Source organism: Rhizobium sp. FG96 (genome assembly GCF_057808655.1).
This window is the reverse complement of record NZ_JBMDIL010000018.1, coordinates 1-55,081: the sequence shown is the minus strand read 5'-3', so window position 1 is coordinate 55,081 and position 55,081 is coordinate 1. Positions and strand designations below refer to the sequence as shown.

58 protein-coding genes and 1 pseudogene are annotated in these 55,081 nt (G+C 62.0%); 30 read left to right on the top strand and 29 right to left on the bottom strand.

Annotation, left to right across the window (positions count from 1 at the left end; translation table 11 throughout):
- Positions 1–132: 132 nt before the first annotated feature.
- Positions 133–408, top strand: coding sequence for a flagellar basal body protein (locus ACODR6_RS28350; protein ID WP_489025724.1), 276 nt, complete (start codon positions 133–135; stop codon positions 406–408).
- A gap of 2 nt (positions 409–410) precedes the next feature.
- Here the strand turns inward: ACODR6_RS28350 and ACODR6_RS28345 are convergent, their stop codons facing one another.
- From ACODR6_RS28345 to ACODR6_RS28310, 8 genes are all read right to left on the bottom strand, one after another.
- A complete protein-coding gene (locus tag ACODR6_RS28345) occupies positions 411–1,046 on the bottom strand; it encodes a LysE family translocator (protein ID WP_489025722.1) in 636 nt (211 codons plus the stop codon).
- Between the two features lie 92 nt (positions 1,047–1,138).
- Positions 1,139–1,534, bottom strand: coding sequence for a Fe-S cluster assembly scaffold SufA (sufA, locus tag ACODR6_RS28340; protein WP_112716389.1), 396 nt, complete (start codon positions 1,532–1,534; stop codon positions 1,139–1,141).
- Between the two features lie 94 nt (positions 1,535–1,628).
- Entirely contained in the window at positions 1,629–2,009 is a 381-nt protein-coding gene (locus ACODR6_RS28335) for an SUF system Fe-S cluster assembly protein (protein ID WP_112716391.1), read from the bottom strand.
- A 10-nt stretch (positions 2,010–2,019) separates the two neighbouring features.
- Positions 2,020–3,258, bottom strand: coding sequence for a cysteine desulfurase (locus ACODR6_RS28330; RefSeq protein WP_489025719.1), 1,239 nt, complete (start codon positions 3,256–3,258; stop codon positions 2,020–2,022).
- A gap of 195 nt (positions 3,259–3,453) precedes the next feature.
- Complete coding sequence (sufD, locus tag ACODR6_RS28325; RefSeq protein WP_489025717.1) at positions 3,454–4,728, bottom strand: Fe-S cluster assembly protein SufD; 1,275 nt, start codon at positions 4,726–4,728, stop codon at positions 3,454–3,456.
- Between the two features lie 22 nt (positions 4,729–4,750).
- Positions 4,751–5,506: a Fe-S cluster assembly ATPase SufC gene (sufC, locus tag ACODR6_RS28320; RefSeq protein WP_203428825.1), complete on the bottom strand. Its 756-nt coding sequence runs from the start codon at positions 5,504–5,506 to the stop codon at positions 4,751–4,753.
- Positions 5,507–5,580: 74 nt separating this feature from the next.
- Positions 5,581–7,050, bottom strand: a complete 1,470-nt coding sequence (sufB, locus tag ACODR6_RS28315; RefSeq protein WP_130278250.1) for a Fe-S cluster assembly protein SufB — start codon at positions 7,048–7,050, stop codon at positions 5,581–5,583.
- Positions 7,051–7,194: 144 nt separating this feature from the next.
- Positions 7,195–8,361: a cysteine desulfurase family protein gene (locus tag ACODR6_RS28310; protein WP_489025714.1), complete on the bottom strand. Its 1,167-nt coding sequence runs from the start codon at positions 8,359–8,361 to the stop codon at positions 7,195–7,197.
- A gap of 203 nt (positions 8,362–8,564) precedes the next feature.
- Here ACODR6_RS28310 and ACODR6_RS28305 point away from each other — a divergent pair, with 203 nt between their 5' ends.
- A complete protein-coding gene (locus ACODR6_RS28305) occupies positions 8,565–9,242 on the top strand; it encodes an alpha/beta hydrolase (protein WP_112716403.1) in 678 nt (225 codons plus the stop codon).
- On the opposite strand, the gene ACODR6_RS28300 is transcribed toward ACODR6_RS28305, so the two are convergent.
- Entirely contained in the window at positions 9,239–9,760 is a 522-nt protein-coding gene (locus tag ACODR6_RS28300) for a GNAT family N-acetyltransferase (RefSeq protein WP_489025712.1), read from the bottom strand. The two genes, ACODR6_RS28305 and ACODR6_RS28300, sit on opposite strands and share 4 nt — an antisense overlap.
- Entirely contained in the window at positions 9,744–10,880 is a 1,137-nt protein-coding gene (locus ACODR6_RS28295; RefSeq protein ID WP_203428822.1) for an anhydro-N-acetylmuramic acid kinase, read from the bottom strand. Before ACODR6_RS28295 ends, ACODR6_RS28300 begins: the two co-directional genes overlap by 17 nt.
- Before the next feature lie 119 nt (positions 10,881–10,999).
- Between ACODR6_RS28295 and tyrS the strand changes: the two genes are divergently transcribed.
- Positions 11,000–12,256 carry a tyrosine--tRNA ligase gene (gene tyrS / locus ACODR6_RS28290; protein ID WP_489025711.1) on the top strand — a complete coding sequence of 419 codons (1,257 nt, stop codon included), beginning with the start codon at positions 11,000–11,002 and terminating at the stop codon, positions 12,254–12,256.
- Positions 12,257–12,306: 50 nt separating this feature from the next.
- Here tyrS and ACODR6_RS28285 read toward each other — a convergent pair whose 3' ends face one another.
- Positions 12,307–15,708 (bottom strand): hypothetical protein, encoded by a 3,402-nt coding sequence (locus ACODR6_RS28285; RefSeq protein ID WP_489025709.1) that lies wholly within the window; start codon positions 15,706–15,708, stop codon positions 12,307–12,309.
- A gap of 117 nt (positions 15,709–15,825) precedes the next feature.
- On the opposite strand from ACODR6_RS28285, the gene ACODR6_RS28280 reads away from it, so the two are divergent.
- The 5 genes from ACODR6_RS28280 (at position 15,826) to ACODR6_RS28260 (ending at position 20,606) form a co-directional block, all read left to right on the top strand.
- Positions 15,826–16,299, top strand: a complete 474-nt coding sequence (locus ACODR6_RS28280; RefSeq protein WP_199629576.1) for a peroxiredoxin — start codon at positions 15,826–15,828, stop codon at positions 16,297–16,299.
- A complete protein-coding gene (locus ACODR6_RS28275) occupies positions 16,296–17,120 on the top strand; it encodes a ferritin-like domain-containing protein (protein ID WP_489025706.1) in 825 nt (274 codons plus the stop codon). Before ACODR6_RS28280 ends, ACODR6_RS28275 begins: the two co-directional genes overlap by 4 nt.
- A gap of 101 nt (positions 17,121–17,221) precedes the next feature.
- Positions 17,222–18,529 (top strand): peptidoglycan DD-metalloendopeptidase family protein, encoded by a 1,308-nt coding sequence (locus ACODR6_RS28270; protein ID WP_489025704.1) that lies wholly within the window; start codon positions 17,222–17,224, stop codon positions 18,527–18,529.
- 157 nt (positions 18,530–18,686) lie between these two features.
- Positions 18,687–20,177, top strand: a complete 1,491-nt coding sequence (locus tag ACODR6_RS28265) for a DEAD/DEAH box helicase (protein WP_112716419.1) — start codon at positions 18,687–18,689, stop codon at positions 20,175–20,177.
- Between the two features lie 6 nt (positions 20,178–20,183).
- Complete coding sequence (locus tag ACODR6_RS28260; RefSeq protein WP_489025702.1) at positions 20,184–20,606, top strand: NUDIX domain-containing protein; 423 nt, start codon at positions 20,184–20,186, stop codon at positions 20,604–20,606.
- On the opposite strand, the gene ACODR6_RS28255 is transcribed toward ACODR6_RS28260, so the two are convergent.
- From ACODR6_RS28255 to ACODR6_RS28225, 7 genes are read right to left on the bottom strand one after another with little or no spacing between them, the layout of a single operon-like run.
- Positions 20,607–20,924 carry a TfoX/Sxy family protein gene (locus tag ACODR6_RS28255; protein WP_112716423.1) on the bottom strand — a complete coding sequence of 106 codons (318 nt, stop codon included), beginning with the start codon at positions 20,922–20,924 and terminating at the stop codon, positions 20,607–20,609.
- 1 nt (position 20,925) lies between these two features.
- Positions 20,926–22,560: an NTP transferase domain-containing protein gene (locus ACODR6_RS28250; RefSeq protein WP_489025700.1), complete on the bottom strand. Its 1,635-nt coding sequence runs from the start codon at positions 22,558–22,560 to the stop codon at positions 20,926–20,928.
- A complete protein-coding gene (locus ACODR6_RS28245) occupies positions 22,560–23,264 on the bottom strand; it encodes an XdhC family protein (protein ID WP_489025698.1) in 705 nt (234 codons plus the stop codon). The genes ACODR6_RS28250 and ACODR6_RS28245 overlap by 1 nt, the downstream gene beginning before the upstream one ends.
- Entirely contained in the window at positions 23,264–23,593 is a 330-nt protein-coding gene (locus ACODR6_RS28240; protein ID WP_489025697.1) for an XdhC family protein, read from the bottom strand. Before ACODR6_RS28240 ends, ACODR6_RS28245 begins: the two co-directional genes overlap by 1 nt.
- A complete protein-coding gene (locus ACODR6_RS28235) occupies positions 23,590–24,852 on the bottom strand; it encodes a vWA domain-containing protein (protein ID WP_489025695.1) in 1,263 nt (420 codons plus the stop codon). The genes ACODR6_RS28240 and ACODR6_RS28235 overlap by 4 nt, the downstream gene beginning before the upstream one ends.
- Positions 24,853–24,855: 3 nt before the next feature.
- Complete coding sequence (locus tag ACODR6_RS28230; RefSeq protein ID WP_489025693.1) at positions 24,856–25,785, bottom strand: AAA family ATPase; 930 nt, start codon at positions 25,783–25,785, stop codon at positions 24,856–24,858.
- 21 nt (positions 25,786–25,806) lie between these two features.
- Positions 25,807–26,301: a flavin reductase gene (locus ACODR6_RS28225; RefSeq protein ID WP_489025691.1), complete on the bottom strand. Its 495-nt coding sequence runs from the start codon at positions 26,299–26,301 to the stop codon at positions 25,807–25,809.
- 171 nt (positions 26,302–26,472) lie between these two features.
- On the opposite strand from ACODR6_RS28225, the gene ACODR6_RS28220 reads away from it, so the two are divergent.
- From ACODR6_RS28220 to purB, 4 genes are all read left to right on the top strand, one after another.
- Positions 26,473–27,549, top strand: coding sequence for an ABC transporter substrate-binding protein (locus ACODR6_RS28220; protein ID WP_489025689.1), 1,077 nt, complete (start codon positions 26,473–26,475; stop codon positions 27,547–27,549).
- 87 nt (positions 27,550–27,636) lie between these two features.
- Positions 27,637–28,314 (top strand): ribulose-phosphate 3-epimerase, encoded by a 678-nt coding sequence (gene rpe, locus ACODR6_RS28215; RefSeq protein WP_112716439.1) that lies wholly within the window; start codon positions 27,637–27,639, stop codon positions 28,312–28,314.
- Positions 28,315–28,342: 28 nt separating this feature from the next.
- Positions 28,343–28,828 (top strand): hypothetical protein, encoded by a 486-nt coding sequence (locus ACODR6_RS28210; RefSeq protein WP_130278235.1) that lies wholly within the window; start codon positions 28,343–28,345, stop codon positions 28,826–28,828.
- A gap of 65 nt (positions 28,829–28,893) precedes the next feature.
- Positions 28,894–30,195 (top strand): adenylosuccinate lyase, encoded by a 1,302-nt coding sequence (gene purB, locus ACODR6_RS28205; protein ID WP_489025686.1) that lies wholly within the window; start codon positions 28,894–28,896, stop codon positions 30,193–30,195.
- A 30-nt stretch (positions 30,196–30,225) separates the two neighbouring features.
- On the opposite strand, the gene ACODR6_RS28200 is transcribed toward purB, so the two are convergent.
- Together ACODR6_RS28200 and ACODR6_RS28195 are read right to left on the bottom strand one after the other, a co-directional pair.
- Positions 30,226–30,783, bottom strand: coding sequence for a low affinity iron permease family protein (locus ACODR6_RS28200; RefSeq protein WP_130278233.1), 558 nt, complete (start codon positions 30,781–30,783; stop codon positions 30,226–30,228).
- A gap of 75 nt (positions 30,784–30,858) precedes the next feature.
- Entirely contained in the window at positions 30,859–31,656 is a 798-nt protein-coding gene (locus ACODR6_RS28195; RefSeq protein ID WP_489025684.1) for a DUF2189 domain-containing protein, read from the bottom strand.
- A 165-nt stretch (positions 31,657–31,821) separates the two neighbouring features.
- On the opposite strand from ACODR6_RS28195, the gene ACODR6_RS28190 reads away from it, so the two are divergent.
- From ACODR6_RS28190 to ACODR6_RS28160, 7 genes are all read left to right on the top strand, one after another.
- The gene (locus ACODR6_RS28190; RefSeq protein ID WP_489025682.1) at positions 31,822–32,376 is read left to right on the top strand and encodes an RBBP9/YdeN family alpha/beta hydrolase; all 555 of its coding nucleotides are present in this window, start codon (positions 31,822–31,824) and stop codon (positions 32,374–32,376) included.
- Between the two features lie 162 nt (positions 32,377–32,538).
- Positions 32,539–34,761: a sensor domain-containing protein gene (locus ACODR6_RS28185; protein ID WP_489025834.1), complete on the top strand. Its 2,223-nt coding sequence runs from the start codon at positions 32,539–32,541 to the stop codon at positions 34,759–34,761.
- 228 nt (positions 34,762–34,989) lie between these two features.
- Complete coding sequence (gene purC, locus ACODR6_RS28180; protein ID WP_112716451.1) at positions 34,990–35,754, top strand: phosphoribosylaminoimidazolesuccinocarboxamide synthase; 765 nt, start codon at positions 34,990–34,992, stop codon at positions 35,752–35,754.
- A gap of 17 nt (positions 35,755–35,771) precedes the next feature.
- A complete protein-coding gene (gene purS, locus ACODR6_RS28175) occupies positions 35,772–36,014 on the top strand; it encodes a phosphoribosylformylglycinamidine synthase subunit PurS (protein ID WP_112716453.1) in 243 nt (80 codons plus the stop codon).
- Positions 36,015–36,033: 19 nt separating this feature from the next.
- Positions 36,034–36,291 carry a hypothetical protein gene (locus ACODR6_RS28170; protein WP_489025679.1) on the top strand — a complete coding sequence of 86 codons (258 nt, stop codon included), beginning with the start codon at positions 36,034–36,036 and terminating at the stop codon, positions 36,289–36,291.
- Positions 36,288–36,959: a phosphoribosylformylglycinamidine synthase subunit PurQ gene (purQ, locus tag ACODR6_RS28165; RefSeq protein ID WP_112716457.1), complete on the top strand. Its 672-nt coding sequence runs from the start codon at positions 36,288–36,290 to the stop codon at positions 36,957–36,959. The genes ACODR6_RS28170 and purQ overlap by 4 nt, the downstream gene beginning before the upstream one ends.
- Before the next feature lie 47 nt (positions 36,960–37,006).
- A complete protein-coding gene (locus tag ACODR6_RS28160) occupies positions 37,007–37,405 on the top strand; it encodes a hypothetical protein (protein WP_112716459.1) in 399 nt (132 codons plus the stop codon).
- On the opposite strand, the gene ACODR6_RS28155 is transcribed toward ACODR6_RS28160, so the two are convergent.
- Positions 37,406–37,660 carry a DUF1127 domain-containing protein gene (locus ACODR6_RS28155; RefSeq protein WP_489025676.1) on the bottom strand — a complete coding sequence of 85 codons (255 nt, stop codon included), beginning with the start codon at positions 37,658–37,660 and terminating at the stop codon, positions 37,406–37,408.
- Between the two features lie 80 nt (positions 37,661–37,740).
- Here ACODR6_RS28155 and ACODR6_RS28150 point away from each other — a divergent pair, with 80 nt between their 5' ends.
- The 5 genes from ACODR6_RS28150 (at position 37,741) to ACODR6_RS28130 (ending at position 44,412) form a co-directional block, all read left to right on the top strand.
- Positions 37,741–39,159, top strand: a complete 1,419-nt coding sequence (locus ACODR6_RS28150) for an aminotransferase-like domain-containing protein (RefSeq protein ID WP_489025674.1) — start codon at positions 37,741–37,743, stop codon at positions 39,157–39,159.
- Positions 39,160–39,290: 131 nt separating this feature from the next.
- Positions 39,291–39,866, top strand: coding sequence for an acyloxyacyl hydrolase (locus ACODR6_RS28145; RefSeq protein WP_489025672.1), 576 nt, complete (start codon positions 39,291–39,293; stop codon positions 39,864–39,866).
- Positions 39,867–39,993: 127 nt separating this feature from the next.
- Positions 39,994–42,228 carry a phosphoribosylformylglycinamidine synthase subunit PurL gene (purL, locus tag ACODR6_RS28140; RefSeq protein ID WP_489025670.1) on the top strand — a complete coding sequence of 745 codons (2,235 nt, stop codon included), beginning with the start codon at positions 39,994–39,996 and terminating at the stop codon, positions 42,226–42,228.
- Positions 42,229–42,248: 20 nt separating this feature from the next.
- Positions 42,249–42,482, top strand: a complete 234-nt coding sequence (locus tag ACODR6_RS28135) for a BolA/IbaG family iron-sulfur metabolism protein (protein ID WP_037061327.1) — start codon at positions 42,249–42,251, stop codon at positions 42,480–42,482.
- Between the two features lie 118 nt (positions 42,483–42,600).
- A complete protein-coding gene (locus ACODR6_RS28130; RefSeq protein WP_489025668.1) occupies positions 42,601–44,412 on the top strand; it encodes a hypothetical protein in 1,812 nt (603 codons plus the stop codon).
- Here ACODR6_RS28130 and ACODR6_RS28125 read toward each other — a convergent pair.
- On the bottom strand, positions 44,409–45,566 hold the full coding sequence (locus ACODR6_RS28125) for a hypothetical protein (protein ID WP_489025666.1): 1,158 nt from the start codon (positions 45,564–45,566) through the stop codon (positions 44,409–44,411). The genes ACODR6_RS28130 and ACODR6_RS28125 overlap by 4 nt on opposite strands.
- Positions 45,567–45,722: 156 nt before the next feature.
- Between ACODR6_RS28125 and ACODR6_RS28120 the strand changes: the two genes are divergently transcribed.
- From ACODR6_RS28120 to ACODR6_RS28105, 4 genes are all read left to right on the top strand, one after another.
- On the top strand, positions 45,723–45,947 hold the full coding sequence (locus tag ACODR6_RS28120; RefSeq protein ID WP_203430124.1) for a hypothetical protein: 225 nt from the start codon (positions 45,723–45,725) through the stop codon (positions 45,945–45,947).
- Positions 45,948–46,105: 158 nt separating this feature from the next.
- Positions 46,106–46,441, top strand: a complete 336-nt coding sequence (gene grxD / locus ACODR6_RS28115; RefSeq protein ID WP_199629554.1) for a Grx4 family monothiol glutaredoxin — start codon at positions 46,106–46,108, stop codon at positions 46,439–46,441.
- Positions 46,442–46,582: 141 nt separating this feature from the next.
- Positions 46,583–47,788 carry a multidrug effflux MFS transporter gene (locus ACODR6_RS28110; protein ID WP_112716473.1) on the top strand — a complete coding sequence of 402 codons (1,206 nt, stop codon included), beginning with the start codon at positions 46,583–46,585 and terminating at the stop codon, positions 47,786–47,788.
- A gap of 36 nt (positions 47,789–47,824) precedes the next feature.
- On the top strand, positions 47,825–49,105 hold the full coding sequence (locus ACODR6_RS28105; RefSeq protein WP_489025663.1) for a multidrug effflux MFS transporter: 1,281 nt from the start codon (positions 47,825–47,827) through the stop codon (positions 49,103–49,105).
- Between the two features lie 35 nt (positions 49,106–49,140).
- Here ACODR6_RS28105 and ACODR6_RS28100 read toward each other — a convergent pair whose 3' ends face one another.
- Entirely contained in the window at positions 49,141–49,389 is a 249-nt protein-coding gene (locus ACODR6_RS28100; RefSeq protein ID WP_489025661.1) for a DUF982 domain-containing protein, read from the bottom strand.
- 214 nt (positions 49,390–49,603) lie between these two features.
- Here ACODR6_RS28100 and ACODR6_RS28095 point away from each other — a divergent pair, with 214 nt between their 5' ends.
- Positions 49,604–49,732: a hypothetical protein gene (locus ACODR6_RS28095; RefSeq protein ID WP_354540995.1), complete on the top strand. Its 129-nt coding sequence runs from the start codon at positions 49,604–49,606 to the stop codon at positions 49,730–49,732.
- Between the two features lie 124 nt (positions 49,733–49,856).
- Here the strand turns inward: ACODR6_RS28095 and ACODR6_RS28090 are convergent, their stop codons facing one another.
- The 5 genes from ACODR6_RS28090 to ACODR6_RS28070 all read right to left on the bottom strand — a co-directional run bounded on the left by ACODR6_RS28090 (position 49,857) and on the right by ACODR6_RS28070 (position 53,998).
- Positions 49,857–50,681, bottom strand: a complete 825-nt coding sequence (locus ACODR6_RS28090) for an inositol monophosphatase family protein (RefSeq protein ID WP_489025659.1) — start codon at positions 50,679–50,681, stop codon at positions 49,857–49,859.
- 30 nt (positions 50,682–50,711) lie between these two features.
- Positions 50,712–51,596 carry a tRNA 2-thiocytidine(32) synthetase TtcA gene (gene ttcA / locus ACODR6_RS28085; protein ID WP_112716481.1) on the bottom strand — a complete coding sequence of 295 codons (885 nt, stop codon included), beginning with the start codon at positions 51,594–51,596 and terminating at the stop codon, positions 50,712–50,714.
- Positions 51,597–51,655: 59 nt separating this feature from the next.
- Positions 51,656–52,585, bottom strand: coding sequence for a glutaminase (locus tag ACODR6_RS28080; protein WP_203428775.1), 930 nt, complete (start codon positions 52,583–52,585; stop codon positions 51,656–51,658).
- 69 nt (positions 52,586–52,654) lie between these two features.
- Complete coding sequence (gene rpsD, locus ACODR6_RS28075; RefSeq protein WP_112716485.1) at positions 52,655–53,272, bottom strand: 30S ribosomal protein S4; 618 nt, start codon at positions 53,270–53,272, stop codon at positions 52,655–52,657.
- A gap of 198 nt (positions 53,273–53,470) precedes the next feature.
- Positions 53,471–53,998 carry a MarR family winged helix-turn-helix transcriptional regulator gene (locus ACODR6_RS28070; RefSeq protein ID WP_489025656.1) on the bottom strand — a complete coding sequence of 176 codons (528 nt, stop codon included), beginning with the start codon at positions 53,996–53,998 and terminating at the stop codon, positions 53,471–53,473.
- A 100-nt stretch (positions 53,999–54,098) separates the two neighbouring features.
- Here ACODR6_RS28070 and ACODR6_RS28065 point away from each other — a divergent pair, with 100 nt between their 5' ends.
- The gene (locus ACODR6_RS28065; protein ID WP_489025654.1) at positions 54,099–54,434 is read left to right on the top strand and encodes a cupin domain-containing protein; all 336 of its coding nucleotides are present in this window, start codon (positions 54,099–54,101) and stop codon (positions 54,432–54,434) included.
- Positions 54,435–54,439: 5 nt separating this feature from the next.
- Here ACODR6_RS28065 and ACODR6_RS28060 read toward each other — a convergent pair.
- Positions 54,440–55,081 (bottom strand): annotated as a pseudogene (locus ACODR6_RS28060) (ATP-binding protein); the annotation flags it as partial.

The window sequence follows — 55,081 nt, the reverse complement described above, 5'->3', positions numbered from 1 at the left end:
GCCTTCACGAAGCTGCACCAGTTCGAAACAGATCGTGCTTTGGAGCGCCAATGCCGTTAACGAAACCCGTTCAGCATTCGCTAAGCGCCGGCTGCTATGGCAAGCCTACGGAACTGTGGGGAATACCGGCTGATGAACATCTCGAGCATCATGAATACCGCGTCGTCGGGCATGCGCGCGCAGACCAACCGTTTCGCCGCCACCGCCAACAATGTCGCGAACCTCAACACGCCGGGCTACAGCCGCATCGATCCCTCGACGATGACGACGGATGAAGGCCAGTCGGCCGATCTCGCCACCGAGATGACGGACATGATGCAGTCGGCACAGGGCTACAAGGCGAATGCGATCGTTTTCGAAACCGGCGCCGATCTCTGGCAACTGCTCGCCACCATCAAGCGCGACTGATTTCAGCCGAACAGATTGACCGCGGCATAGCCGAGAATGGCGGCGCCGAAGCCGATGATCAGCCATCCTGATATGCGGCGGATCAGCAGCGTCACGTCGCGTGAGATCCGGTCCCGCGCCAGATTGACGGCGGCGCTGAGCAGCGTCCACCACACCATCGCACCCGCAAAGACGCCAACAACGATCGCCGCTGTTTCCATCGGCGTATTGCCGTCCACCAGTCCGAGACCGGCAAACAGACCGCCGAAAGAGAGCAGCGCGCCGGGATTGGAAACTGCCAGCAGGAAGGTCGAGGCGATCGTCCGGAAGAGGTTCCCTGCCCCCATTTCGCGCGCAGCCGCCGGCGGCGTCACGAGGTCGCGAATGCCGAGAAAGATCAGCAGCAGCCCGCCAACCGCCGCGATCGGCAGCGAATAGGCATTGACGACATTGGACACCATCGCCAGACCCGCCGCAGCGACCAGCGCGTAGACGGAATCCCCGAGCGCCGCGCCGATACCGATTGCAGCACCCGAAGCGAATCCGCGGTTCAGGCTGCGGTCAATGCAAAGCGTCGCAATCGGCCCGGGCGGTATCGTGATAACGAGACCGAGCAGAGCGCCTTTGGCAAACAGCAGAAGCAGCGTTTCGATGATCATGCCTGAGAGATGTTACGCCGCCGCGATCGGACAACTGCAAAAAGAAAAAGCCGCCATCGCTGGCGGCCTGTTGGTGGCCATGAGACCGCGCATCAATGCGAAGCGGTCACCACGGGATTTCCCTGGGCGGCAAGAGCCGCGAGATCGGCAGGCTTCAGTTCGACGGATTCGCCACAGCCGCAGGCCGATGTCTGGTTCGGGTTGGTGAAGGTGAAGCCGGAGCGCAGCGTCGTCTGCTCGAAGCCGAGCTGGGTACCGAGCAGATAAAGCACGGCCGAGGGCTCGATCCAGACGCTCGCGCCATCGCGCTCGATCAGGTCGTCCTTCGGGTTGGGCTCGGTCACCATGTCAATGGTATATTCCATCCCAGCGCAGCCGCCCTTCTTGATGCCGACGCGAATGCCCTTGGCGTCCGGTCCAGCACCACCGACGATCGCCTTCACGCGATCGGCCGCTTCCTGCGTCATGCTCATCACTGCAAAGCCCATCGGCTCATTCTCCTTACGCACACGGATTGAAGGTCCGGTGTTTCATGAATCAAATGTAGTGCCAGTGGCTTAACCGATCAATACCAGCCGCCAATTAGTACCAGCCGACAGCGACCTGCGCCTCTTCCGACATGCGGTCCGGCGTCCACGGCGGATCGAAGGTCATTTCGACCTCGACGCCCGACACGCCTTCGACGGCACCGACGGCATTCTCGACCCAGCCGGGCATCTCGCCGGCCACGGGGCAACCGGGCGCGGTCAGCGTCATCATGATCTTGACCATCCGGTCGTCTTCGATGTCGATCTTGTAGATCAGACCGAGTTCGAAGATATCGGCCGGAATTTCCGGGTCGTAGACCGTCTTCAGTGCGCCGATCACGTCGTCGCTGAGACGCGCCAGCTCTTCCGCCGGAATGCTCGAATGCACGATACCCTCGCGCACGTCGGTCTTCTGTTCGCTGTCATCAAGGCTCATTACGGTATCCTCAAGCAAAAAACTTGCGCGCATATTCCAGCGCATCGGCCAAGGCATCGACCTCGGCGCGGGTATTATACATCGCGAATGACGCACGGCATGTGGAGGTCACGCCGAAGCGTTTCAAGAGCGGCATGGCGCAATGCGTGCCGGCGCGAACCGCAACACCACGCCGATCGATAACCGTCGAGACATCATGGGCATGCAGGCCTGCAAGCTCGAACGAGAAAATGCCGCCCTTGCCCGGCGCATTGCCGATGACCCGCAGCGAATTGACTTCGCGCAGCCGCTCGGTCGCATAGGCCGTCAGATCCGCCTCGTGGCGCGCGATCGCCTCGCGGCCCACTTTTTCCATGTAATCCAGTGCATAGCCGAGACCGATCGCCTGAACGATCGGCGGCGTGCCGGCCTCGAAACGGTGCGGCGGCTCGTTATAGGTGACGTTGTCTTCGGTGACTTCGAAGATCATCTCGCCGCCACCCTGGAACGGGCGCATCTCGCGAAGGCGATCCTTCTTGCCGTAGAGGACGCCGATCCCCGACGGACCGTAAAGCTTGTGGCCGGTCATCACATACCAGTCGCAGTCGATATCCTGCACGTCGACGGGCATGTGAACGGCGCCCTGCGATCCGTCGAGCAGCACCGGAATACCGCGCTCATGAGCGATACGGCAGATTTCCTTGACCGGAACGATGGTGCCGAGCGCATTCGACATATGGGTGATGGCAACGAGCTTGGTGCGCTCCGTCAGGCTCTTTTCGAAAGCCTCGATATGGAAGGCGCCGTCGTCATCGACATCAACCCAGACCAGCTTGGCGCCCTGGCGCTCGCGGATGAAGTGCCAGGGAACGATGTTGGAGTGATGCTCCATGATCGAAACGACGATCTCGTCGCCCTCGCCGATCTTCGGCATGCCCCAGCCGTAAGCGACCGTATTGATCGCCTCAGTGGACGACTTGGTGAAGACGATATCATCGACCGAAGGCGCATTCAGGAAGCGCCGCACCTTTTCGCGCGCAGCTTCGTAAGCCTCGGTTGCTGCATTCGACAGGAAATGCAGACCGCGATGCACATTGGCATATTCGTTCGAATAGGCATGCGTCACCGCGTCGATGACGGCCTGCGGCTTCTGAGCCGACGCGCCGTTGTCGAGATAGACCAGCGGCTTGCCATACACTTCCTTCGCCAGGATCGGGAAATCCCTGCGAATGGCTTCGACGTCATAGGCGACTGGGTTAACCTGGTCCATTGCAGACCCTTTCGGTTTTCGCTGTCGAACATGGCTCCGGCAGAAGCCTTATGCCGACAAGCGTCTCACTTGCACTGCGTCATCCTCGGGCCTGTCCCGAGGATCCAATCACGTCGCAACACGATCGACCGTTGTAGATGCTCGGGACAAGCCCGAGCATGACGAAGGATAGGCTGCGTCAATGCCGCCGGTAACTCAGGCGTGCTTTTCGAGCCAGGCGGAAATGATGCCTTCCAGCGCATCCACCAGAGCCTCGTCTTCCAGTTCCTCGACGATTTCGGCGACGAAGGCGTTGACGAGCATCGCCCGCGCCTTGTTCTCCGGAATGCCGCGAGCCATCAGATAGTAGAGGTGGTTGCTGTCAATATCGGCAACCGTCGCGCCATGGCCGCACTGCACGTCATCAGCGAAGATTTCGAGCTCCGGCTTGACGGAGAACTCGGCATCATCGGACATCAGCAGCGTGTTGCAGGCCATCTTGGCATCGGTCTTCTGGGCATCCGGAGCAACCCGGATCATGCCCTGGAACACGCCCTTGGCGCGATCGAAGACGACGTTGCGGATGATTTCCGTCGAACCGGTATTCGGCACGTTATGGCCGAGAACCATGGTGACGTCGGTGTGGGTTTCGCCGCCGAGCAGGTTGATGCCGCGCAGCGTCAGGTCGGAACCCTCGCCCGTCGCCTTTACATGCAGCTCCTGGCGCACCAGCTTGCCGCCGGCATTGATGACGAAGAGCTTCAGCTTCGCATCGGCGCCGAGATCGATGCGGATCTGGCCAAGATGCGTGTCGTCACCACCCTGCTGCTGCAGGATGATCCAGGTCAGTTCCGAGCCGTCACCGATCGTGATGTCACTGACATGGGACACGAGCGCCGCATCAGGGGTCACCGACAGGTGACGCTCGATGACGGTGCCCTTGACGCCGGCGCCGAAGGTGACCGGAAGACGCGTATGGATCTGGCCGCCGGCATGGACGATATCGATCTCGAGCGGCTGCTCCAGTTCGGTTTCGGACGGAATGTCGATCACATAGCCGTCGCGCACGAAGCTGCCGTTGATCCGGCCAACCGCATCGTCGGCGCCAAGCGCGCCGAGAGAGGTCGCAGCCGAACCATCGAGCAGGCTCTGGGCATAGCTCGAAATCTCGATGCCGCCGACCGAAGCCTTGGCATCGACATGGCCCTGGACGATCGAAAGCACCGAAGAACCCTCGACGAGCGGCTTCACCGTCTTCGAGGCAGCATCACCGGCAACGGCCGGTATGGCGCGCAGCAGGTTCTTCAGATCGGTATAGTGCCAGGCCTCGACGCGGCGCGTCGGCAGGCCGGACTTCTTGATGTCGTCGAGCAGGCGGTCGCGCGTCGCGGTGACCGCGCCGTCGCCCGGCAGCTCGCCGAACTGATTGTTGAAAGCCTCGATGAGCGCAGCTTCCGCGGCGGTCAGGCGGCTCGTGGTCTGCATGTTCATGGACACGTCCTTTCCGCCTTAATCAGGCTGCCGCTCCGATGATGTCGGCATAACCGTTGGCTTCCAGCTCATGTGCCAGCGTCTTGTCGCCCGACTTGATCACCTGGCCCTTGTAGAGAACGTGAACGGTGTCGGGAACGATGTAGTCGAGCAGGCGCTGGTAGTGGGTGATGACGATCACGGCGCGATCAGGCGAACGCAGCGCGTTGACGCCGTCGGCAACGATCTTCAAGGCGTCGATGTCGAGACCGGAGTCGGTTTCGTCGAGCACGCAGAGCTGCGGCTGCAGCAGCGCCATCTGCAGGATCTCGGCGCGCTTCTTTTCACCGCCGGAGAAACCGACGTTCAGCGGGCGCTTCAGCATGTCAGGGTTGATCTGCAGCTTGGCGGCAGCGTCCTTGACGAGGCGCATGAAGTCAGGCGTCTTCAGTTCTTCTTCGCCGCGAGCCTTGCGCTGCTCGTTCATCGCCACCTTGAGGAACTGCATCGTGGCAACGCCCGGGATTTCGACCGGATACTGGAAGGCCAGGAAAATGCCCTTCGAAGCGCGCTCGGCTGCGTCGAGCTCGAGAATGCTCTCGCCGTTATAGAGGATGTCACCCTCGGTGACTTCATAGTCTTCGCGGCCCGACAGGATGTAGGAGAGCGTCGACTTGCCCGAGCCGTTCGGGCCCATGATAGCGGCAATCTCGCCAGCCTTCACCGTCAGGTTCAGGCCACGGATGATCTCGGTGCCGTCTTCGGCGATACGGGCGTGCAGGTTTTTGATTTCAAGCATGTTCTTGTTCCATAAAAGCGTTCGGAAACGGGCGCGCCCAACCGCGCCCTCGAATAATCAATGCAGAGACAGCGTCAGCCGACAGACCCCTCAAGCGAGATGCTGATCAGCTTTTGCGCTTCGACGGCGAATTCCATCGGCAACTCCTGCAGGACTTCCTTGACGAAGCCGTTGACGATCAGGGCGATCGCCGCTTCGGTTGGGATGCCGCGCTGCAGGCAGTAGAAAAGCTGGTCTTCGGAGATCTTCGAGGTGGTCGCCTCGTGCTCGAACTGCGCGGTCGAGTTCTTCGCCTCGATGTAAGGCACCGTGTGGGCGCCGCACTTGTCGCCGATCAGCAGCGAGTCGCACTGCGTGAAGTTGCGGGCGTTCGACGCCTTGCGGTGAGCCGAGACCTGGCCGCGATAGGTGTTCTGCGAAACGCCGGCGGCAATACCCTTCGAGACGATGCGGCTCGACGTGTTCTTGCCGAGATGGATCATCTTGGTGCCGGAATCGATCTGCTGGTGACCGTTGGAGACGGCGATCGAGTAGAATTCGCCTCGGGAGTCATCGCCGCGCAGGATGCAGGACGGGTACTTCCAGGTGATCGCCGAACCGGTTTCGACCTGCGTCCACGAAATCTTCGAACGGTCGCCGCGGCAATCGCCACGCTTGGTCACGAAGTTGTAGATGCCGCCCTTGCCCTGGGCGTCGCCCGGGTACCAGTTCTGAACGGTCGAATACTTGATCTCGGCATCATCGAGAGCAACGAGCTCGACGACAGCCGCATGCAGCTGGTTTTCGTCGCGCTGTGGCGCGGTGCAGCCCTCGAGGTAGGAAACGTAGGCGCCTTCCTCGGCGATGATCAGCGTGCGCTCGAACTGGCCGGTGTTCTTCTCGTTGATGCGGAAGTAGGTCGACAGTTCCATCGGGCAGCGAACGCCCTTCGGCACGAAGACAAACGAGCCGTCGGTGAAGACGGCCGAGTTCAGCGTCGCATAGTAGTTGTCGGAGGTCGGAACGACCGAACCCAGATACTTCTGAACCAGTTCCGGATGCTCGCGGATCGCTTCGGAGATCGACATGAAGATAACGCCGGCCTTCTTCAGCTCTTCCTTGAAGGTGGTGACGACGGAGACGCTGTCGAAGACGGCATCGACGGCGATCCGCGGCTTCTCGACGCCGGCCAGGATTTCCTGTTCCTTCAGGGGAATGCCGAGCTTCTCGTAGACCTTGAGGATTTCAGGATCGACTTCATCAAGCGACTTCGGACCCGGCGTGCTCTTCGGCGCGGCGTAATAGTGAATGTCGTTGAAATCGATCTTCGGGTAATCGACGCGCGCCCAGTTCGGCTCTTCCATCGTCAGCCAGCGCTTGTAGGCTTCCAAGCGCCACTCGAGCATCCATTCCGGCTCCTGCTTCTTGGCGGAGATGAAGCGGATGATATCTTCGGACAGGCCCTTGGGTGCCTTGTCCATTTCGATGATGGTCTCGAAACCGTATTTGTACTGATCGACGTCGATCTCGCGGACGCGATCAACCGTTTCTTGTACGGCTGGCATGTCGTTCTCCAATCTCGCCGGCTAAAGGTCCGGCAGGCTGTCGTGCGGGCAATTTTCTGATTGCCCCTTATGTAGTGGGCCAAAAGGGCCTTTTCAGCCCTGATGGCAAGCGGAAATTTCCGTTTCCGCAATTTTGTGAGACGGTCAGGTCGCCTCCCCGGCCGGCCTGCGCCGTCCGGCAATTTTTCCGAAGGCGGCAAGCGCCCGGTCGATATCCTCGCCGCTGGTCGCAAAGCCGAGCGAAATGCGCAGCGCGCCGAGCTTCGGGTCATGGCCCATGGCAACGAGGACATGGCTTTCGCCGACCTTGCCGGAGGAGCACGCAGAGCCCGCCGAAAGCGCCACACCTTCGAGATCGAAAGCGATCTGGCCGGTCTCGGCCTTCAGGCCCGGCAGCGTGAAGAACGTCGTGTTCGACACACGCGGACCATCGGCGCCGTAGATCACCACATCGGGTGCCGCTGCCCGCATGCCGCTTTCCAGCCGCGCCTGCAAGGCCGCAATCCGGCCGTTCCGTTCGCTGAAATCCGATCGCGCCTGTGCGGCAGCCGCGCCGAAGCCGATGACGGCGAGCGAATTCTCGGTCCCCGACCGGTGACCCTTTTCCTGCCCGCCGCCATGGATCAGCGGCTTCGGCATCAGGATCTCGCCGCGCGACACCAGAGCGCCGGCGCCCTTGGGCCCGCCGAGCTTGTGCGACGACAGGATCAGAAAGTCGGCGCCGAGCGCATTGATATCGATCTCGATCCGCCCTGCGGCCTGCACGGCATCGACGACGAGAAGGCCGCGATGCGCCTTGACGATCTCGGCTGCCTCGCGAACCGGCTGGACGATCCCAGTCTCGTTATTGACGAGCATGATCGCCACCATCGGCAGACCGGATGAGGCATCGTGACCGGCAAGCAGGCCCTGAAGCGCCGCAAGATCGACGGTACCATCCGACGTCACCGGAATCTCGGTGGTCTTTTCCTTTGGGAAGCGTCCACCCTCGCGAATGGCGGGATGCTCGACGGCGCTGTAATAGAGATGACCGACCGCGAGCGGCGTGCGCCCCATGCGAAATTCCGGCGTCAGCACCATATTGGCGGCTTCGGTCGCACCGCTCGTCAGAATGACATGCGCGGGCTCGGCCCCGACAAGGGCGGCAACCTCGCGACGCGCGCCTTCAATTGCGGCGCGAACGGCACGTCCCTCGCCATGCACGGAATTGGGGTTGCCGAACAGATCCATGGCGCGCAAAACTGCTTCGCGCACTGCGGGATGCAGCGGCGATGTCGCGTTCCAGTCAAGATAAAGGCGGGGCGGCGCCATGATCTCAAGTCCTGCGCTTGGTTTCTGCTTCGGTGGTCCGGCTCATTTTTCTTGAAATTTCCGCCGGGCTTGCCTTATGACACTTTCACACTGCGTGGCGTGCCATGCAAAGTTTCGAATTGTTCTAAACTGCGTTTTAGAAAAGCTGACAACGTCCGTCAAGTCTGCGCAGTCCGAACGCGAAAATAAAACCCGGAGTACCGATGCCCGAAGTCATTTTCAACGGCCCTGCCGGCCGTCTTGAAGGCCGCTACCAGCCCTCCAAGGAAAAAAGCGCACCGATTGCCCTCATCCTGCACCCGCACCCGCAGTTCGGCGGCACGATGAACAACCAGATCGTCTACCAGCTCTTCTACATGTTCCAGAAGCGCGGGTTCACGACACTGCGCTTCAATTTCCGCGGAATCGGCCGCAGCCAGGGTGAATTCGACCACGGCGCCGGCGAGCTCTCGGATGCCGCCTCGGCGCTCGACTGGGTGCAGAGCCTGCATCCCGATTCGAAGACCTGCTGGGTTGCCGGCTACTCCTTCGGCTCCTGGATCGGCATGCAGCTCCTGATGCGCCGCCCGGAGATCGAAGGCTTCATGTCGATCGCTCCGCAGCCGAACACCTACGACTTCTCGTTCCTGGCGCCCTGCCCGTCCTCCGGCCTGATCATCAACGGCGAACAGGACAAGGTTGCCCCGGAAAAAGACGTCAACGGCCTCGTCGAGAAGCTGAAGACGCAGAAGGGTATTCTGATCACCCACCGCACTGTTCCGGGCGCCAACCACTTCTTCAACGGCCAGGTCGAGCCGCTGATGGCCGAGTGCGAGGACTACCTCGACCGCCGCCTGAACGGCGAACTGGTGCCGGAACCGGCCGCCAAGCGTATTCGCTAAGCCTTGATATCGCTGGCGTCGATCTCGAAGGTCGGCGCCACGAAGCCATCGATCAGCCTCGGCTCGATCTCCCGCATGCCGGCTTTGCGCAGCACGTGCTGGGAAGCAAAATTCTCCGGATGCGTGAAGGCGATCAAGCGGTCGCTGAAGCCCTTGCCGAGGAACCAGGCGATCAGTCCCCGCGCCGCCTCCGTCGCATAGCCCTTTCCCCATTCGTCCTCATTGAATGCGTAGCCGAGCTCGAACTCGCGCGCCTCCTCGTCATGCAGAGATATCCCGGCACGGCCGACAAAGCGCCCGTCGCTCTTGGCCACGACCTTGTATTTCGTCGTGCCGTCATCATCCTGTTCGTCGATCCACTGCTCGATGCGCGACTGGCAGCGTTCCATCGTCCAAGGCAGGCCACCCGACATGAAGCGGCTCGTCGCCAGCGTCGAATGCAGGGCATGAACCAATGGTGCCTCGTCCGGCTGCCACATCAGGAACTGCAGCCGCTCCGTCTCAAGGATCGTTTGCATCGATAGCCTCCGTCAGCACACCACCGCTCACCGCTTCCCGGACACCCGTCGTGCCCGGATAGGTCAACGGCAGCCCCTCGAGCGAGCGCACGGCCAGATAAGCCCAAGCCTCCGCCTCCATCGCGTCGCCGTTGAAACCGGCTTCTTCCGCCGAAATCACCGTCGCCCGATGCTCTGCAGCCAGCTGCGCAAGATCGCGCATGATCACCCTGTTCAGCCGTCCGCCACCGCAGATCACATAGAGCGCCGGCATCACCGGCAGGTGACCGGCCGATTTGATGATCGATGCCGCCGCCACATAGGCAAGCGTGCGCGCGCCATCAGCAAGCTCCGCATCCCGTCCCTGCGGCGGCAGGAAATCGTTGCGGTCGAGCGATCGCCGTTTTGCCGCGGTAAAGAACGGGCTTGCGAGATAACGCTCGGCCAGCTCGCTGACGACATGGCCCTCGGAAGCGATCATGCCGCCCTGATCGAAGGGTATCCCGGCATGGGCCTCCACCCACTGATCGATCAGCGTGTTGCCGGGGCCGCTGTCATAGGCGATCACCGTACCATCGGCGCCGACATAGGTCAGGTTGGAGATACCGCCGATATTGACGAAACAGACCGGCATCTTCGCATTGCTGATATTGGCGGCCAGCGCAGCGTGATAGGCAGGCACGAGCGGCGCGCCCTGGCCGCCATGAACCATATCGTTCGCCCGCATGTCGTAAACCGTCGCAATACCGGTCTCGCGGGCGAGAAGTGCGCCGTCGCCGATCTGAACGGTCAAGGCCTCGTCCGGCCGGTGCAGGACGGTCTGACCGTGAAAGCCGAGAACATCGATAGCGCCGGCCTCCATTGCATTCTGTTGCAAAAACTCCCTAACGGCAGCTGCGTGCCGCTGCGTAAGCTCCCGTTCGATGGCCGCGAGATCGCCCGGCCGTTCCTGCCGGTTCTTGATCGCCTTCGCCTGCTCGAGTGCCGTTTTCAGCCGTTCGCGAAAAGCCGGATCGTAGGAAACGCCGAGAAACGGCCCGCGCTCGACGAAGCCGTCGCCGTCCGTCCGCAGCAATGCCACATCGATCCCATCCATCGACGTGCCGCTCATCAGGCCGATCGCGGTTCTCACTCCGGGCATGCTTCCTCCAAAAACTGTGCCGCCGAATAGTGCACTTTCGGCAAAACAGTGCTAAACGCGCCGCGGCGCTTCAACAAGTGCCGATCTCAATTCCCTCCGAAGCCTCAAGAGACGAAGTCATGTCCGAGTTCAAATCCGATTTCCTGCGCACACTGAAAGAGCGCGGCTTCATTCATCAGGTCTCCGATGAATCCGGCCTCGACGATCTGCTCGCCAAGGAAACCGTGACGGCCTATATCGGCTTCGATCCGACGGCGCCGAGCCTTCATGCCGGCTCGCTGATCCAGATCATGATGCTGCACTGGTTCCAGGCAACCGGCCACCGCGCCATCTCGCTGATGGGCGGCGGTACCGGCATGGTCGGCGATCCCTCCTTCAAGGAAGAGTCGCGCCAGCTGATGACGGTCGACACGATCGAGAGCAACATCGCTTCCATCAAGCGCGTCTTCTCGAACTACCTCACCTATGGTGAAGGTCCGAAGGACGCCCTGATGATCAACAATGCTGAATGGCTGCGTTCGATCAACTACCTCGAATTCCTGCGCGATGTCGGCCGCCATTTCTCGGTCAACCGCATGCTGTCCTTCGACAGCGTCAAGACGCGCCTGGATCGCGAGCAGTCGCTCTCCTTCCTCGAATTCAACTACATGATCCTGCAGGCCTACGACTTCGTCGAACTGGCCAAGCGTTACGACTGCCGTCTGCAGATGGGTGGTTCGGATCAGTGGGGCAACATCGTCAGCGGTATCGACCTCGGTCACCGCATGGGGACACAGCAGCTTTACGCGCTGACCTCGCCGCTGCTGACGACCGCATCCGGTGCCAAGATGGGCAAGTCGGCGACCGGCGCTGTCTGGCTGAACGCCGATATGCTCTCGGCCTACGATTTCTGGCAGTACTGGCGCAACACCGAGGACGCCGACGTATCGCGCTTCCTCAAGCTCTACACGACGCTGCCGATGGACGAGATCGCCCGCCTCTCGGCGCTGGCCGGTTCGGAGATCAACGAGGTCAAGAAGATCCTCGCGACGGAAGTCACCGCCATTCTGCACGGCCGCGCCGCTGCGGAGCAGGCCGCGGAAACCGCCCGCAAGACCTTCGAGGAAGGCGCTCTATCCGACAACCTTCCGTCGGTCGAAATTCCGGCTGCCGAACTCGATGCCGGCCTCGGCCTGCTGTCGCTCATCGTCCGCGCCGGCCTCGCCGCGTCCAATGGCGAAGCACGCCGCCACGTCCAGGGCGGTGCCGTGCGCATCAACGATCAGGCGATCAGCGACGAACGCACGGTGATCGGCAGTGCCGAGATCACCGCTGATGGCGTGATCAAGCTGTCGCTTGGCAAGAAGAAGCACATCCTGATCCGCCCCGCTGCCTGAGCGGTCCGGATAATCTGATTGAAAGGAAGCCGGCCACGCGCCGGCTTTTTTTATTGAAACTCGAAGATGTTGCGGAAGACGCCAGGGGCGATGATCGACAGCGGGTTGATCTGCAGGTTCGGCTTGTCGAACTTGCCGGTCAGCTTGAAGGTGATGCCGATCAGGCCGCGGTCGGTACCGTTACCAAGAATGATGCCGATGACCGGCAGTTCGGCGAATAGCCGGTTCAGACCGTAGGCCGGCATGAAGGTGCCGGTCATGTCCATATTGCCCTTGGCATCGCGGATCACGCCCTGGAAGGTCGCGCCGATCTGCTCGCCGCGCACTACGCCGTTCTCGATGGTGACGGTACCGCCCTGCGAGACGATACGGGCAAAGCCGCGCTGGAAGCGCTGCGCCGACGTATCGATCTCGCGCTTCACGGCAGCATTCAGGCTTCGCTGATCCTTGCCGACGGGGGTTGCCACGATCGACCGCAGCCGGTCTTCGTTGACGATCTGGAAGCGGCGCACATCCGCCGAGCCGTCCCAGCCGCGCGGGCCGAAACGTACGGTCATGTTGAGCAGACCGCCGCGCATATGCTTGTAGAAATCGGCAAAGCGCGACACCGATCCGGCATCACCCGTCGTGATATTCAGAACGCGCCCGTCCTTCATCTGCGTCACGACGGCCTCGCCGCTGTCGGTGACACCGGAGAGGTTCAGCACCTGCAATTCGCCGTCGCGCATCATGTAGAGCGCATCGAGGCCGCGCACGCGTTCGTCGTTGAAGCCGACGATCTGGCCGAGCTTGGCGCGCACGGTGATATCACCGCCCTTGCTGTCGCCGCCGCCATCGTCGCCGCTGCCGTTCTGGCCGTTTTTCAGACGCGCCAGGATTGGCCGCGCATCGGCGGTATCACCGGAGACAGAAACGTCGAAAACGCCCTTGCTGCGGCGGATCGAGATGGCGAAATCGTCGAGCGACGAGAGTTTCACGCTATCGAAATCGGCAGATGTCAGCCCGCCCTTCGCGACGTTCAGCGATCCGCTGGCACCAAAGCCGTCGCCCTTGAGCTTGAAATTCTTGACCTGCGTGTTGTCTGCAGGACCGGAGACCTCGAACGTCGCCTCTGCTGGAATGCCGCTGCCCTTCGCCCAGCCGACCCACGGCAACTGCAGGGCGGCGCGCGACAGGTCTAGATCGACGGACTGCCGCTCTTCGTCGATCCGCGCCAGCTCGACCTTGATGCTGCCGTCGATGATATCCGACAGGCCCGGCAGCAGCTTCTCGCGCTGGTCGTTGGTCAGCGTCGCCGTTATGACGCGCTGCGGGGTGATGCCCGAATTCTTCTCGACCGGTTCCAGCAGCGAAATCTCCGCCGGCACACCATCGATCTGCCCCTTGCCGTCGAGCGTCACCTGCTTCGGATCGGCATTCAGCGTCCCGTCCAGATTGGTGATCTTGCGCCCGGAGATCGGCTTGCCGACATCGACGCCGGAAAGCTGCATCGAAGCCTTCCAGTCCGGCGGCGGCGGGTTCTGTGCGCTGACGAGGCCGAAGCGAGCCTGCACGGTGGCATTGATCTTGCCGCTCAGGTCCTGTGGCGCCAGCCCGGCGCGCTGCAGCACCTGGATCGGCTTGTAGGTAAGAAGCTCGCCCACGGCGTCAGCTGAGCCCGATATGCCGAGCTGCATCTCCGCCATCAGCGGCTTGTCATAGGTGGATGGCAGCACGAAGCTGCCAGCACCAAGATTGACCGAACGCCCAGAGGCAAAGAACGACGTGCCGCTCTTGATCGAGATCGTCGCCCGCGGCCCCTTCAGGTCGAAATGCGCCGAAGTATCGCGAATCGGCGGGATTTCGCCGGCGACATTCATCCGGGTATTGGCAATATCGAAGGCGATCTTGATCTGGTTCTCGTCGAGCTTCAGCCCCTTGCCGACGGCCTCATCGAGGCGTCCGAAGGGAATGAAGACGGAAATCGAGGCGTCAGCGACCGTGCCGCCGAACAGGTTCTTCAGCACCCAGTCGCGGGCCTTCGGCGCCATCCAGAACGGCCAGAGCTGCTTGATCGCCGCCGTCTGCAATTGCTGCGACTGGCCGACGAAGCTGATCTCCGGCGAAACGTCGCCGAATTTCGCATGCAGCGACCCATAGAGCTGTCCGAGCGGTGTCGATACCGTGATACCGGGGAACTGCAGCTCTTTGGTCGCGACCATGAAGCGGCCGCTCGTCTGGATATCGAACGGCACCGGCTGCTCGCCGGATCCGAGGGGAGAGGCGCTGCCGCCGCTGACGAGGAGATCGATGCCGAAGCCCTTGCCGGCTGTCGGATCCAGCCGGTCGAGGTCGATCAGGCCGCCGTTGAAGGGAACGGTTGTCGCGCCGAATTGCCCCTGCGACCGGGCGATCTCGATCGTTTCCTTCTTGAAATCGTAATTCAGATTGATCTGGCCGCCACTCAACTGCTGCTGGTCACCATCGACATAGATCAGCCCCGGCGCCAGCGTCACGCCGGTCGTCAACGACGGATCGGTGCCCTCGCCGTCCCTGACAGCCGAAATGTTGATATCGGCGAAAGCGTTGATGCCCTGGCGGATCTCACCCAGCACGTTTCGCTTGATGGCAAACGGCGTCAGGTCGGCATGGCTGAGCTTGGCGGTGAAGCGCTGGGTCTTGTCGCCCAGCCTTTCGGCCTGAACGTCGAGCGTCGCCGGCTGGCCGTTGATGGCGATTTCGCCGGTCAGCTGCAGCGAATGATCGGTCGGCCGGGCAAAGACGAGATCGTCGATCACAAGCGACACCGGTCCGTTCGCCGTATCGGCCAGCTTGACGTTGATTCCCGATATGCGGACGCTGTCCGTGCCGCCGCGCTGGGCGAAACTGTCGAATAGGTCGAGATGCGAGAATGCCGATTCGAGCGCTTGGGGCACTTCGTCGACGCGAAGATTGTCGAGCTTGATGGGATTACCGGCAGGCAGCAGCGCCGTATCGAGCGCGATATCCTCCGCCTCGACATCGGTGATGGCGATCCGCCCGCGAAACAGCGCCAGCGGATCGAGCGCCATGCGCATCGCTTCGACTGTCGACAGATGTTCGCCGCTCTGCTGATCGATCAGGTTGACGTTGCGGGCCTCCAGCGCCAGCCGCAGGCCGGAGGTGAAGCGCACCACCGTCGAGCCGACTTCGGCCTTGTAGCGCGGCCCCATCGCGTTGTTCAGCGCCATCTGCGCCTGCTTCGACAGCGCCGTATCGATCATGCCGCTTTCGATCACGCCGACGATCGCGGCAATGATGATGAAGAGGAGAGCAAAGCAGGCGCCGGTCCAGCCGGCGGTGCGCCGCAGCCGGGAGCGCGGCGGCGGGCAATGCACGATCATCGGATCCTCGGCTTGCGCCGAGGGGAGTTCATGCAAAGCGACGATGTCTTTCTTGCGAAACGTAACCTTTTCGCCGCGGATGGCCGACATACGCCTTGGGTAACTCCTTGAATTCTTATTTTCCGGTCTAGCTCGCCGGATACTCGCCCAATATATATCGGCCAGGTTCAGTGTCACTCATAAACCCGGCAAAAGAAAGGTTTCCACATGGCGGATATCGGTATCGGCGCCGAAGCCCCGGACTTCAACCTCCCGCGTGATGGCGGCGGCCGCGTATCGCTGACGGAATTCAAAGGCAAGCCTCTGGTTCTGTTCTTCTATCCCAAGGATGACACGGCAGGCTGCACGGCCGAATCGATCGGCTTCACCGAGCTCGCCGCCGAGTTCGAAAAGGCAGGCGCGGCGCTCGTCGGTATGTCGCCTGATTCGGTCAAATGCCACGACCGTTTCATCAAGAAACATAACCTTGCCGTCGCGCTCGCATCGGATGAAGAAAAGACCGTGCTGCAAGCCTATGGCGTTTGGAAGCAGAAGAGCATGTACGGCCGCACCTATATGGGCGTCGAGCGCACGACCTTCCTGATCCGCGCCGACGGCACGATCGCCACCATCTGGCAGAAGGTCAAGGTTCCCGGCCACGCCGAAGCCGTTCTGAAGGCCGTGCTGGACCTCGCGGCATGACCGCTTTGCAGATGACATCGCTGAGAGGTGGCGCGATCGACGCCATCCGTTCAGCCGATCTCGATCGCAAGACGGCGCTCGCCCAGGAGGCCGCCACCCGCTGGTTCGCCCGCAAGATATCGCTGCGCTCGCCGCTCGATACCGCACTTCCGGAGCGGCCCGGCCGCCCTGAAAAGCCGGCGCTCGTGCCGCCGACTCAAGTTCAGAAGCGCTCGCTGCATACCGTCCACGGCCGCATCGCGCTGCTGCATGCAATCGCCCATATCGAGCTCAATGCCGTCGATCTCGCGCTCGACATCGTCGCCCGCTTCGCCACAGAGCCGGTACCGAACTCCTTCTTCGACGGCTGGATGCAGGTGGCTTTCGAGGAGGCCAAGCATTTCCGCATGGTCCGCGACCGCCTGCGCGATCTCGGCGCCGATTATGGCGACATGCCCGCCCATGACGGACTCTGGCAGGCGGCGCACTCGACCCGCAACGATCTGACGGCGCGGCTTGCCGTCGTCCCGCTCATCCTCGAAGCCCGCGGCCTTGACGTGACGCCGTCGCTGCAGGCGAAGATGCGCGAGACCGGCGATCTCGACAGCGCTGCCGTGCTCGACGTGATCTACAATGACGAGAAAGGCCATGTGGCGATCGGCGCCAAATGGTTCCGTTTTCTCTGCGCCCGCGAGCGCCGCGATCCCGCCCATACCTTCAGGGAGCTGGTCCGCGCCAACTTCCGCGGCCCGCTGAAACCGCCCTTCAATGACCTCGCACGCGCCGAAGCCGGCCTCACGCCATCCTTCTACCGATCATTGACATCGACAAGCAATGCGTAACCATTGCGTGCATTCACATTAACGAAAGAAGCAATTTATTAACCTTAACAGTGTGTAATCAACCCAATCGAGGCACGGGCGCATCAATTGGGAGATTCTCCGTGACGCATGCACAGCACCAGCGCGTATTCGGCAAGCGTTCACAGGAACATATCCTCATTCTCGCCAGTGGCGACAAGGTCCGTCACATGACGGTCAAGCCCTGGATGGCGGCCCTCGCCTTCTGCTTCATCGGCGTCTTTGCCATCGGCTATCTCCTTGCCACTTCCTATCTCGTGCTCCGCGACGACCTGATCGGCGCCACCATGGCCCGCCAGGCCCGCATGCAGCATGATTATGAAGACCGCATTGCCGCGCTCCGCGCCCAGGTCGACCGCGTCACCTCCCGCCAGCTGCTCGACCAGCAGGTCGTCGAGGACAAGGTCGACAAGCTGATGGAACAGCAGATGGCGCTGACCTCGCGCCACGGCAAGCTAGGCTCGCTGCTCGACCGCGCTGAAAACTCCGGCCTGACAGGCAAGGAGGAACCGGCACCCGCCGCGCAATCCTTCGCTCCCGATGCCAAGGACAAGCGGGCCTCGCTCTCCGGCGGCGCGGAAGCCATCAACAAGCTGCTGACCGGCAGTAGCGAACCGACCGATGCGACGCCCGACAATACCACGCTCGCTTATGTTCCCGCCCCCGAAACCGTCGGCGATCGCGCCGACCGTCTGTTTTCCAAGGTGACGCTGTCGCTGAAAGGCGTCGAGGAAGACCAGCGTTCGCGGGTCGATCAGCTGACGGCAGATGCAGGCGACGCCGCCGATGCCATTTCCACCGTCCTGAACCGCTTCAGCATTCAGGTGCCGCAGCAGACGGCAAAGGCCGATGACGACAGCGCCGTCGGCGGTCCCTATGTCGAACCCGAGAGCGACGACGATTTCAACAATTCGCTGGCACAGCTCGATACGGCGCTGACGCGCCTCGAGGCCGTGCGCAATACCGCCGAATCCCTGCCCTTCCGCAATCCCGGCATCGGCAAGGACATTACCAGCCCTTTCGGCAACCGCCGTGACCCGTTCCTGGGCCGGCTTGCCCTGCATTCCGGCATCGATTTCCGCTTCGCCCCCGGCGAAAAGGTTCGCCCGACCGCACCCGGCAAGGTCATCAATGCCGGCTGGACCGGCGGCTACGGCAACATGGTCGAGGTCGATCACGGCAACGGCATTTCCACCCGCTACGGTCACATGTCGCAAATTCTGGTCAAGGTTGGCGATACCGTCGATCGCGGCGATGTCATCGGTCTTGCCGGCAGCACGGGCCGCTCGACGGGCACGCATCTGCACTACGAAGTACGCCAGAACGGCCGGGCCGTTGATCCGATGTATTTCATGAATGCAGGGTTGAAACTCGCGACCTATATAAAATAACCAAACGCAGTAACCACAGCTTTACCTGTGCAAGGTCTGCAAGGCCCGTATTCCTTGACTTGCAAGCCGTTTGGGAATATGTCGCGCTGCATTGCGGCATGCAATCCCGCCGACTCAGCCAGAGTTCGGCCGAACCTGAACGGAAATAGTTTTCCCTTTGACGACATTTGCTGATCTTGGCCTGAGCCAAAAAGTGCTTTCCGCCGTTACCGACGCCGGCTACACGACCCCAACCCCTATTCAGGCGGGCGCGATCCCGTTTGCCCTGCAGCGCCGCGATATTTGCGGCATCGCGCAGACGGGTACGGGCAAGACGGCGTCCTTCGTTCTGCCAATGTTGTCGCTGCTGGAAAAAGGCCGCGCCCGCGCTCGCATGCCCCGTACGCTGATCCTGGAGCCGACGCGAGAACTCGCGGCCCAGGTTGCAGAAAACTTCGAAAAGTACGGCAAGAACCACCGCCTCAACGTGGCCCTGCTGATCGGCGGCGTGTCCTTCGAAGACCAGGACCGCAAGCTTGAGCGTGGCGCAGACGTTCTGATCTGCACCCCCGGCCGCCTGCTCGACCATTTCGAGCGTGGAAAGCTCCTGATGTCCGCCGTCGAGATCTTCGTCATCGACGAAGCCGACCGCATGCTCGACATGGGCTTCATCCCGGATATCGAGCGCATCGCCAAGCTGATCCCGTTCACGCGCCAGACGCTGTTCTTCTCGGCCACCATGCCGCCGGAGATCCAGAAGCTCGCCGACCGCTTCCTGCAGAACCCGGAACGTGTCGAAGTCGCAAAGCCGGCATCGGCTTCCAAGACCATCACCCAGCGCTTTGTTGCCACCCATGGCAAGGACTATGAAAAGCGCGCTACCCTGCGTGATCTCATCCGCGCCCAGGAAGACCTGAAAAACGCGATCATCTTCTGCAACCGCAAGAAGGATGTCGCTGATCTCTTCCGTTCGCTGGAACGCCACGGCTTCTCCGTCGGTGCCCTGCACGGCGACATGGACCAGCGTTCGCGCACGACAATGCTGCAGAATTTCCGCGACGGCCAGCTCCAGCTTCTGGTAGCCTCCGACGTGGCTGCTCGTGGCCTCGACATTCCTGATGTGAGCCACGTTTTCAACTTCGACGTACCGATCCATTCGGAAGACTATGTCCACCGCATCGGCCGTACCGGCCGTGCGGGCCGCACCGGTGCCGCTTTCACGCTGGTCACCAAGCGCGACACGAAGTTTTCCGATGCGATCGAAAAGCTGATCGGCGAAAAGGTCGAGTGGCTGAACGGCGATCTCAACGCCCTGCCTCCCGCTGAGGAAAGCAAGGAAAGCGATCGTCCTCGCCGCAACGGCCGTGATCGTGACAGGGACCGTGGCCGCGGCAAGGATCGCCGTGGTCATAAATCTGATATCGCCGCGGAAGATAATGCCGCCGAAGTCGTTGAAGCAGCAGCACCAGCAAAGGTCGAAAGCGTGAAGCAAGAGCGCAAAGCAGAAAACAAGCAGCAGAACAACGCGCGCCACGCACGCCCTTACCCGGCAAACGACGACTCCCGCGATCGCCGCCGCTATCGCGATCACGATGACGGCCCGACTCCGGTCGGTTTCGGTGACGACATCCCGGCGTTCATGCTGATTGCAGCCGGCGCCAAGGCCTGATCCCTCATGGGAAAACCGGGCATCGACTTCCCAGGCCTCGGTGTAGGCCTAGTGGTTGTGCGTGACGGAAAAATTCTGCTCTACAAGCGCGTCAAGCCGCCGGAACCGGGCCACTGGAGCATTCCGGGCGGCAAGGTCGACTTCATGGAGAAGGCGGCAGATGCGGCGCGCCGCGAAGCCGAAGAGGAAACCGGCCTTGCGATCGGCAAGGTCAGGCTTCTCGGACCATCGGAAGTCCTGAGCGCCGCCGACAAGCAGCACTGGATTTCACTCCTCTACCTGGCGGAAAGCTTCGAGGGCGAACCTCAGCTGACCGAGCCGGACAAGCTCACCGCTTTCGGCTGGTTCGGCCTTAGCGAACTACCGCAGCCTCTGTCGGAATTTGCCGCAGCCGCAATCGCGCTGCTTCCCGACGCAGTACTCTCCTGATCATTCGGCCCGTAGCGCTGCTTCATAGGCAAGCCTGACCCATTTCGCCATCTCGTCCGGATCGTCATAGGCATTCTCGGGGATCGACCAGTAGGGCATCTTCACCGGATTGCCCTTCTTGCCCTCGTAGGACCATTGGATGGCGCCGGCATCGGCAAATTCCGGCGCGCTCTTCTCGTCTGCCTTCAGGAGCATTTCATCGCGCAGCTCGATCGCGACAATCCGGCCAAGGTGATAGATCCCCTTGCCGCCGAACATCCGCTTGATGGTGACAGGGCCGAGCCCCTGAAACATTTCCTCGATCGCCGCCGTATCCATTCTATCCCCTCAAAATGCCACCGGCCGCCAGAACGGCCTCGGGCGTATCCACGTCCAGGTGCGCAGCATCGCCGATATCGACATCGATGACCGGCAGCCCCGATGTCTCGATGATATGCCGCGCCCCGACATCGCCTTCAAGCCGCATCACGGCATCGCCGAGCGATCGCGGAAGGATGACCGGGTTGCCGCGCTTGCCGCGACAGACGGCACGGACGATCCCCCGCCCGGAAGCCGCACGGAAGGCGGCGATCAGCGCGTCGAGATCGGAGGACGTAACGCCCGGCATATCAGCGAGCATGACGAGAACGCCATCCGCCTCGCGCGCGGACGAGGCCGAAAATCCAGAAATCAACGAGCTTGCCATGCCGGATGCATAATCCGGGTTCTCGACGGCCGTGACATCCAATCCGGAGAGCGCAGCCTCGATCTCGCTCCGCCGGTGGCCGGTCACGACGATGACCGATGCCGCGTCGGCAGAGAGCGCAGTTTCGGCAGCGCGGCGCACCAGCGGCTTGCCATCGAATTCGGCCAGCAGCTTGTGCGCACCGCCCTCGCCCATCCGGCTGGCTTTCCCCGCAGCCAGAATGACGGTCGCGACAGTCACCGGCCGGTGATCCTCCTCTGCGCTGTCGCGCGGCCTAGGCCGTGTCTCGATTTCCATCAGCAGCCCTCCGACGCCCATGCCCGTCAGATCGCGCGCATCGGGCTTCTCGCCAGCCAGGATGCGATCCAGCACCCAGTCGAAGCCATTCTCCTTCGGGCTTCGCGCGCAGCCAGGCGCGCCCACAACATAGGTTTCGCCGATCCGCCCGAGCACCATCAGGTTGCCGGGATCGACGGGCATGCCGACGCTGAGTATCTGGCCGCCCGCCTGCCGGATCGCCGCCGGGATCACATCGTCCTCATCGATGACCGCCGAGGCCCCAAAGACGATCACAAGCTTCGGCAAGCGATCAGTGGCGCTCATGGCCTCATCGATGGCAAAGGCAACGGCATCCATCCGGTGCGCCACGCGCTGCTCGCGGACCAGCCGATTGCCGGATGCCGCAAGCCGATGCGCCAGAATGCGCGCCGTCTTGTCCATCACCGCAGGCTTCAGCGATGGCAGTTCGGTGGCGACAAGCGATACCGCGTAGTCGGCAAAGGGCTTGACCTCGAAGGCAACGGCCGCCCTCAAGGCGTCGCACGCTGCCTCCACCTTGCGGCCCGGCACAGCCAGCGGAATGATCTTGAACGTCGCCACCATGTCGCCCGCCCTCACGCGTGCATGGTCGGCGAGACAGGCAAGCGTGATCGCCGGATCGATGCGGTTGACGCGATCGACGACATCGCGGTCGGCGACGAAGAGGCCGTCGGCCGCCGCATAGACATTCACCCGCCCCGTTGCAGCCTCGGAGAAGCGCAGATGATCCGGCGCAATCGCTGCGGCGAGCTGCCGGGCAGCCTCGTCTTCGCTAACATCCCCGTCTTCGATCCGCGCTGCGGTGATGCTGGCGACACCGGCACCAGTGAGCGCTTCGATATCCGCCGGCGACACGCGGTGCCCCTTGCGCAAGGTCCGCCCCGGCAATTTCACCGCATGTGCGAGCATCAGCCCTTCAGCACCGGCCACCGGAAATTCGCCGAACTTCATCACATGTCACCTTTCGGCGACATGACATCGCGCGAGCGCAACGCCTCGATGATCTGCGCCAGAATGGCAACGGCGATCTCCGCCGGGCTGGCGGCGCCGATATGGAGCCCAATCGGTCCGTTGATGCGTGCCAGCGCCTCATCCGCAAAGCCCTCGGCCTTCAGCCGCTCGAGACGCGACGCATGGGTCTTGCGGCTACCGAGCGCCCCGACATAGAAACAGCCGCGGCGCAGCGCCTCGGCAATCGGGAAATCGTCGATCTTCGGATCGTGCGTCACCGCGACCAGCGCCGTATAGGCGTCGAGCGGCTCGTCCTTCAAGACGTCGATGGGCCAATCCGCAGTTAGATCGATCCCGGAAAAACGCTCCGGCGTCGCAAAAGCCGTCCTGGGATCGATGATCCTGACGTCAAAGCCTGCCAGCGCCGCCATCTGCGCCAGCACCTGGCTGATATGGACAGCACCGATGATGACGATGTCGGCCGGTGGCAGATGGACATTGAGGAAGTAGCGCCCGCCATCAGCCTCGATCACACCGGAGCGCCCGGAGCGAAAGGCCGTAGCTACCGCCTCGCCAAGCGCCCCATCGATATGATCGCCTTCCGCAACGACGCTCGCCCGACCACCACCGAGATCGGTGACCAGGACGGCCGCGATCCGCGCCTGCCGGCAGGCATTCAGCCTCTCGAGCGTCGCAAGCTCCATCAGCCGAGCCTTTCCACATAGACGCGGATACGCCCGCCGCAGGAAAGCCCGACACGCCAGGCCGTCTCGTCGGCAACGCCAAATTCCAGCATCTTCGCCTTGCCGCTGCCGATGACATCGAGCGCTTCTGTAATGACGGCGCCTTCGACGCAGCCGCCGGAAACCGAGCCTTCGAAGTTCCCTTCGGCATCGATCACCAGATGGCTGCCCGCCGGCCGCGGCGCCGAACCCCATGTCTCGATGACGGTGGCAATAGCCACATCGCGGCCGCTCTTCCTCCAGGATTCCGCTGTCACCAGCGGATCGAGGCCGATAGACGTTTCGCTCATGCCGGGCCTCTCAATCGCTCCAGATAGCGCCGCGGTTCGAAGGCACCGGCGCGTCCGGAACCGAGCGCCGCAGCAAGGTCGCTCAAGGAAGATAGATTGTGAACCGGCCGGAATTCGTCAACATGCGGCAGCATCGCGCGAACGCCGCGCGCCCGCGGCTCGAATCCGTCGAAGCGCAGCAGCGGGTTGAGCCAGATCAGCCGCCGGCAGGAGCGGTGCAATCGGTCCATTTCGGCCGAAAGCTGCTCGACGCCCTCGCGCTCCAGCCCATCGGTGATCAGCAGCACCACGGCGCCCTGCCCCAGTACACGCCGGCCCCAGAGCCGGTTGAACTCGTGCAGCGTTTCGCCGATCCGCGTTCCGCCCGACCAGTCGTTGACGGCAGCCGCGCATTCGTCCAGCGCCTGATCCGGATCCTTGTTGCGCATCTGCCGCGTCACGTTGGTGAGCCGCGTCCCGAACAGAAAGGTGCTGACGCGGCGCCGCCGCTCCGTCAGCACATGCAGGAAATGCAGGAAGATCCGCGTGTACTGGCTCATGGAGCCCGAGATATCCGCAAGCACCACCAAGGGCGGCTGTATCTCCTTGCGCTCGCGGTAGCGCGGCAGGATCAGCGACCCGCCGGTGCGAAGTGCGGCACGCATCGTTGCACGGGGATCGACCGTCGCGTGGCGATGCGACGGCTTGAATCTCCGCGTGGTGACACGGTCGAGCGGCAGCTGCAGCCGCGACAGCTCCTTCTTGGCGAGCGCCATCTCTGCCGCCGACATTTGCGCGAAATCCATGCGCCGGATGATCTCGTTGCCCGAGGTCGTGAAACGCGCGTCGATCTCGATATCGGGCTCTTCACGCGACGGTTTATCGGGGCGGCGGTCGCCGAGCAACGCATCGCTGGCGCGCGTCTCGCCGGGCTTCTGCTTTTCCTTCTCCCGCGTATCCGGCGCCCGCGGCGACATCATCGCGATCATCTTCTCGACGAGATTTCGGGAGCGCCAAAAGAGCCGGAATGCCTCGTCGAAGACGACAGCATCCTCGTGCCGCTTGACGAAGACGGCCGAAAGCGCCGCATGAAACTCGTCGCGCGATCCCATGCCGATGGCTTCGACCGCCGCGATGGCGTCGGCAAACGCCGCGGGGCCAACCTTCAGTCCGGCCTTGCGCAGCGTCCGTCCGAAGAAAACGATATTGTCGGCAAACCGGCCGTCACCCAGCGGAAGCGGCGGAACGACGATACCATCTTCAGCCTTTCCGCCCTGCATCGCCTATCCCGCTGCCCGCAATTCGTCCTGCACGTCTTTCAGCACCCGCGCACCCTCCCCGCCCTGGATACGGGCGATGTCGTCCTGATATTTCAGGAGCGTGCCAATCGTGTCGGAAATGGTCTCGGGATCGAGTGCCAAGCGGTCTAGCTCGGTCAGCGCCGTGGCCCAATCGATGGTCTCGGCCACACCGGGATTCTTGAAGAGATCAAGCGTCCTCAGGCGCTGCACATAAGCAACGATTTCGCGCGACAGCGTCTCGTTGCAGTAAGGCACCTTGCGGCGGATGATCTCCAGCTCCTGCTGCGCCTGCGGATAATCGACCCAATGGTAGAGGCACCGCCGCTTCAGCGCGTCATGCACCTCGCGCGTCCGGTTGGTGGTAATGATCACGATCGGCGGCTCGGCGGCCTTGATCGTCCCGAGTTCAGGAATAGTCACCTGAAAATCCGAGAGCACTTCAAGGAGGAACGCTTCGAAGGCCTCGTCGGTGCGGTCGAGCTCGTCGATCAGGAAGACCGGGGCACGGCCATTTTCGGAGGACAGTGCCTGTAGTACCGGACGGCGGATCAGATAGCGCTCGGAAAAGATGTCGGATTCGATCCGTCCGCGATCCGTCAGACCCGATGCCTCAGCCAGCCGGATTTCCAGCATCTGTGCCGGGTAGTTCCACTCGTAGACGGCGGAGGCGACATCCAGCCCCTCGTAGCATTGCAGCCGGATCAGCGGGCGCCCGAGCGCCTTAGACAGAACCTTGGCGATCTCGGTCTTGCCGACGCCCGCCTCGCCCTCGAGAAACAAGGGCCGCTTCATCTTCAATGCCAGGAAAAGCACGGTGCCGAGCGCCCGGCCCGCAAGATAGTCCTGCCCGCCGAGCAGCGCGATCGTCTCGTCGATCGACTGCGGCAGAAGCGGCGCGGTCTGATCAGCCATGTCTCCTCCCTTTTGGGGAAGTTATAGCGTGTGGTAGTCGCGGTTCATATAGAGGAGCGCCGGTTTTGTTTCGTCGAAGCGGACGCCGACGACCTCCCCGAAGATGACGTGATGCGTCGACATCTCCTTGATTTCCATGACGCGGCAATCGAAGGAGGCCAGGCTGTCGGAAAGCACCGGCGCACCGGTTATCAGCTTCTCGAACTTGCCGGTCGCGAACCGCTCTTCGTTGCTGAGCTGCGTGCGGCCGGAAAATGCATCGGCCAGTCCCTGGTGATGGGCACCCAGCGTATTCAGAGCGAAGATGCCGCTGCGGAAGAAGATCTCGTTCTTCGGGTTGGAATTGTTGAGGCAGACAAGCACGCAGGCCGGGCTGTCGGAGACCGAGCAGGCGGCGGTAATCGTCACGCCGCGCACCTGATCGCCAAGCGCCGTCGTCACGAGCTGCACGTGGCCGCCGAAACGGCTCATGGCATCACGATAAAGCTTGGGATCGATCGGCTGTCTGCTCAACAAAAGGTGTCTCCCGCGGCCTCGCCGCTTGTTGTTCTTCCGCTAATATGGCGGTCATCGGTTACCTTTTCTACAATGAACGCGACGAAATGCTGCCTATTCCGCTGTTTTTCTTTGACGATTACCAATCGCCGGATAAAAGGGCATGAAGAAGGTCAGGAGCCGGCGACTTTTATGAATATTCTGCGTGGCATAGCTGCTGTTTCGATGCTGCTGATGGCGGCATCGGCGGGCCATGCAGCCGGCGTGACGATCGGCGTCGTCGCCCCACAGGGCGGCAGCCTGCAGCAGCTCGGCACCCAGGTCTTCGCCGGCGCCAATTTTCAGATCACCAGGGACGGCAATACCTTCGTCGCGATCAACGAGAGCTGCGATGAAAACAGCGGCGGTGCACTCGCCGACCAGCTGATCAATGCCAAGGTCCAGATCGCCATCGGTTTCCTCTGCAGCGAGACGCTGGAAGGCGCCCTGCCGAAGCTGAAGGACGCCAATATCCCGGCAATCACCGTCTCCGTGCGCTCGCGCATCCTGATGGAGGATTCGCTGAAAAACGGCTGGCCGCTTTTCCGCCTTGGTCCGCCTGATGGCGCCGAGGCCGCCAAGATCATCGAGGTCATTCTCCGCGACTGGGTAGCAGCCCCGATCGCTCTCATCGAGGACGGCACCATCCATGGCCGCGAACTGACCGAAGCCGTCCGCAACGCGCTGGAGCAGAACGGGCTAAAGCCTGCCTTCACCGACACCTACAGGCCAGGCCAGGAACAGCAGATTGCCCTCGTTCGCCGCCTGAAGCGCGCCGGCGCCACCAAAGTCTTCGTCGGCGGCGACCGATCCGACGTCGCGATCATCGCCCGCGATGCGGCAGCCGAAAAGATCCCGCTCGATATTCTCGGCGGCGATGCGATGCGCGCCGCCAATCAGCCGCTAGCACTGACAGATGGCGTGCGTGCCGTCGCAATCCCGGAATATGCGAACCAGCCGGAAGCCCGCGATACCGTGCAGGCAATGCGCGCTGAAGGCATCGAGCCGGAAGGCTACGTGCTTCCCGCCGCCGCAGCCGCGGCGATCGCCCAACAGGCGGTAACGGCAGCAAACGGCAAGCCGCTTGCCGATGTCCTGACCGGCACGAATTTCATGACCCCGATCAGCCCCGTCACCTTCGGCGCCAATCACGAACTGATGGATAACCCCTACCGCCTGCAGGAATGGCGCAACGGCGCCTTCCAGATCCTCGGCGCTGCCTCGGAGTGAGGCTGCGTCATCGCGCTGCGATCAGTTGCCCGCTGCGCCGCGCACTGCTAAATCCGCGGCGAGCATCTTAACGAGAGAGAGTTCCACATGACGCTGCCGATCCGCATCGCCCCCTCCGTCCTCGCCGCCGACTTCGCCAAGCTCGGCCAGGAAGTCCGAGACGTGACCGCGGCCGGTGCCGACTGGATCCATCTCGACGTCATGGACGGCCATTTCGTCCCGAACATCTCCTTCGGCCCCGATGTCATCAAGTCCGTCCGCTCCTACACGGATGCGACTTTCGACTGCCATCTGATGATCTCGCCGGTCGACGCCTATCTTGAGGCCTTCGCCAAGGCCGGCTGCGACCGCATCACCGTTCATGCGGAGTCCGGCCCGCACCTGCACCGTTCGCTGCAGACCGTCCGCAATCTCGGCAAGAAGGTCGGCGTCACCCTTAACCCGGCAACGCCGCTCTCCGTCATCGAGAACGTGCTGGATGATATCGACCTCATCCTCATCATGTCGGTCAATCCAGGTTTCGGCGGCCAGAAATTCATTCCGGCCATGGCCGGCAAGATCGCCGCCGCCAAGTCGCTGATCGGTGACAGGCCGATCGAACTGCAGGTCGATGGCGGCGTCACGCTCGAAACCGCCCCAATCGTCGGTAAGGCCGGCGCCAACGTCCTCGTCGCGGGATCGGCGATCTTCAAGGCGGGATCGCTGGAAGGCTACCGCGCCGAGATCGACGGCCTGCGCCGCGCTGCCGAAGCCGGCCGCGCATGATCCGGTCCGTCCGGGGTTTGCTCTGACGATGGAACGCTTCCGCGCCGCCAAACCGCCCGCCGCCGATTTCTTCGCAGGCGCCCTCCTCTGGGCCCTGATGATGACGGCGTCGGCAATGGCGGCGCTCTATGCCCGAAACCGCTTCGAAACCAGCCACCTGGCTGAACTTGCACTGCTCTATTTCTTCGGCGGCCTGTTCGCCTGGCCCTTCATGCTGCCGCTCGCCCGCTTCTTCGCCTGGCGGCGCCCGGTCGAGACGCGCTTTGCCGCCTTCTTCGCCTGCCTGACCGCAGGCACCATCCTGATGACGGCGTTTCTGTTCTCGATGGACTACCGCATCTTCTATTCGCGCTGGCATGCGCCTTTCGGCAGCGTCATCTGGATTTTCGAGTTCATCTTCACCGGCGCCAATGCCGTCTACCAGTTTGCGGTCCTCGGCGTTCGCCTGTTTCTGCCCTTCGGCCTCGTCTGCCTGCTGGCCACCAGTTTGGTGCTTGCGAAACGCATGCGTTGAGATTGCCGCGCGTCTTTGCTACAGGGGCGCCAGCAAGTTTTGTCTACCAACGAAAGCAGTGAGCCATGATCCCGCGTTACTCCCGCCCAGAGATGGTCGCCATCTGGTCGCCCGAAACCAAGTTCCGCATCTGGTTCGAGATCGAAGCCTATGCCTGCGATGCGCTGGCCGAGCTCGGCGTCATCCCGAAGGAAGCTGCAAAGACCATCTGGGAAAAAGGCAGTGCCGCGAACTTCGACGTTGCCCGCATCGACGAGATCGAAGCCGTCACCAAGCATGACGTCATCGCCTTCCTGACCCACCTCGCCGAATTCGTCGGCCCCGACAGCCGCTTCGTGCACCAGGGCATGACCTCGTCCGACGTTCTCGACACGACGCTCAACGTGCAGCTGGTGCGCGCTGCCGATATCCTGCTTGCCGGCGTCGATCGCGTTCTCGCAGCGCTGAAGACCCGCGCTTTCGAGCACAAGGACACCGTCCGCATCGGCCGCAGCCACGGCATCCATGCCGAGCCGACGACGATGGGCCTGACGCTCGCTCGCTTCTATGCCGAGATGGACCGCAACCGCGCCCGCCTCGTCGCTGCCCGCGCCGAAATCGCAACGGGCGCGATCTCCGGTGCCGTCGGTACCTTCGCCAATATCGACCCGCGCGTCGAAGAGCACGTCTGCGCCAAGCTCGGCCTAACCCCGGAGCCGGTCTCCACGCAGGTTATCCCGCGCGACCGCCACGCCATGTTCTTTGCCACGCTCGGCGTCATTGCCTCGTCGATCGAAAATATCGCCATCGAATTCCGTCACATGCAGCGCACCGAAGTGCTGGAAGCCGAAGAATTCTTCTCGCCGGGCCAGAAGGGCTCGTCGGCCATGCCGCACAAGCGCAACCCGGTTCTCACCGAAAACCTGACTGGCCTGTCGCGCCTCGTGCGCATGTCGGTTGTCCCCGCCATGGAAAACGTGGCCCTCTGGCATGAGCGCGATATCAGCCATTCGAGCGTCGAGCGCGCCATCGGCCCGGATACGACGATCACCCTCGACTTCGCGCTGAACCGTCTCGCCAGCGTTATCGAGAAGCTGGTCGTCTATCCCGAGAATATGGAAAAGAACCTCAACAAGTTCCGCGGTCTCGTCCACTCCCAGCGCGTTCTCCTGGCGCTGACCCAGGCCGGCGTGTCCCGCGAAGACGCTTATCGTCTCGTGCAGCGCAACGCCATGAAGGTCTGGGAACAGGGCAAGGACTTCCTCGAAGAGCTGCTGGCCGACCAGGAAGTGCGCGCCGCGCTCTCCGAAGCCGATATCCGCGAGAAGTTCGACCTTGGCTACCACACCAAGCATGTCGACACGATCTTCAAGCGCGTCTTCGGCTGATTGCCGGTCACAACACAATGAAGCGGCGCCTCAGGGCGCCGTTTTTGTTTTCTGCTTGCGCGGCTTCGGTTTCGCGGCTGTCGCCTTCTGCGGAGTGGCCTTGCGCGGTGCCGCAGGCTTATCGGCCGCCTGGCTGATCTTGAGCTCGGCGGCTGCCCGGGCGCGCTTGTTGCCCTTTTGCTTCTTCGGCTCGTCCGCCAGCGCCACGTCGCCATTGGTCTGATTTGTCCGCCCCTTCGCTGCCTTGGCAACCAGCCGGTCCAGATGCTTCAGGTCGTCTTCATCGAGGTTCTCGATGCCGATGAAGCGATTTTCGGCATGGCTGGTCAGGATGATTTCATCGAGCTTCGCCTGAATGGCGCGGGTGTCGCGGGTCTGCGCGTTCTGCAGCACGAAAACCATCAGGAATGTAACGATCGTCGTGCCGGTATTGATCACCAGTTGCCACGTCTCCGAATAATCGAAGACTGGCCCGAGTGAAGCCCATATCAGGACGGAAATGACGGCGAGAACGAAGGTGACCGGCGCACCTGCCAGCTCCGACACCTTCGTTGCGAAATGCGCGAAAAGCTTCTTCGCACCTTCCATGAGTTGCCTCCCTCAAAGACATGACAAAACAACTCTGAGAGAGGCAGCAAAGTTCCGGTACGCTTGCTGACAGGCTTAGGCCGGTCCGATCAGCTTGCGATAGAGGTGCCAGGTCGCATGGCCGAGGATCGGCATCACCAGCGCCAGGCCGGCAAAGAGCGGGATGCTACCGATCACCAGCAGCGCGGCGATGATGAAGCCCCAGACCAGTACCGGAATGGGATTAGTCAGCGTGGCGCGGATCGAGGCGCTCATTGCCGCGACAAGCCCGACATCCCGGTCAAGCAGCATCGGGAACGTCACCAGCGTCGTCGCCAGCACGATCACTGCGAAAGCGAGGCCGAGCAGATTGCCCCACATCATCAGCTGCATGCCCTCAGGCGTGCCGAAGATCTGCGCGGTGAACGTATCGATCGACCGCGGGAAGACGTCGCCGAAGAGGTTGGTATAGAGCGTCTGCGCTGCCACCAGCCAGACAACGAAGAAGGCAAACAGCAGCAGGCCGCCGGCAATGATCGACGGCAGCGCCGGCGAATGGCGTACGTCGAACGCATGCCGCCAGGACGTGTCCTCGCCCATCTCGCGTCGTTTGCTGATCTCGTAGAGACCGATCGCTGCGATCGGGCCGATCAGCGCGAAGCCCGAGATCAGCGGAAAGATCATCGGCAGCAGATTGGCACTCGATGTCGCGACAGCCAGGAACACGCCGGCAATCGGATACATCAGACACAGGAAGACATAGTGAGACGGCTTTTCGCGAAAATCGTCCAGACCGCGCCGCAGCGCGTCGAACACATCGTCAATGCTGATCTTGTTGATGGCGGGACGCGCGTAGGCTTCGCCTGCTCCCGTCATGACATGAAATGCCGTCATGGCTTTCTCCTCCGTGAGCCGTTCATCCGGCGGCGGAAAAAGCATCGGCTTTGAACAGGCCGACACGAAATCCGCAACCGGCAATCGCCAAGAATAACAAATTTGACCGCCTTTGTCCTGCTTTCCCTTGACAGAACGTTCAAGCCTTCTCACATCGGCGGCATCATGAAAGCCTCAGACGCAGATATTCTCATCATCCCCGGCTACACCAATTCCGGTCCCGATCACTGGCAGACCCGCTGGGAAGCCAAGCTGAGCACGGCGCGCCGTGTTGAGCAGGCCGAATGGTCGAAGCCCGTCCGCGACGATTGGATCGCCCGCATCGCCGAGGAGGTCAACGCCTCGACGCGCCCGGTCGTGTTGGTCGCCCACTCGCTCGGTGTTCCCTCGACGATCCACGCGATCCCGCATTTCAAGAACAAGGTTGCCGGCGCCTTCCTCGTGGCACCGCCCGATGTCGCAAATCCGGATATCCGCCCGAAGCATCTGATGACCTTCGGCCCCTATCCGCGCGATCCGCTGCCCTTCCCGGCGATCACCGTCGCCAGCCGCAACGATCCCTTCGGCACCTATGAACATGCCGATGACATCGCCGCGAGCTGGGGTTCGCTGCTGATCGACGCGGGCGAATCCGGCCATATCAATTCGGAGTCCGGCCACGGTCCTTGGCCAGAAGGCACGATGGTCTTTGCCCAGTTTCTCTCGAAGCTGAAACCGTAGAGCCCTGCCGCCCCTCTAAAATTTGGGGTTTAATAGTTATTTTAGCGAAGACATGGATAATGCGCGCAATCAGCAGATCGAGTGCGCGCATTGAAGCAATCCAGCAAAGACCCAAAGGCGAAGACCGCGGCACAGCAGGCCAAGCCCGACGAGAAACGGCGGCTGGAAATCCACGACACGCCTGATCTTGCAGAGCGCGAGAGCCGCTGGAACTACGCGCTGATCGGCTCGGGTCTCGGCGTCTGGGATCACAATCACCGCGCCGGCACCAAATACTACTCAGAGACCTGGAAAGAAATCCGCGGCATGGGCCCGGATGAGAGCGCCGACGGCGACTACGAAGAATGGCTGGCGCTTCTCCACCCTGACGATCGCGACTTCGTCATCGAGGCGATCGACAAGCAGATCGCCGGCGATCCCGATTTTCAGGTCTTCGAATATCGCGAGCGTCACAAGGACGGCCACTGGGTCTGGATCGAATGCCGCGGCGCCTGTGTCGAATGGGACGAGAACGGCAACCCCGCCCGCATCGTCGGCACTGACACCGATATCACCGCCCGCAAGCGTGCCGAGGAAATGCTGGAGCACCTCTCCCGCCGCCTCGATCTGGCGCTCGACATCACCCGCATCGGCGTCTTCGAGGCCGATCTGGAGGCCGATGCCGTCGAATGGGACGACCGCCTGCTGGCCATGTACGGGCTCGAAGGCACGGCGCGCGTCAAACCGGGCGAAGCCTGGGAAAAGATGCTGCACCCTGATGACCGCGTCCGCGCGCTCTCCCGCCTCGACGAGAGCCTCGACAAGGACCAGGGCCTGCTGCACGAATTCCGCATTATCAGGGCCGATGGCATCGAGCGCGTCATCCGCGCCCGCTCGGCGTTTTTCGTCGATGCAGAAGGCAAGCGCAAGCTGATCGGCGCCAATTGGGACGTCACCGAAGAGGTCAAGCTCCGCAACGATCTGCAGAATGCCAAGAACCTCGCCGAGGCGCGCAACCAGGAACTGGAGGCCGCCAAGGAAAGCATCGAGCACCTTGCGCTTCACGACTACCTGACCGGCCTGCCGAACCGCCGCTATCTCGACCGCACCTTGGACGAGCGCGCCGAGGAATGCCGCAACGGCAGCCTGACGCTCGCCGTCCTGCATATCGATCTCGACCGCTTCAAACAGATCAACGACACGCTCGGCCACCGCGCTGGTGACGCGATGCTGAAACACGCAGCAAAGGTCCTGAAGGATTGCGTCCGCTCGACCGATTTCGTCGCTCGTATCGGCGGCGATGAATTCGTCGTCCTCTGCGCCATCGACAGCGGCACCAAGAAACTGTCGAACATGGCCGCCCGCATCATCCGCGAACTCTCCAAGCCGATCCGCTACGAGGGACACGAATGCCGCTTCGGCGCCAGCATCGGCATTGCCGCCGATAGCGGCGCCGATCTCGATGCCAAGCAACTGCTGCTGAACGCCGATATCGCGCTTTACCGCGCCAAGGGCGCCGGCCGCAACCGGCATGAATTCTTCTCCAAGGACGCCCGCCGCAGCATCATTGCCGCCAAGCGCCTTGCCGACGAGATCCTGCAGGGTCTGGAACGCCACGAATTCGTCCCCGTCTACCAGCTGCAGTTTAACGCCCGCACGCTCGAAGTCGCAGGCGTCGAAACGCTTGCCCGCTGGCAGCATCCCGAACACGGCCTGATGGCGCCGGATCGCTTCCTGAAGATCGCCGAGGACCTCGACGTCGTCTCGACGATCGACGGCCTCATCCTCGAGCATGCGCTCGCCGACCGCGCCGCCTGGGCCAAGCAGGGCTTCCGCACGCCGAAAATCTCCGTCAACGTTTCCTCCGGTCGCCTTAACGACCCGACGCTCGGCAAAAAGCTGAAGGCGCTGAAGGTCGAGCCGGGCACGCTCTCCTTCGAACTTCTGGAATCGATCTCGCTCGACGACTGCGATGATGCCGTCATCGCGAATCTCAGGCAGATCCGCCGCCTCGGCATCGACATCGAGATCGACGACTTCGGCACCGGCCACGCCTCGATCGTCAGCCTGCTGAAGCTCAGCCCGCGCACCCTGAAGATCGACCGCGAGCTGATCCGCATGCTGCCGCAATCGGCAGAGCAGCGAAAACTGGTGCGCTCGATCATCGATATCGGCCGCTCGCTGAGCATTCTGGTGACCGCCGAAGGCGTCGAGACCATGGATCACGTCCGCATTCTCGCCGATCTCGGCTGTGACGTCCTCCAGGGCTATGCGCTGGCCCGTCCGATGCCTGCAGCGCAGATCCCGGCCTATGTCCAGGCCGCCAGCTGGCGTCATCCGGAAGGCGGCGCACGCGCGCTGCAAAGCGGCCTCAGCCGCGAGATCAAGCGCAACGGCACCAAATAAGCTTGCATAACCGGCCCGCCACGCGGCTTTGATTTCCAACAGTCACCAAAACTCTGTAGGCTGATATCCGCAATATCTTCGATTCTCTCAGGCGGCATCCCTATATCTTGGGAATCCGGGGAAGGAGCTACTGGCGCATTGTGAAAGTCACTCTTTTCCTTTATGGGGACGCCACGAGATCGATCCACTGCGCTATCCCAAGAGCGCCAAGACAGAGAAAAGCTTAAAATGAACCGTCGCCGCCGTATCTACGAGGGCAAGGCCAAGATTCTATATGAGGGACCGGAACCGGGTACGTTGATCCAGTTCTTCAAGGATGATGCCACCGCCTTCAACAAGAAGAAGCATGAAGTTATCGACGGCAAGGGCGTTCTGAACAACCGCATTTGCGAGTTCATCTTCAACCATCTGAACAAGATCGGCATCCCGACGCATTTCATCCGCCGCCTCAACATGCGCGAGCAGTTGATCCGCGAAGTCGAGATGATCCCGCTCGAGATCGTTGTGCGCAACGTCGCCGCCGGCTCGCTCGCCAAGCGCCTCGGCATCGAGGAAGGCGTGGTCCTGCCGCGCTCGATCATCGAATTCTATTACAAGTCGGATTCGCTTGACGATCCGATGGTCTCCGAAGAACACATCACGGCATTCGGCTGGGCCAACCCTGCCGAGCTGGATGACATCATGGCACTCGCCATCCGCGTCAACGACTTTATGACCGGCCTCTTCCTCGGCGTCGGCATCCAGCTCGTCGATTTCAAGATCGAATGCGGCCGCCTCTTCGAAGGCGACATGATGCGCATCATCCTCGCCGACGAAATCTCCCCGGACAGCTGCCGTCTGTGGGACATCGAGACCCGCGAAAAGATGGACAAGGACCGCTTCCGCCGCGATATGGGCGGATTGCTCGAAGCCTATTCCGAAGTCGCGCGGCGCCTCGGCATCATCAATGAAAACGAGCCCGTGCGCGGCACCGGGCCTGTATTGGTCAAGTAAGTCAGGGAAATCGGCAAGTGATCAAAGCTCGTGTAACCGTCACGCTCAAGAATGGCGTTCTCGACCCGCAGGGCAAGGCAATCGAAGGCGCCCTCGGCGGCCTCGGCTTTTCCGGCATCGGCCAGGTCCGCCAGGGCAAGGTCTTCGACCTGCAGCTCGAAGGCGCAGACAAGGCCAAGGCCGAATCCGACCTCAAGGCCATGTGCGAGAAACTCCTCGCCAACACGGTGATCGAGAACTATACTATTTCTCTCGACTGAAGGTTGTGGAGAATGCGCGATGGCCGAACTGACGCAGGAATTGCTGTTTGAAGTCTTGAGAAAGATTCAAACGGAGATCGCCACCTTCAAGGAAGGGCAGCGTGACGTGCGTCAGGAAATAATCGGCCTCCGAAATTACATGCATGTGATGCAAGGCGACATCAACACTATGCGCGGGACGATGGGACAGGTTCTCGATCGGCTCGACCGCATTGAAAATCGCCTGGAACTTCGAGAATTGGCAGAAGCACAAGCAAGGTTTGAACCGCACCCATGAAGTCCGCCGTCGTTCAGCTCCCTGGTCTCAACCGCGATCGTGACATGATCGCTGCGCTCACCAAGATTTCCGGTCACGCACCGGTGACGGTGTGGCAGACCGAAACGCAGATTCCGGATGTCGACCTGATCGTCATCCCCGGCGGCTTCTCCTACGGTGACTATCTGCGCTGCGGCGCGATTGCTGCCCGCATGCCGGTCATGCAGGCGATCATCGAGAAGGCCAAGCAGGGAACCAAGGTTCTCGGCGTCTGCAACGGTTTCCAGATCCTCGTCGAGGCAGGTCTCCTGCCCGGCGCGCTGATGCGCAATTCCTCGCTGAAATTCGTCTGCCGCGAAGTCAAGCTTGAGGTCGTCAATGCCGATACGGACTTCAGCCGCGCTTATGCCAAGGGCCAGATCATACGTTCGCCGGTCGCCCACCACGACGGCAACTTCTTCGCCGATGCCGAAACGCTGGCGAAGATCGAAGGCAACGGCCAGGTCGTCTTCCGCTATGCCGAAGGCACAAACCCGAACGGCTCCATCAATGATATCGCCGGCGTGATGAACGAGAGCGGCAATGTTCTCGGCATGATGCCGCATCCGGAAAACCTGATCGAGGCAGCCCATGGCGGCTCCGACGGCCGCGGTCTCTTCGCTTCGGCGCTGGATGTAATCGCCGCTTAACCTTCGCCGGATATCAGGTGGATCTAAACCACCGCTGGAGACCACCGATGCGCATTGCGACCACCCTTACGGCTGCCGCCGCTCTTGCTGTCATCGGAATGCTGGCCGCGTCCTGCCAGTCCAAGGCGCCGCCCGTCAGCGCCAATCGTGACGCGCTCTCCACCATGGAGCGCGTTGCCGTCGGCGCCAATAATTGCTGGTTCAAGTCGGGCGACGCGGCCTTCGCGACCTACCGTCTGGCGCCGGAGCTCAATTCCTTCTCCGGCCGCCCGCGCATTCTCGTCGTTCACAAGAACAGCCCTGCCGGACTGCCGCATCTCGTCGTTCAGGCGGAAGGTAATCCGGCCCGCCTGCAGGCCTTTGGCCCGCTGATGTCCCAGCCGGTCTCCGCCCGCATCGCAGCCGACGTGAACCGCTGGTCCGCGGGCAGCAAAGCCTGCAGCTGATCAATCCCAGAAGAACGATTTGCCGACCTCGCGGGCCGCATCGGACTGCGACATGCCGATATCCTTGAGCTGATCAGCCGTCAGCTCGCGCAGTGCCCGGCGTCCCTCGCGCTTGCTGTGCCATTCGATAAATCCATTCCAGAGACGCTCAAGCCATGTCCCGCCGGTCGTTGTGACGCGGGGCGCAATGACGCGCGGATCGCTTACCGATGCAATGGGTACAATTTCACCCTTTATCTGAGGCATTATCGACATCGCCATCCTCCTATCGTTCGGCCGGCGTAAATGTCTCATATTCTTGACAGCGCAAGGGTGACAATCTATTCATTGTCACCATGACAAATTGGCTCCCAGATCTCTCGCGCGGTTCCGGCCCGGTCTATATGCGGCTGGCCGACAGCATAGAATCCGCCATCGCCAGCGGCGCCCTGCCCGCCGGCAGCAAGCTGCCGCCGCAGCGAAATCTCGCCTATGATATCGGGGTGACAATCGGCACGATCGGCCGGGCCTATGCGCTCGTTCACGAGCGGGGCCTCGTTGCCGGCGAAGTCGGCCGCGGCACCTATGTCATCGACCGCAATCAGGCCTCGCCAAGCGAACAGGTCGACCCGCTGACGATTTCGCTCGGCGGCACCCGCGCCATCGACGCACCGCCGAACAAGATCCGCTTCGACACAACCGCGGCACCCGATCTCGGCCAGGGCAGGATTGTCGGGCGCATCCTCGGCGAAATCGGCGAGCAGCACATGTCCGAGGTCTCATCGTATTCGCGAACCTTTCCGCAGAACTGGTTCACCGCCGGACGCACGTGGCTGTCGCGCAATGGCTGGTCGCCGGATGCCGCCAATATTGTCCCGACCTCTGGCGTCCACGCCGCAGCAATCGCCATCATCTCCGCCGTGTCCTCACCCGGTGATAAGATTGTTTTCGAGAACCTCACCTATACGCAGGTCAGTCGCAGCGCCCGCATCCTCGGCCGCCGCACGATCATCGTCGACTCCGACGAGCACGGCGTCATCCCCGAGGATTTCGAGCGCGTCTGCCACCAGCAACATCCGAAGCTCGCCTTCCTGATGCCGACCGCCCACAATCCGACGCTCGCGACCATGCCGCTCGACAGGCGCCAGGCAATCGCCGAGATCGCGCGGCGCCACGGCGTCTGGTTGATCGAAGATGATCTCTATGGCGGCATGACCGGCGATACGACGCCCCTGCTCGCCTCACTCGCGCCGGAGCGAACGTTCCTGATCAATGGCCTGTCGAAATCCGTCGCCGCCGGTGTTCGCGGCGGCTGGGCCGCCTGCCCGCCGCATTTTGCGCAGCGCATCAAGGTGACGCACAAGATGATCACCGGCGGCCTGCCCTTCATTTTGGCGGAGACCGCCGCGCGGCTCGTCGAGTCAGGTGAGGCCCACAGCGTTCGCGCCGCAAGCGTCAAGGAGCTCGCGTGCCGCGAGGCGATCGTGCGCGAACATCTCGCCGGTTTCGATTTCGTCTCCCATCCGCACGCGCCCTTCCTGTGGTTGAAGGTTCCCGACCCCTGGCATTCCGGCACCTTCAAGAATGCTGCCTATCAGGAAGGCGTGCTGATCGACGACGAAGACGAGTTCAAGTCGGCGCGCTCTGAGCGCGTCTATCACCGCGTCCGCGTTTCCTTCTCTTCGCCGACCGATGTCACCGAGCTCTCCCGCGGACTGACGACCCTGCGGCGCCTGCTCGAAAGCGGTGTCTCCTCCTACGACAGCGAAGTCTGATCCTGTTGCATTTCAGACTCAGCACGTCGCCAAAAACTGTCATATTTTAGGGGCGGCTTTACCTTTGCCCCTCGCTGGGTACCAATCGATCAGCAGCGCATGCTGCGATTCGATCAGCGCGAGGGAAACCGATGAACGCTTGTATCCGCAAAGTGGTCCTGCGTTTCCTGTCTGCATCCACCGTCGCGGTTCTCGCCGCCGGTGCATCGAGCCTGCCCGCGCATGCACAGGACCAGATATTCGACGAACTGCGCTTCGGAGCCTCAGCGTCCATCCAGGGCGGCAGCGAACATGAAGACGGCGTCTTTCCCGAAGTGACCCTCTTCTTCGATCCATTCGGCCATGACGAAGCCACCGGCCTGCAGAAGCTTGCGCGGCCGCGCATTCACTTGGGTACCTCGATTGGCACCTCCGGCTCCGCCACGCAAGTCTTCACCGGCTTCTCCTGGACTGCGGACTTTTCCGAGAAGCTCTTCGCCGAGGCGGGTTTCGGCGGCGTCATCCATACCGGCGAGCTCGATCACAACGACGACGGCCCGGCGCTCGGCTGCCGCGTGCTGTTTCACGAATATATCGGCGCCGGCTATCGCTTCGACAATCACTGGAATGTCATGGCTCAGGTCGCCCATTCCTCGCATGCCAATCTCTGCGACGGCCCGAACGAAGGGATGACCCGCGCTGGCCTGCAGCTCGGCTATAAATTCTAGGCATCTGCCACTTCGAAAGGCGCCTCAGAGCCTCATTGTTGACGGCGGCCATTTTCCTGTCGCGCGCGCGGCCAACTTGGGTTAAAGACACCGCAAAACGCGCAACGGCAGGGACTTTCGAGAGCTCATGACCATATCCAATACCCGCCCGATCACCCCCGAACTCATCGCCAGCCACGGCCTGAAGCCGGATGAATATCAGCGGATCCTGGATCTGATCGGCCGCCAGCCGACCTTCACCGAACTCGGCATCTTCTCGGCCATGTGGAACGAGCACTGCTCCTACAAGTCATCCAAGAAGTGGCTGCGCACGCTGCCGACCAAGGGACCGCGCGTCATCCAGGGTCCGGGCGAAAATGCCGGCGTCGTCGATATCGATGACGGAGACTGCGTCGTCTTCAAGATGGAAAGCCACAACCACCCGTCCTACATCGAACCCTACCAGGGTGCGGCGACCGGCGTCGGCGGCATCCTGCGCGACGTCTTCACCATGGGCGCCCGCCCGATCGCCGCGATGAACGCGCTGCGCTTCGGCGAGCCGAGCCACCCGAAGACCCGTCACCTCGTTTCCGGCGTCGTTGCCGGTGTCGGCGGCTACGGCAATTCCTTCGGCGTCCCGACCGTCGGCGGCGAAGTCGAATTCGATGCCCGCTATAACGGCAACATTCTCGTCAACGCGTTTGCCGCTGGCCTCGCCAAGTCGAACGCCATCTTCCTCTCTGAAGCCAAGGGCGTCGGCCTGCCCGTCGTCTATCTCGGCGCCAAGACCGGCCGCGACGGCGTCGGCGGCGCGACGATGGCATCGGCCGAATTCGACGAGTCGATCGAAGAGAAGCGCCCGACCGTTCAGGTCGGCGACCCCTTCACCGAAAAGTGCCTGCTGGAAGCCTGCCTCGAGCTGATGAAGACCGGTGCCGTCATCGCCATCCAGGACATGGGTGCGGCCGGCCTCACCTGCTCGGCGGTCGAAATGGGCGCCAAGGGCGATCTCGGCATCCTGCTCGACCTCGACACGGTTCCCGTCCGCGAAGAGCAGATGACCGCCTATGAAATGATGCTGTCGGAAAGCCAGGAGCGCATGCTCATGGTTCTCGAGCCATCGAAGGAAGAGGTCGCCAAGGCGATCTTCGTCAAGTGGGGCCTCGATTTCGCCATCGTCGGCAAGACCACCGATGACCTGCGCTTCCGCTGCGTCCACCAGGGTGAGGAAGTCGCCAACCTGCCGATCAAGGATCTCGGCGACCAGGCTCCGGAATATGATCGCCCCTGGCGGGAATCCGGCAAGCGCGCGCCGCTGCCGGCCGAACTGGTCGCTGCACCTGAGGACTACAACAAGGCCCTGCTCGACCTCGTCGGCTCCGCCAACCAGTCCAGCCGCCGCTGGGTCTATGAGCAGTACGACACGTTGATCCAGGGCAACTCGCTGCAGCTGCCCGGCGGCGACGCCGGTGTCGTCCGCGTCGAGGGTCACCCGACCAAGGCGCTCGCCTTCTCCTCAGACGTCACGCCGCGCTATGTTGAGGCCGACCCGTTCGAAGGCGGTAAACAGGCCGTAGCCGAATGCTGGCGCAACATCACCGCAACCGGCGCCGAGCCGCTGGCTGCGACAGACAACCTGAATTTCGGCAATCCCGAAAAGCCCGAAATCATGGGCCAGCTGGTTGAATCCATCAAGGGCATCGGCGAAGCCTGCCGCGCCCTCGATTTCCCGATCGTCTCGGGCAATGTCTCGCTCTATAACGAAACCAACGGCGTCGCCATCCTGCCGACCCCGACCATCGCCGGCGTCGGGCTGCTGCCCGACTGGAAGTCGATGGCCCGCATCGGCAGCGCCGCTGAAGGCGACCAGCTGATCCTGATCGGCACCGACGGCAGCCATCTCGGCTCCTCCATCTACCTGCGCGACATCATCGGCAGCACCGATGGCGGTGCGCCGGAGGTCGATCTCTTCGCCGAACGCCGCAACGGCGACTTCGTCCGCTCCGCGATCCGCAACGGCCAGATCAGCGCCTGCCACGACATTTCGTCGGGCGGTCTGGCACTGGCGCTCGCCGAAATGGCGATGTCCTCGGGCAAGGGTCTCGATGTCAGCCTCTCGGACAGCAAGGGCGCGCCGCATGCGCTGCTCTTCGGCGAAGACCAGGCCCGTTACGTCGTCGCCGTGAAGGCAGATGTCGCCGATTTCGTCTGCGCCAATGCGGAAGGCGCTGGCGTCCCCTTCCGGCGCCTTGGCACGGTTTCCGGCCAGAGCCTCGTGGTCGATGATCTGATCGCACTGCCCATTCAGCAATTGCGCAACGCCCATGAATCGTGGTTCCCTGAATTCATGGATGGCCGCGGCGCACTCGCCGCTGCGGAATGATGCGCAAGGAGTAATCGATCATGCCCATGAAACCCGGCGATATCGAAGACATGATCAAGGCCGGGATCCCCGGTGCCAAGGTGACAATCCGCGATCTAGCAGGAGACGGCGACCACTACGCCGCCGAAGTCGTCGCCGAAGCCTTCCGCGGCAAGAGCCGCGTGCAGCAGCACCAGATGGTCTACGAAGCGCTGAAAGGCAACATGGGCGGCATATTGCACGCCCTCGCGCTGCAGACATCAGCACCTGAGTGAAATGCAAAATGCCCGGCACTGCCGGGCATTTTTGTTTTTCGGCCTCGCTGTTCCCTAGCGCAATCTTAATTGTCTGCCGCGCATATTCCTTCGCACGATCGTAGCGGTGGATAGCGGCATGGCTTCGGATTTTCTCGGCATTGAAGATAAGGCTAAGGCCGGTCACGGATCGGCATGGCTGCGCGTGTTCCTGACGGTCGCATCGCTCTGCCTCGTCATCGCCCTGCTCGACCGCATTGATGGCCAGAACTTCCTCGGCGACATCGACGACAAGATGCGTGAGCTGCAAATCCGCCATCTTTTCTTCGGCGGCGGGCGCTGGTTCGACCTCGGACTGCCGGTCATCGCGACACCCGAACCCTACACTTCCCCCTGGTCGCGGCTGGTCGATCTACCCTACGTCACAATCGCCTCGTTGCTTTCCCCCGCCTTTGGTGGTGAACGCGCACTTCAGATCGCCTTCCAGGTCTGGCCGCCATTGATGCTTATCGGCTTCAGTGCATTGATCGCCAGTTTCTTTTCGCGGCAGACGCGTGCCGGCGCCGGCGTCTCCTATCCAATACTCATCACAAGCATCATCTTGATGACTTACGCCATATGGGAATTCGTTCCCTATCGGATCGATCATCACAATATGCAGATCATCGGACTGTCGATGATCGGGATCGGCCTGGAGCGATGGAACCGGGCCGGAGGCATCCTGATCGGTCTGGGCACTTTGATCTGCGTGATCATCGGCCTTGAAGGGTTGCCGCTCATCGCGGTAGCCTTCGTCGGATTGGTCGGATGCTACATCTTCGGCGTGGCCGGCTCCCGGGACGTCCTCCTCGCTGCAGCCGCGACGATCATGGCGCTGACATTGCCGGCAGGCTTCGCATTTCTCGGCCTCGCCGGCATGATGTCCACCCACTGCGATGCCTTCTCTGCACCCTACATCGTTCTCGCGCTCGGCTGTTCGGCGATCTTGGTGGTTGGTGCACTGGCGCTCGATCGGCAAAGGCCGCTGGCTCGAATTGCGGCTCTGGCATCGGCAGGCGCCGTTTTTCTCGGCGGATCGGCATATCTGTTCCCGCGCTGTCTGTCCGGCCCCTATTGGATGATCGACCCGCTATCACGCCGCGACTGGTTCGACCGCGTCGCCCAGGAATACAGCTTTCTCTACTATTTCGAGCACAATCAGACCGCCATGGTGATGATGCTTGCGGTGCTGGTGTGCATCGCCGTCGCGGCACTGCCGGCCATCGTCCGCGATAGTGGCAAGGGACGTGCCGGCTTGGCGATCCTCTTTGCCGTCGCCGCGGCGAGCCTTGTGCTGACGCTGCTGCAGACCAGAAATATCCGCTTTGCCTTCGCCTTCGTGCCGCTCTTCCTGCCGCATGCGCTGCAGGTGGTCACGGCTCCAGAAGGTTTTCTCAGGCCAAGCGGCGGACAGCTGAAACGTCTTGTCGGTGGAGCGCTGGCCTCGATCATCGGTATCACGATCGCGCTGCGCTTTATCTTTCCGCCCCAGGAGCAAACCTACGATGCGATCGACTATATGGGCTATAGCGAATGCAAAGGGCAGGATTTTTCAGCCCTGAGTTCGGTCGCGCCGGGCGGGATCGCCGTGCCGCAAGGGCTGTCCATTCCGCTGGCCTTTGCGCTACCTTCCGGCTTCTCCGTCGCCGCCGTCCCGTTCCATCGCGCGTCTCCCGGCATGAAGCGCATGTTCGAGCTCTTCACGTCACCCGATAGCGAGACGCGCAAAGCCGCAGCCGCTCCGTTCGACTACGTCGCCGTGTGCAAATTTCCGCTACCGGTCGATGCCGATCAGGCCCCGCTCTACGCCGTCCTGGCGGCTGGCGGCTCATGGCCGGGGCTAATAAGGATCGAAAATCCGGTCGTTTCAGACTTCCAGCTGTTCCGGATCGATCACAGCCTCTTCCGCTAGGCTGCCTGGCTCAGTCCAGCCTTTAGCCCGCCCTCGGCAATAGCGTCCGCGCGGAGAGGCCCCGCCGTCAACAGCGTGAAATCGAACGGCGCCTGGAGATCCGGTCCCAGCACGTATTGGCGGTGGACGCGCAGGAAATCGAGTTTGATCTTCTTGTAGTGCTCCGGCGTCAGCATCTGCTTGACGCGGATGAACAGCATCTTGGCGGGCGGTGCGTCGGGGTGGCCGGTGACGGCGGCGACCGGGACCTTGTAGAAATGGATGGCGTCGGTGAGGCACTGGACGTCGAGCCAGAAGATCGCGGGATTTCGGGCGATGGCGCCGACGCGCGATCTCAGCAGGCTGGCGGGCTTCAGAAGCGCGCATTGCAGCACCGCGGAGCCGAGCGAGGCGAAGACGACGCGCTTTCCGGCAAGCAGCTCCGGTTCCCGCTCCAGGAGCATGCCGAGCACATGGGCGGCAACGCTGGAGCCCATGCTGTGCGAGGAGATCACGTATTCATCTGCCTCTTCCGCAAGGGCAGCGCGTGCAGCCACGGCGCAACGCTCGAGAAACGCGCTGAATTCGGGGCGGTTCATCCGTCCGAGCGCGACTGCCATTTCCCAATCGGCGAAGAGATGCAGCGTGTGGAACCGCTCGGTGAACGGCAGGAAGACGAAGGCGAAGAATAAGGCGGCGAGCGGCAGGCTCCAAATCAGGTTCCATGCCGACAGGTCGAAGCCGAGGGGTGCAAGGGCGATCGTTGCCGTCAGCAGCATCCCCAGCGTCATCAGCAGAAACGGGAAGATGAAGAACAGGCCGAAGCGCCAGGCGTGGCGGAAATAGGCGGTCATGGCCCGGTCGCCGATAATCCTGGCGGCTGCCGTGAAGCCGTCGATCATCCGCCGCGCGAGAGATTTGTTGCGCAGGGACTGCACGAGTTCGTCGTGATCGAGGATATGGATGCGGTTCTGCGTCTGCCAGGCCGCGCTCTTGGCATCGACCGTGAAGGAGACGGGATAGACGGCATTCTCGACTTCGCCGATCTCAGCCTCGAAGCCCCATACCTTGCCGCTCTGCTTTGCTGAACGCTCGTAGCGCGCACGCTGCGCGCGGCCATCCAGCGGTTCGAAGCCCGGGAAGTGCAGCACGACCCGCTTCCTGATCAATTCCATCACAGTCTTTCCGGCAAGCCCCCATGGCGCCATCGGCGCCGCCTTGCACGCCAAATGAGGCGGAAAAAACACGGACGGGCACGAACAGCGCTTGCTAACGCAAAACATCCGGAATTCAATAGCCGGAAAACCAGTTTCTATCGCAGAAGGTGAATGATGGCCGATCTCATGAAGGAAATCGTCAACGGCGTGGTCGAAAGCGTCCTCAAGGAGATCCTGAAGAAGACGACCGGCCGTTCGACGACGAAGCGCACCAAGCGGCAGACTCGCTCGGCAACGACTGGCCGGCTCAAGAAGGCCGCCGCCCCGCGCAAGACCGCGAAGAAGCAGGTCAGCAAACGCCGCACCGCCGCCGTTCGCAGCAAGCAGCGCAGCCGCTGACATCGCAGGCGTAACGAAAGCGCAACAGCATTACCTAGCATGCTTACGATTGGTCTTTTTTTGGCATTGACTGCTGGAATTTGAACCGGCGCATGCTATCTAAAGCTAACGATTGAAACGGTGGGCCTTTAACCCGCCTGTTGAAAGGATTAGGTCCCATGAGCGGCATCAACGAATTCATCGACAACGAAATCAAGAGCAACGACGTCGTCCTTTTCATGAAGGGCACGCCGCAGTTTCCCCAGTGTGGTTTCTCCGGCCAGGTCGTGCAGATTCTCGATTACATCGGCGTCGATTATAAGGGCATCAACGTGCTCGCCGATTCGGAAATACGCCAGGGCATCAAGGATTACTCCAACTGGCCGACGATCCCCCAGCTTTACGTGAAGGGCGAGTTCATCGGCGGCTGCGATATCGTCCGGGAAATGTTCCAGGCTGGCGAATTGCAGCAGCATCTGCAGGAAAACGGCGTCGCGGTTCGCGCCGCCTCCTGACCGGGCACCGGGCGTCCGCCCGGTTTCCAAACCTGATTTGATTTGAGTCCGAGGCGCTGTGCTGAACAGCGCCTTGGCCTGTTTATGGGAATTTCTAAAGTGACGGACACCTCTCCCACCGTTGCCGCGGGTCGAACACCTATGGGCAAGCGAGAGTTCATCTTTCTGGCTGCCTTCATGATGGCGGTCAATTCTCTCGCCATCGACGTCATGCTTCCTGCCCTCCAGCAGATCGGCGCCAATCTGGGGGTCGAAAGCGAAAACCACCGCCAGTTCGTCGTCTCGGCCTATCTCTTCGGCTTCGGTCTCGCGCAGCTGTTCTTCGGCCCGATCTCGGACCGGTTCGGCCGCCGCAAGCCGCTGTTTATCGGCCTCGTCATCTATATCTGTTCCGCCTTCGGCATTGCGCTCATCCCGTCCTTCGGCGGTCTTCTCGTCCTGCGTTTCATCCAGGGCATCGGCGCTGCGGCCACCCGCGTCATCACCATATCGATCGTCCGCGACATCTATGGCGGCCGCCAGATGGCCGAAGTGATGTCGCTGATCTCGATGACGTTCATGATCGTGCCGGTTATCGCGCCGGGCACCGGTCAGCTCGTCATGCTGTTTTCAACCTGGCACATGATCTTCGTCTTCATTGGGGTGATGGCGACGCTGATCCTGCTCTGGGCCTATAACCGCCTGCCGGAAACGCTTGCGCCCGCCAATGTCCGTCCGTTCACGGCCAAGTCTGTCATCGGCGGCTTCAAGGTGGTTCTGACCAACCGCAGCGCGCTTTGCTACACGCTGGCGACCACCGTCGTCTTCGGTGCGCTGTTCGGCTTCATCAACTCGGCACAGCAGATCTATGTCGGCATCTACGGGCTCGGGGTCTATTTTCCCTTCGCCTTCGCCGGTGTCGCGATCTTCATGTCCTTCTCGTCGTTCCTGAATGCGCGCCTTGTCGGTCGCTTCGGCATGCGTCGCCTGTCGCATGCCTCGCTGGTCGGCTTCATCGTCGTCAACACGATCTGGCTGCTCGTGCAGCTCTATGGGCCGCAGCCGACGCCGTTCCCGGTCTTCATCTGCCTGTTCGGTCTGGCGATGTTCCAGTTCGGCTGGATCGGCTCGAACTTCAATTCGCTCGCCATGGAGCCGCTCGGTCATGTCGCCGGCACCGCCTCGTCGGTACTCGGCTTCACGAGCACGATCGGCGGCGCGGCGATTGGCGCAGCCATCGGCCAGGCATTCGACGGCACGGCGCTGCCGATGGTCATCGGTTATTTCACCGTCGCCTTCATCGGCCTTGCCTTCGTGCTCGTTGCCGAAAAGGGACGGCTGTTCCAGCCACATAATCCGGCGGTCTGATCCGCCGGGCGCATTCTTTCTTGGGGGTAATTCATCATGGCGCCGGATCACACGCCGCACGTCGAAAACCAGGGCTCGCGCCGCATCGGCATGGGCTTTGCGGAATTCGTCATCACCATCGCGATCATGACAGCCAGCATCGCCATGGCGATCGACAGCATGCTGCCTGCCCTGCCCGCCATCGGGCACTCGCTCAATGTCACCAACACCAATGATGCCCAGCTCGTCATTGCCGTGTTCTTCTTCGGCTTCGGCGTCTCGCAGATCCTGTTCGGCAGCCTCTGCGATGCCTTCGGGCGCCGCAACATCCTGCTCGGCGGTCTCGCAGTCTACGTGCTCGCCATGTTCGGCGCGGCCGCCACCTCGAGCTTCGAAATGCTGCTCGTCATGCGTTTCGTCCAGGGCATCGGCGGCGCTGCCGTGCGCATCACCAGCATGGCGATCGTCCGTGACTGCTTCGGCGGTCGCGAGATGGCGCGCGTCATGTCCTTCGTCATGATCGTCTTCATGATCGTGCCGATCGTCGCGCCGTCGGTCGGCCAGCTGATCATCAGCTACGCCAACTGGCACTGGATCTTCATCCTGCTCGGCATCGTCGGCTCGATCCTGTTTATCTGGGCCGCAAGCCGCCTGAAGGAATCCCTGCCGCGTGAGGAGCGCATCCCGCTCTCCGTCCGCGCCGTCACCGACGGTTTCAAGACCGTGCTGACCAACCGCATCACCTGCGGCTACATGATCGGCCTGACGATGTTCACCGGCGTCATCAGCGCCTATGTCATCTCCGTCCAGCAGGTCTTCGGCGAGGTCTACGGCCTCGGCGACTGGCTACCGATCGCCTTTGCGGCGACAGCCGGCGGCATTGCCGTCGCCAACTTCGCCAATGGCTTCTTCGTGCGCACCTTCGGCATGCGCCGCATCTCGCATGCAGCGGTCATCCTGTTCACGCTGGTCTCGGCTTTCGGCTACGTGATGGCGCTCGGCGGCACGGTCAATTTCGTGCTCGACTACGCGCTCTTCACCGTGCTGCTGATGATGTTTGCCGTCATCGCCACCAACTTCACGGCGATCAGCCTCGAGCCGATGGGCAATCTTGCGGGCACCGCCACTGCCATCACCGGCTTCGTCTCGACGACCTTCGGTGCGGTGCTCGGCGGCGCCGTCGGCCAGATGTTCAACGGCACGGTCCAGCCGCTCTTCGCCGGCTTTGCGATCTTCGGCGCCGTCAGCGTTGCCGCCACGCTCTGGGCCGAGAAGGGCAAGCTCTTCACCCATCCCGGCGACAGCCCGCAGCTGGATGCGGGTGCCGCACATTTCTAAAAACGAAGGCCCGCTCTTGAGCGGGCCTTTCCCTGTCAGTCCATATAGGGCAGATGCGCCTCGTTGACGGCCGCAATGAACTTCTTGCGCGCCTCCCTGGCACCGACCGCACCATTGAAGACATCGAGGCAGGTCACCTCGGCGCGATAGAGCGCCGGCCCATCCGCAACCGGCCATTCGGTGACCATCATCCGGTAGGCATCGTGCACCGAACGGACGACGCGGTTGCGGCCGCGCAGCTTCAGCCTGACGGGATCGAATTTCCGGATGTCAGCCTTTTCCATGACGCAATACCTCACGCAAAACACGCGACTCAACGAATCACCGCGCGACTCGTTCCTTCCGTGCCGGGGCTCACCGCAACCATTCATGGTGCGGGAACCACACAGCGCCTACCAAAAGGCCGCATTGCGATGACATTCCGTTCATCTGGCGTTCATATTCCTTGTTGCCATCGCTCTTTGGGGTTAGTTTTAGCAGGCAACGATGGAGCAAGACATGATCAAGACCACCATCGCGGCTTCTGTGTTTGCCGCTTATGCTTTCGCGATGTTCGCCATCGCCTCCCTCCCCCAGAGCAATCCGATTGTTCCGGTCGATCAGCTGACGACCAGCTCGACGAACTGAGCCGTCGCGCAAACGAAAAACCCCGCTCGATGAACGGGGCCGGTTCGTGATCAAAATGCTTGGGAGGAAATATATGTTTCCTCCTATCTATCCGGGCTGGACCGAAGCTTGCGCCCTCACCGACTTAGACGGTGAAGACCTCTTTCCGCAGCAACTCCCACGACGCCTTGTCCGGTGCGATCAGCAGTCCGCCGTCGACATGGTGCGGCAGATAGGGCGAGCCGTCGAAACGGGCAGCATAGGCGCCGGCTTCCTGCGAGATCAATGTCCCCGCCAGGTGATCCCACGGCATCAGCTTGTTGTACGAGAGATAGTGCACATGGCCTGACGCGAAGGTGCGGTATTCATGCGCTGCGCAGCGATAGTTGGCGAGGAAGCGGACTTTGGCGAGATTGGCGAGGATTTCAGCGCGCTTCTCTTTCGCGAAGAAACCGGTCGAAGCCATGCCGACCATCTGGCCGAGCTCGACGGGCTCGGCAACCTTCAGCCGCTCCGTCTCGCCATCCGGGCGCTTCAGCCAGGCGCCGCTGCCCTTCTCCGCCAGCACCCAGTCGTCGCCCATCGGATCGTAGATGATCCCGGCCACGGTCTCGCCCTTTGAGACGACGGCGGCCATGACGCCGAAGGCCGGAATGCCCGAGGCGAAATTGAACGTGCCATCGACGGGATCGACGATGATCGCGAGATCGGCGCCTTCGAGGCGGTCGAGCAATGCCGGATCGGCGGCGACCGATTCCTCGCCGATGAACAGCGCTTCGGGCCAGAGCTTTGCAGCCTCGGCCTTGATCATCCGTTCGGCCTGCTCATCGGCCTCCGTCACCAGATCGGTCGCCTCCGACTTGGCGCGGACGTCGCCGCTGCCGAGGCGGCGGAAGCGCGGCAATATCTCGGCCTTCGCCGCCCGCCGGAGGAGATCGGAGAGCGTCGTTACATCAATATTCGAGGTCATGGCATGTTCCTGTTTCGGGCGTCCGCCCAGTTACTCGCTCTTCGATGACGGTTCGGTGACCATCAGGCTCGAAAAATCGAAAAGCTTGGGATCGAGCAGATGCGACGGGTTCACATGGGCGAGTGCCCTGAGCATCGTATCCTTACGGCCGGGCATGCGCCGCTCGATATCGGCGAGCATATCCTTCATCGCATTGCGCTGCAGGCCGTCCTGCGAACCGCAGAGATCGCAGGGAATGATCGGAAACTGCATGGCAGAAGCGAACTTCGCCATGTCGTCTTCGGCGCAATAGGCCAGCGGTCGCAGAACCATGAGGTTGCCCTCATCGTTCAGCAGCTTCGCCGGCATGGAGGCAAGGCGCCCGCCATGGAAGAAGTTCATGAAGAAGGTTTCGAGGATGTCCTCGCGGTGATGGCCGAGCACCAGCGCATCGCAACCCTCCTCCTTGGCGATCCGGTAGAGATTGCCGCGGCGAAGACGCGAACAGAGCGAGCAATAGGTCGCCCCCTCCGGCACTTTCTCCTTCACGATCGAATAGGTGTCGCGATACTCGATCCGGTGCTTCACGCCGATACCGGTCAGGTATTCCGGCAGGATATGCTTCGGGAAGTTCGGCTGGCCCTGGTCGAGATTGCAGGCGACTAGCTCCACCGGCAGCAGGCCGCGCCACTGCAGGTCGAGCAACAGAGCGAGAAGACCATAGGAATCCTTGCCGCCGGAAACGCCGATCAGCCAGCGCTTCTGGCCCTTCAGCATATCGAAATCGTCGAATGCCTGACGCACATTGCGCAGCAGACGCTTGCGCAGCTTGTTGAACGAGACGGAGCGCGGCGCATCGGCAAACAGCGCGTGGGCGATACCACCGTCTTCGGTGGTTTCATCGAGGGCGTCGGCAATGTTGGCAGCGATATTCATCGTCTCTTCCGGATCGTCAGTTGATCTGCCTTAGCAGAAAGCAGCGGCAGGACACAGCATCAATCGCCGAAAACCGACCAGCCGGTGCGCGCCGCCAGCATTTCCAGCGCCACGGCGCCAAGCTGCGAATTGCCGACCTTGTTGAGGCCCGGAGACCAGACGGCGATCGAGGCGATCCCGGGCGCCACCGCAAAGATACCGCCGCCGACGCCGCTCTTGCCGGGAAGGCCGACGTGGTAGGCGAAATCGCCCGATCCGTCGTAATGGCCGCACATCAGCATCATCGCATTGATGCGCCGCGCCCGCTTCGGCGAAACCACGGAATGGCCGGTGACCGGATTGCTGCCGCGCGCCGCCAGGAACAGCCCGGCGCGGGCCAGCTGCTCGCAGGTCATCGACAGCGCGCATTGATGGAAATAGACGCCGAGCACATGCTCGACCGGATGATCGATATTCTTGTAGGCGCGCATGAAATTGGCGAGCGCGAAATTGCGGTAGCCCGTCTGCGTTTCCGAACGCGCCACCTTCTCGTCGATGGTGACGGATTCGTCGTCTGCCAGATAGCGCACGAAACGCAGCAGCTCGCCGATCGCCTCGCGCGGCGCATGGCCGGCCATGACGACATCGGTGACGGCAATGGCGCCGGCATTGATGAAGGGATTGCGGGGGATACCGCTTTCGTGTTCCAGCTGGACGATGGAATTGAAGGCCGAGCCCGACGGCTCGCGGCCGACGCGCTTCCACAGACTCTCGCCCACCTTGCCGAGCGCCAGCGTCAGCATGAAGACCTTGGAAATGCTCTGGATGGAGAAAGCTACGGCAGCGTCGCCGACGCTGTAGATCTTGCCGTCCGTCGTGGCGATCGTCATCCCGAACTGGTTGGGATCGATCTTGGCGAGCTCGGGAATGTAATCCGCAACCTTGCCCTCGCCGATCCGCGGCGTCAGTTCCTTGTAGATGCTGTCGAGGACTGCCTGCAAATCCACCATGACTTCTCTCCAGAGAACAAAAAAGCCGCCCTGTGAGGCGGCTTTTCCGTATGCGAAAACGCCTCGCGATTAACGCGAATAGAATTCGACCACCAGATGCGGCTCCATGACGACCGGGTACGGAACGTCGGAGAGCGAAGGAACGCGTGCAAAGGTCGCAACCATCTTGTTGTGATCAACTTCGATGTAGTCAGGAACATCACGCTCAGCGAGAGAGATGGATTCCAGAACCGTTACGAGCTGCTTCGACTTCTGGCGAACTTCGATGACGTCGCCGGCCTTGCAACGGTAAGAACCGATGTTGACGCGGACGCCGTTCACGGTCACGTGGCCGTGGTTCACGAACTGGCGGGCTGCGAAAACGGTCGGGACGAACTTGGCGCGATAAACGATCGCGTCGAGACGGGACTCCAGAAGACCGATCAGGTTTTCGGAAGTGTCACCCTTGCGGCGGTTGGCTTCGTCGAAGATCGCACGGAACTGCTTTTCGCGCAGGTCACCGTAGTAGCCCTTCAGCTTCTGCTTGGCGCGCAGCTGCACACCGAAGTCAGAGAGCTTGCCCTTGCGGCGCTGACCATGCTGGCCCGGGCCGTATTCGCGGCGGTTCACCGGGGACTTAGGACGGCCCCAGATGTTTTCGCCCATACGGCGGTCAATCTTGTACTTGGACGATTCGCGCTTGCTCATCGTATTTCCTTTCAGAGTGTTAGAACGATCTGTTACCAAATCGCTCGAAGGAAACACGCCCTCCTTTGGCTTTCTTTCGAAAGCCCGACAGGACCAACCCATTACGCGAACGGGACGAATCCACGGGACATGTCAAATGAAACACCGGACATTGCTGCCCGGTGCTGGCGCGGTGTTTATGGATAAGTCACGGGATTGTCAAACGGAATCTGCCGCTGACGCCTCGCCCTCGGCCGGTTCGAGCGAACCCGCAAGCTTGCGCAGCAGACCGGACAACGCCCGGCGCTCCCCTTCGTCGAGCACATCGAGGAGACGCAGTTCGCGGCCCATGTCCTCGCGGAAGGCAGCCTCGGCACGCCGGATGCCTTCCGCGGTCAGCACCACCACGAAACTGCGCTTGTCCTGGTCCGAGCGCTCGCGTGTGACAAGGCCAGCCTTCTCCAGCCGGTCGAGCCTGTGCGTCAACCCGCCGGAGGAAATCATCAGGTGACGGTAAAGCTCAGTCGGGATCATCCGGTAAGGCGGCCCGGAACGGCGGATCGTTGCGATCACGTCGAACTCGCCGCGATCGAGATCGAACTCCGCAAAGGTCGTCTCAATCGACGGCCGCACCAGATTGGAGAGCCGGTAGATGCGGCCGAGTATGCTCATCGGCGTCGTATCTAGATCCGGCAGTTCTTGCGCCCAGAGCGCACGCAGCCGGTCAACGTGATCTTCAGTCGTCATGGCGAAATCCGATTTATCTTGACGAGAAGATAAATCGGATTATCTTCTCACTAAGATAAATTGATAACAAAGTCCGCCGCAGTATCCAAGGGAGGAAGTCATGTTCCACGTCATACCGCGTGCAGATCAGCAGCAGTCCCCGAACCGAACCATTCTCTTTGAAGGCGGCGCGTTCGGCGCACCGGTCTCGATCTTCCTCATAGACAATGAGCCGGGCCAAGGCCCTGCCCTGCATGTCCATCCCTATACCGAAATGTGGATCGTCCGCTCGGGACAGGCGCGCTTCACCGTCGGCGACGAAACGCTCCAGCCAAACCCCGGCGACATCGTCGTCGTCAACGCCGAGACACCCCACTGCTTCAAGAATGTCGGCACCACACGGCTGGAACTGACCTGCATCCACGCCAGCCCGGAAGTCATTCAGAGCTGGGTTTGAAAGCCCTACTCGGCAGCGCTCTTCAGCGCATCGTCATCAGGCGCGTCGGCGGAACCCGGCGCCGTTTCGGCCTGCAGGTCGGGGAAGGCGACGATGCGCTTGCCGGTGAAATCGGTGTGGACGACAATCAGGCCCTGTTCTTCGAAATAGCCGAGTAGACGGCGGGCGCGGCGGGCCGAATGGGTGCCGTAAGCGCGGGCGATGCGGGCGTCGGACGGGCATGGTTCGCCGCCGAGCGCTGCCTTCGCCATCATCAGGAACACGCCCTGCAGATCGTCGGTCACGCCATTCGACAGCGAGAGCGCCGTGGCCCAGCCTTCGCCGGCCGCCATTTCGGGATCGACGCCTGAGCGCGATACAGCCACGCGGCGGCGGAAATCCTGCAGCGACAGCGGCGGCCCCGGCACGCGGCGCATACGCAGCCGCACGAGAAATTCCTGGTAGAGCACCGAATCCGTCCGGAAGCCCGAGGCCGGGTCGTCGAGGATTTCGGCGAGCACGCCGGACAGGCGCTCTTCGCGCTCCTCGGCAGACAGTTCCGGCTGGCTGGAGCGCGGCTCGGAAGGCGCCGGGACTGCGGCGGGCGCGGAGCGCGACAGCTCGGCAAGAATATCGGTGGTCGGGCGCGGCGGCGGGGCCGCGCGGCG

Bases quoted from the DNA above. Each gene is read 5' to 3' on its own strand.
- ACODR6_RS28220 (WP_489025689.1), top strand. From the start codon at position 26,473: ATGAATATTCTGCGTGGCATAGCTGCTGTTTCGATGCTGCTGATGGCG.
- sufB (WP_130278250.1), bottom strand. From the start codon at position 7,050: ATGCCAGCCGTACAAGAAACGGTTGATCGCGTCCGCGAGATCGACGTC.
- ACODR6_RS28230 (WP_489025693.1), bottom strand. From the start codon at position 25,785: ATGGCTGATCAGACCGCGCCGCTTCTGCCGCAGTCGATCGACGAGACG.
- ACODR6_RS28245 (WP_489025698.1), bottom strand. From the start codon at position 23,264: ATGGAGCTTGCGACGCTCGAGAGGCTGAATGCCTGCCGGCAGGCGCGG.
- purB (WP_489025686.1), top strand. From the start codon at position 28,894: ATGATCCCGCGTTACTCCCGCCCAGAGATGGTCGCCATCTGGTCGCCC.
- ACODR6_RS28210 (WP_130278235.1), top strand. From the start codon at position 28,343: ATGGAACGCTTCCGCGCCGCCAAACCGCCCGCCGCCGATTTCTTCGCA.
- ACODR6_RS28310 (WP_489025714.1), bottom strand. From the start codon at position 8,361: ATGGCGCCGCCCCGCCTTTATCTTGACTGGAACGCGACATCGCCGCTG.
- ACODR6_RS28160 (WP_112716459.1), top strand. From the start codon at position 37,007: ATGCGCATTGCGACCACCCTTACGGCTGCCGCCGCTCTTGCTGTCATC.
- ACODR6_RS28300 (WP_489025712.1), bottom strand. From the start codon at position 9,760: ATGCAAACGATCCTTGAGACGGAGCGGCTGCAGTTCCTGATGTGGCAG.
- ACODR6_RS28295 (WP_203428822.1), bottom strand. From the start codon at position 10,880: ATGCCCGGAGTGAGAACCGCGATCGGCCTGATGAGCGGCACGTCGATG.
- ACODR6_RS28080 (WP_203428775.1), bottom strand. From the start codon at position 52,585: ATGGTGGATTTGCAGGCAGTCCTCGACAGCATCTACAAGGAACTGACG.
- ACODR6_RS28090 (WP_489025659.1), bottom strand. From the start codon at position 50,681: ATGACCTCGAATATTGATGTAACGACGCTCTCCGATCTCCTCCGGCGG.
- rpe (WP_112716439.1), top strand. From the start codon at position 27,637: ATGACGCTGCCGATCCGCATCGCCCCCTCCGTCCTCGCCGCCGACTTC.
- sufD (WP_489025717.1), bottom strand. From the start codon at position 4,728: ATGAACATGCAGACCACGAGCCGCCTGACCGCCGCGGAAGCTGCGCTC.
- rpsD (WP_112716485.1), bottom strand. From the start codon at position 53,272: ATGAGCAAGCGCGAATCGTCCAAGTACAAGATTGACCGCCGTATGGGC.
- ACODR6_RS28150 (WP_489025674.1), top strand. From the start codon at position 37,741: ATGACAAATTGGCTCCCAGATCTCTCGCGCGGTTCCGGCCCGGTCTAT.
- purQ (WP_112716457.1), top strand. From the start codon at position 36,288: ATGAAGTCCGCCGTCGTTCAGCTCCCTGGTCTCAACCGCGATCGTGAC.
- ttcA (WP_112716481.1), bottom strand. From the start codon at position 51,596: ATGAATATCGCTGCCAACATTGCCGACGCCCTCGATGAAACCACCGAA.
- ACODR6_RS28350 (WP_489025724.1), top strand. From the start codon at position 133: ATGAACATCTCGAGCATCATGAATACCGCGTCGTCGGGCATGCGCGCG.
- ACODR6_RS28095 (WP_354540995.1), top strand. From the start codon at position 49,604: ATGATCAAGACCACCATCGCGGCTTCTGTGTTTGCCGCTTATGCTTTC.
- ACODR6_RS28195 (WP_489025684.1), bottom strand. From the start codon at position 31,656: ATGACGGCATTTCATGTCATGACGGGAGCAGGCGAAGCCTACGCGCGT.
- ACODR6_RS28070 (WP_489025656.1), bottom strand. From the start codon at position 53,998: ATGACGACTGAAGATCACGTTGACCGGCTGCGTGCGCTCTGGGCGCAA.
- ACODR6_RS28125 (WP_489025666.1), bottom strand. From the start codon at position 45,566: ATGGAATTGATCAGGAAGCGGGTCGTGCTGCACTTCCCGGGCTTCGAA.
- ACODR6_RS28130 (WP_489025668.1), top strand. From the start codon at position 42,601: ATGGCTTCGGATTTTCTCGGCATTGAAGATAAGGCTAAGGCCGGTCAC.
- ACODR6_RS28190 (WP_489025682.1), top strand. From the start codon at position 31,822: ATGAAAGCCTCAGACGCAGATATTCTCATCATCCCCGGCTACACCAAT.
- purC (WP_112716451.1), top strand. From the start codon at position 34,990: ATGAACCGTCGCCGCCGTATCTACGAGGGCAAGGCCAAGATTCTATAT.
- tyrS (WP_489025711.1), top strand. From the start codon at position 11,000: ATGTCCGAGTTCAAATCCGATTTCCTGCGCACACTGAAAGAGCGCGGC.
- ACODR6_RS28155 (WP_489025676.1), bottom strand. From the start codon at position 37,660: ATGTCGATAATGCCTCAGATAAAGGGTGAAATTGTACCCATTGCATCG.
- ACODR6_RS28255 (WP_112716423.1), bottom strand. From the start codon at position 20,924: ATGGATACGGCGGCGATCGAGGAAATGTTTCAGGGGCTCGGCCCTGTC.
- ACODR6_RS28105 (WP_489025663.1), top strand. From the start codon at position 47,825: ATGGCGCCGGATCACACGCCGCACGTCGAAAACCAGGGCTCGCGCCGC.
- ACODR6_RS28260 (WP_489025702.1), top strand. From the start codon at position 20,184: ATGGGAAAACCGGGCATCGACTTCCCAGGCCTCGGTGTAGGCCTAGTG.
- ACODR6_RS28100 (WP_489025661.1), bottom strand. From the start codon at position 49,389: ATGGAAAAGGCTGACATCCGGAAATTCGATCCCGTCAGGCTGAAGCTG.
- ACODR6_RS28145 (WP_489025672.1), top strand. From the start codon at position 39,291: ATGAACGCTTGTATCCGCAAAGTGGTCCTGCGTTTCCTGTCTGCATCC.
- ACODR6_RS28345 (WP_489025722.1), bottom strand. From the start codon at position 1,046: ATGATCATCGAAACGCTGCTTCTGCTGTTTGCCAAAGGCGCTCTGCTC.
- sufA (WP_112716389.1), bottom strand. From the start codon at position 1,534: ATGGGCTTTGCAGTGATGAGCATGACGCAGGAAGCGGCCGATCGCGTG.
- sufC (WP_203428825.1), bottom strand. From the start codon at position 5,506: ATGCTTGAAATCAAAAACCTGCACGCCCGTATCGCCGAAGACGGCACC.
- ACODR6_RS28280 (WP_199629576.1), top strand. From the start codon at position 15,826: ATGGCGGATATCGGTATCGGCGCCGAAGCCCCGGACTTCAACCTCCCG.
- ACODR6_RS28170 (WP_489025679.1), top strand. From the start codon at position 36,034: ATGGCCGAACTGACGCAGGAATTGCTGTTTGAAGTCTTGAGAAAGATT.
- ACODR6_RS28110 (WP_112716473.1), top strand. From the start codon at position 46,583: ATGGGCAAGCGAGAGTTCATCTTTCTGGCTGCCTTCATGATGGCGGTC.
- ACODR6_RS28275 (WP_489025706.1), top strand. From the start codon at position 16,296: ATGACCGCTTTGCAGATGACATCGCTGAGAGGTGGCGCGATCGACGCC.
- ACODR6_RS28240 (WP_489025697.1), bottom strand. From the start codon at position 23,593: ATGAGCGAAACGTCTATCGGCCTCGATCCGCTGGTGACAGCGGAATCC.
- ACODR6_RS28065 (WP_489025654.1), top strand. From the start codon at position 54,099: ATGTTCCACGTCATACCGCGTGCAGATCAGCAGCAGTCCCCGAACCGA.
- ACODR6_RS28200 (WP_130278233.1), bottom strand. From the start codon at position 30,783: ATGGAAGGTGCGAAGAAGCTTTTCGCGCATTTCGCAACGAAGGTGTCG.
- ACODR6_RS28235 (WP_489025695.1), bottom strand. From the start codon at position 24,852: ATGCAGGGCGGAAAGGCTGAAGATGGTATCGTCGTTCCGCCGCTTCCG.
- ACODR6_RS28330 (WP_489025719.1), bottom strand. From the start codon at position 3,258: ATGGACCAGGTTAACCCAGTCGCCTATGACGTCGAAGCCATTCGCAGG.
- purL (WP_489025670.1), top strand. From the start codon at position 39,994: ATGACCATATCCAATACCCGCCCGATCACCCCCGAACTCATCGCCAGC.
- ACODR6_RS28305 (WP_112716403.1), top strand. From the start codon at position 8,565: ATGCCCGAAGTCATTTTCAACGGCCCTGCCGGCCGTCTTGAAGGCCGC.
- ACODR6_RS28120 (WP_203430124.1), top strand. From the start codon at position 45,723: ATGGCCGATCTCATGAAGGAAATCGTCAACGGCGTGGTCGAAAGCGTC.
- ACODR6_RS28135 (WP_037061327.1), top strand. From the start codon at position 42,249: ATGCCCATGAAACCCGGCGATATCGAAGACATGATCAAGGCCGGGATC.
- ACODR6_RS28250 (WP_489025700.1), bottom strand. From the start codon at position 22,560: ATGAAGTTCGGCGAATTTCCGGTGGCCGGTGCTGAAGGGCTGATGCTC.
- grxD (WP_199629554.1), top strand. From the start codon at position 46,106: ATGAGCGGCATCAACGAATTCATCGACAACGAAATCAAGAGCAACGAC.
- ACODR6_RS28335 (WP_112716391.1), bottom strand. From the start codon at position 2,009: ATGAGCCTTGATGACAGCGAACAGAAGACCGACGTGCGCGAGGGTATC.
- ACODR6_RS28285 (WP_489025709.1), bottom strand. From the start codon at position 15,708: ATGTCGGCCATCCGCGGCGAAAAGGTTACGTTTCGCAAGAAAGACATC.